General features: G+C 31.0%; 49 protein-coding genes (2 of these 49 running past the window's edge). 7 read left to right on the top strand and 42 right to left on the bottom strand.

All coding sequences use genetic code 11. From position 1 onward, the window contains the following. Together OCU47_RS03540 and OCU47_RS03535 are read right to left on the bottom strand one after the other, a co-directional pair. Positions 1-4774, bottom strand: the 5' portion of a protein-coding gene (locus OCU47_RS03540; RefSeq protein ID WP_261827213.1) for a pullulanase X25 domain-containing protein. 83 nt of this gene lie to the left of the window's left edge; the window shows 4774 of its 4857 coding nt (coding positions 1-4774); the start codon lies at positions 4772-4774; its stop codon lies off the left edge, out of view. A 196-nt stretch (positions 4775-4970) separates the two neighbouring features. Then, entirely contained in the window at positions 4971-5615 is a 645-nt protein-coding gene (locus OCU47_RS03535) for an HAD family hydrolase (protein WP_261827212.1), read from the bottom strand. A 252-nt stretch (positions 5616-5867) separates the two neighbouring features. Here OCU47_RS03535 and OCU47_RS03530 point away from each other — a divergent pair, with 252 nt between their 5' ends. After that, the gene (locus OCU47_RS03530) at positions 5868-6479 is read left to right on the top strand and encodes a DNA-3-methyladenine glycosylase (protein ID WP_261827211.1); all 612 of its coding nucleotides are present in this window, start codon (positions 5868-5870) and stop codon (positions 6477-6479) included. Between the two features lie 266 nt (positions 6480-6745). On the opposite strand, the gene clpP is transcribed toward OCU47_RS03530, so the two are convergent. The 15 genes from clpP to OCU47_RS03455 form a co-directional block, all read right to left on the bottom strand. Next, positions 6746-7336 carry an ATP-dependent Clp endopeptidase proteolytic subunit ClpP gene (clpP, locus tag OCU47_RS03525; RefSeq protein ID WP_261827210.1) on the bottom strand — a complete coding sequence of 197 codons (591 nt, stop codon included), beginning with the start codon at positions 7334-7336 and terminating at the stop codon, positions 6746-6748. A gap of 99 nt (positions 7337-7435) precedes the next feature. Beyond that, the gene (locus OCU47_RS03520) at positions 7436-7819 is read right to left on the bottom strand and encodes a helix-turn-helix transcriptional regulator (RefSeq protein WP_261827209.1); all 384 of its coding nucleotides are present in this window, start codon (positions 7817-7819) and stop codon (positions 7436-7438) included. 724 nt (positions 7820-8543) lie between these two features. Beyond that, positions 8544-10979 (bottom strand): glycoside hydrolase family 94 protein, encoded by a 2436-nt coding sequence (locus OCU47_RS03515; RefSeq protein WP_261827208.1) that lies wholly within the window; start codon positions 10977-10979, stop codon positions 8544-8546. Between the two features lie 229 nt (positions 10980-11208). Next, positions 11209-12012, bottom strand: a complete 804-nt coding sequence (locus tag OCU47_RS03510) for an acetyl-CoA carboxylase carboxyltransferase subunit alpha (RefSeq protein ID WP_261827207.1) — start codon at positions 12010-12012, stop codon at positions 11209-11211. After that, the gene (gene accD / locus OCU47_RS03505) at positions 12009-12881 is read right to left on the bottom strand and encodes an acetyl-CoA carboxylase, carboxyltransferase subunit beta (protein WP_261827206.1); all 873 of its coding nucleotides are present in this window, start codon (positions 12879-12881) and stop codon (positions 12009-12011) included. The genes OCU47_RS03510 and accD overlap by 4 nt, the downstream gene beginning before the upstream one ends. Next, the gene (locus OCU47_RS03500; protein WP_261827205.1) at positions 12881-14227 is read right to left on the bottom strand and encodes an acetyl-CoA carboxylase biotin carboxylase subunit; all 1347 of its coding nucleotides are present in this window, start codon (positions 14225-14227) and stop codon (positions 12881-12883) included. Before OCU47_RS03500 ends, accD begins: the two co-directional genes overlap by 1 nt. 9 nt (positions 14228-14236) lie before the next feature. After that, a complete protein-coding gene (fabZ, locus tag OCU47_RS03495) occupies positions 14237-14659 on the bottom strand; it encodes a 3-hydroxyacyl-ACP dehydratase FabZ (protein WP_261827204.1) in 423 nt (140 codons plus the stop codon). A gap of 2 nt (positions 14660-14661) precedes the next feature. Next, a complete protein-coding gene (gene accB, locus OCU47_RS03490; RefSeq protein WP_261830576.1) occupies positions 14662-15171 on the bottom strand; it encodes an acetyl-CoA carboxylase biotin carboxyl carrier protein in 510 nt (169 codons plus the stop codon). A 10-nt stretch (positions 15172-15181) separates the two neighbouring features. Further along, entirely contained in the window at positions 15182-16417 is a 1236-nt protein-coding gene (fabF, locus tag OCU47_RS03485; protein WP_261827203.1) for a beta-ketoacyl-ACP synthase II, read from the bottom strand. Between the two features lie 12 nt (positions 16418-16429). Continuing rightward, a complete protein-coding gene (gene fabG / locus OCU47_RS03480) occupies positions 16430-17170 on the bottom strand; it encodes a 3-oxoacyl-[acyl-carrier-protein] reductase (RefSeq protein ID WP_261827202.1) in 741 nt (246 codons plus the stop codon). 63 nt (positions 17171-17233) lie between these two features. Continuing rightward, on the bottom strand, positions 17234-18169 hold the full coding sequence (gene fabD / locus OCU47_RS03475; protein WP_261827201.1) for an ACP S-malonyltransferase: 936 nt from the start codon (positions 18167-18169) through the stop codon (positions 17234-17236). 116 nt (positions 18170-18285) lie between these two features. Beyond that, a complete protein-coding gene (gene fabK, locus OCU47_RS03470; RefSeq protein WP_261827200.1) occupies positions 18286-19212 on the bottom strand; it encodes an enoyl-[acyl-carrier-protein] reductase FabK in 927 nt (308 codons plus the stop codon). A gap of 101 nt (positions 19213-19313) precedes the next feature. Continuing rightward, the gene (locus OCU47_RS03465; RefSeq protein WP_261827199.1) at positions 19314-19538 is read right to left on the bottom strand and encodes an acyl carrier protein; all 225 of its coding nucleotides are present in this window, start codon (positions 19536-19538) and stop codon (positions 19314-19316) included. 43 nt (positions 19539-19581) lie between these two features. Continuing rightward, positions 19582-20553, bottom strand: a complete 972-nt coding sequence (locus tag OCU47_RS03460; RefSeq protein ID WP_261827198.1) for a beta-ketoacyl-ACP synthase III — start codon at positions 20551-20553, stop codon at positions 19582-19584. A 41-nt stretch (positions 20554-20594) separates the two neighbouring features. Beyond that, on the bottom strand, positions 20595-21065 hold the full coding sequence (locus OCU47_RS03455; protein WP_261827197.1) for a MarR family winged helix-turn-helix transcriptional regulator: 471 nt from the start codon (positions 21063-21065) through the stop codon (positions 20595-20597). A gap of 168 nt (positions 21066-21233) precedes the next feature. Here OCU47_RS03455 and OCU47_RS03450 point away from each other — a divergent pair, with 168 nt between their 5' ends. After that, a complete protein-coding gene (locus OCU47_RS03450; RefSeq protein WP_309297463.1) occupies positions 21234-22064 on the top strand; it encodes a biotin--[acetyl-CoA-carboxylase] ligase in 831 nt (276 codons plus the stop codon). Positions 22065-22078: 14 nt separating this feature from the next. Further along, positions 22079-22666, top strand: a complete 588-nt coding sequence (locus OCU47_RS03445) for a biotin transporter BioY (RefSeq protein WP_261827196.1) — start codon at positions 22079-22081, stop codon at positions 22664-22666. Between the two features lie 60 nt (positions 22667-22726). Here the strand turns inward: OCU47_RS03445 and OCU47_RS03440 are convergent, their stop codons facing one another. From OCU47_RS03440 to OCU47_RS03390, 11 genes are all read right to left on the bottom strand, one after another. Further along, positions 22727-23797: an NAD(P)H-dependent flavin oxidoreductase gene (locus OCU47_RS03440; RefSeq protein ID WP_261827195.1), complete on the bottom strand. Its 1071-nt coding sequence runs from the start codon at positions 23795-23797 to the stop codon at positions 22727-22729. 184 nt (positions 23798-23981) lie between these two features. Beyond that, positions 23982-25673: a ribosomal protection-like ABC-F family protein gene (gene abc-f / locus OCU47_RS03435; RefSeq protein ID WP_261827194.1), complete on the bottom strand. Its 1692-nt coding sequence runs from the start codon at positions 25671-25673 to the stop codon at positions 23982-23984. Positions 25674-25721: 48 nt separating this feature from the next. Further along, on the bottom strand, positions 25722-26780 hold the full coding sequence (gene rsgA / locus OCU47_RS03430) for a ribosome small subunit-dependent GTPase A (RefSeq protein WP_261827193.1): 1059 nt from the start codon (positions 26778-26780) through the stop codon (positions 25722-25724). Between the two features lie 535 nt (positions 26781-27315). Continuing rightward, positions 27316-27969, bottom strand: coding sequence for a DUF5105 domain-containing protein (locus OCU47_RS03425; RefSeq protein ID WP_261827192.1), 654 nt, complete (start codon positions 27967-27969; stop codon positions 27316-27318). A gap of 184 nt (positions 27970-28153) precedes the next feature. Beyond that, positions 28154-28891 (bottom strand): hypothetical protein, encoded by a 738-nt coding sequence (locus OCU47_RS03420; RefSeq protein ID WP_261827191.1) that lies wholly within the window; start codon positions 28889-28891, stop codon positions 28154-28156. A 182-nt stretch (positions 28892-29073) separates the two neighbouring features. Further along, positions 29074-30537: a serpin family protein gene (locus tag OCU47_RS03415; RefSeq protein WP_261827190.1), complete on the bottom strand. Its 1464-nt coding sequence runs from the start codon at positions 30535-30537 to the stop codon at positions 29074-29076. Positions 30538-30540: 3 nt separating this feature from the next. After that, a complete protein-coding gene (locus tag OCU47_RS03410) occupies positions 30541-31062 on the bottom strand; it encodes a sigma-70 family RNA polymerase sigma factor (protein ID WP_261827189.1) in 522 nt (173 codons plus the stop codon). 131 nt (positions 31063-31193) lie between these two features. Beyond that, positions 31194-34322, bottom strand: a complete 3129-nt coding sequence (locus OCU47_RS03405; protein ID WP_261827188.1) for a glycosyl hydrolase — start codon at positions 34320-34322, stop codon at positions 31194-31196. A 472-nt stretch (positions 34323-34794) separates the two neighbouring features. Further along, positions 34795-36153: an MATE family efflux transporter gene (locus OCU47_RS03400; RefSeq protein WP_261827187.1), complete on the bottom strand. Its 1359-nt coding sequence runs from the start codon at positions 36151-36153 to the stop codon at positions 34795-34797. Positions 36154-36520: 367 nt separating this feature from the next. Further along, the gene (locus OCU47_RS03395) at positions 36521-37987 is read right to left on the bottom strand and encodes a HAMP domain-containing sensor histidine kinase (protein WP_261827186.1); all 1467 of its coding nucleotides are present in this window, start codon (positions 37985-37987) and stop codon (positions 36521-36523) included. After that, positions 37974-38654 carry a response regulator transcription factor gene (locus tag OCU47_RS03390; RefSeq protein WP_261827185.1) on the bottom strand — a complete coding sequence of 227 codons (681 nt, stop codon included), beginning with the start codon at positions 38652-38654 and terminating at the stop codon, positions 37974-37976. Before OCU47_RS03390 ends, OCU47_RS03395 begins: the two co-directional genes overlap by 14 nt. A 154-nt stretch (positions 38655-38808) precedes the next feature. Here OCU47_RS03390 and rbr point away from each other — a divergent pair, with 154 nt between their 5' ends. Continuing rightward, complete coding sequence (rbr, locus tag OCU47_RS03385; RefSeq protein ID WP_261827184.1) at positions 38809-39399, top strand: rubrerythrin; 591 nt, start codon at positions 38809-38811, stop codon at positions 39397-39399. A 73-nt stretch (positions 39400-39472) separates the two neighbouring features. Here the strand turns inward: rbr and OCU47_RS03380 are convergent, their stop codons facing one another. Then, positions 39473-40132, bottom strand: coding sequence for a DedA family protein (locus OCU47_RS03380; protein WP_261827183.1), 660 nt, complete (start codon positions 40130-40132; stop codon positions 39473-39475). Positions 40133-40276: 144 nt separating this feature from the next. Beyond that, the gene (locus OCU47_RS03375; protein ID WP_261830574.1) at positions 40277-41425 is read right to left on the bottom strand and encodes a metallophosphoesterase; all 1149 of its coding nucleotides are present in this window, start codon (positions 41423-41425) and stop codon (positions 40277-40279) included. Between the two features lie 286 nt (positions 41426-41711). Between OCU47_RS03375 and OCU47_RS03370 the strand changes: the two genes are divergently transcribed. Both OCU47_RS03370 and crcB read left to right on the top strand, forming a co-directional pair. Beyond that, the gene (locus OCU47_RS03370) at positions 41712-42122 is read left to right on the top strand and encodes a fluoride efflux transporter FluC (RefSeq protein ID WP_261827182.1); all 411 of its coding nucleotides are present in this window, start codon (positions 41712-41714) and stop codon (positions 42120-42122) included. Between the two features lie 5 nt (positions 42123-42127). Further along, positions 42128-42487 (top strand): fluoride efflux transporter CrcB, encoded by a 360-nt coding sequence (crcB, locus tag OCU47_RS03365; protein WP_261827181.1) that lies wholly within the window; start codon positions 42128-42130, stop codon positions 42485-42487. A gap of 105 nt (positions 42488-42592) precedes the next feature. Here crcB and OCU47_RS03360 read toward each other — a convergent pair whose 3' ends face one another. The 5 genes from OCU47_RS03360 to OCU47_RS03340 all read right to left on the bottom strand — a co-directional run bounded on the left by OCU47_RS03360 (position 42593) and on the right by OCU47_RS03340 (position 51342). Further along, complete coding sequence (locus OCU47_RS03360) at positions 42593-44362, bottom strand: methyl-accepting chemotaxis protein (protein WP_261827180.1); 1770 nt, start codon at positions 44360-44362, stop codon at positions 42593-42595. A gap of 208 nt (positions 44363-44570) precedes the next feature. Continuing rightward, positions 44571-45017, bottom strand: a complete 447-nt coding sequence (gene mscL, locus OCU47_RS03355) for a large conductance mechanosensitive channel protein MscL (protein WP_261827179.1) — start codon at positions 45015-45017, stop codon at positions 44571-44573. 78 nt (positions 45018-45095) lie between these two features. After that, positions 45096-45746, bottom strand: coding sequence for an FMN-dependent NADH-azoreductase (locus OCU47_RS03350; RefSeq protein ID WP_261827178.1), 651 nt, complete (start codon positions 45744-45746; stop codon positions 45096-45098). A gap of 145 nt (positions 45747-45891) precedes the next feature. Next, positions 45892-49635: a 5'-nucleotidase C-terminal domain-containing protein gene (locus tag OCU47_RS03345; protein WP_261827177.1), complete on the bottom strand. Its 3744-nt coding sequence runs from the start codon at positions 49633-49635 to the stop codon at positions 45892-45894. Positions 49636-49908: 273 nt separating this feature from the next. Further along, positions 49909-51342, bottom strand: a complete 1434-nt coding sequence (locus OCU47_RS03340; protein WP_261827176.1) for an NCS2 family permease — start codon at positions 51340-51342, stop codon at positions 49909-49911. Positions 51343-51815: 473 nt separating this feature from the next. Here OCU47_RS03340 and OCU47_RS03335 point away from each other — a divergent pair, with 473 nt between their 5' ends. Then, the gene (locus OCU47_RS03335) at positions 51816-52274 is read left to right on the top strand and encodes a staygreen family protein (RefSeq protein ID WP_261827175.1); all 459 of its coding nucleotides are present in this window, start codon (positions 51816-51818) and stop codon (positions 52272-52274) included. 83 nt (positions 52275-52357) lie between these two features. On the opposite strand, the gene OCU47_RS03330 is transcribed toward OCU47_RS03335, so the two are convergent. The 7 genes from OCU47_RS03330 to OCU47_RS03300 all read right to left on the bottom strand — a co-directional run. Next, entirely contained in the window at positions 52358-52501 is a 144-nt protein-coding gene (locus OCU47_RS03330) for a FeoB-associated Cys-rich membrane protein (protein ID WP_261827174.1), read from the bottom strand. A gap of 37 nt (positions 52502-52538) precedes the next feature. Then, entirely contained in the window at positions 52539-54584 is a 2046-nt protein-coding gene (gene feoB / locus OCU47_RS03325) for a ferrous iron transport protein B (RefSeq protein ID WP_261827173.1), read from the bottom strand. Between the two features lie 115 nt (positions 54585-54699). Further along, positions 54700-54918 (bottom strand): FeoA family protein, encoded by a 219-nt coding sequence (locus OCU47_RS03320; RefSeq protein WP_261827172.1) that lies wholly within the window; start codon positions 54916-54918, stop codon positions 54700-54702. 157 nt (positions 54919-55075) lie between these two features. Next, a complete protein-coding gene (locus OCU47_RS03315; RefSeq protein ID WP_261827171.1) occupies positions 55076-55945 on the bottom strand; it encodes a GGDEF domain-containing protein in 870 nt (289 codons plus the stop codon). Continuing rightward, on the bottom strand, positions 55942-56292 hold the full coding sequence (locus OCU47_RS03310; RefSeq protein ID WP_261827170.1) for a hypothetical protein: 351 nt from the start codon (positions 56290-56292) through the stop codon (positions 55942-55944). Before OCU47_RS03310 ends, OCU47_RS03315 begins: the two co-directional genes overlap by 4 nt. A 162-nt stretch (positions 56293-56454) precedes the next feature. Further along, positions 56455-56913, bottom strand: a complete 459-nt coding sequence (locus OCU47_RS03305) for a GyrI-like domain-containing protein (RefSeq protein ID WP_261827169.1) — start codon at positions 56911-56913, stop codon at positions 56455-56457. Positions 56914-57029: 116 nt separating this feature from the next. Further along, positions 57030-57671, bottom strand: the 3' portion of a protein-coding gene (locus OCU47_RS03300) for a helix-turn-helix transcriptional regulator (RefSeq protein WP_261827168.1). 267 nt of this gene lie beyond the right edge of the window; the window shows 642 of its 909 coding nt (coding positions 268-909); its start codon lies off the right edge, out of view; it ends in the stop codon at positions 57030-57032.

Here is a 57671-nt window from a genome sequence, read left to right as displayed (position 1 = left end):
TTGAAGTTGTACTTATAGGACTTCCTGTTTTTACAAGAGTACCATTTGATGTATTACCACCAGAAGTACCTCCATTGTTATCTTTTGTTCCTGTATTTTGTTGATTTGGTGTTTTACCGTTATTATTTTGATTGTTGTTCTGGTTATTATTTGGATTGATTACTATTTCTTTATCAGAAACAACATAACCACTAAAGTGGTTAACAGTAAATGTCAACATAGAATCTTTAACATTTTCTTTTGAAACTAAAGTGAACTTGCCACTGTTATCAACATAATATACAAATAATGTTTTTCCATTGTATTTAGAGTCTACAGGAACTTGAACATCAACATCTGTTCCTAATTTTCCATCTTTTAAATTTGTACTAAAGCTTACTTGAGCAACTATATTTGCATTTAAATTTTTAATTGTATTTGGGTCAAGTACATTTCCATTGAATACAAGTTGTAAATCATACATACCTGTTGCTTCTAAAGCTGCCTTAAGTCCCGCTACATCCTTTACTGTTAATGTAACATTTCCTCTCTTTATTACAATATTTAATTTTTTCTTTGAATCTACTAATTTTTGTAGTACATCTTTACTGATTCCTTCATTCATTGTAGATATTACTACTGTATCTCCATCCTTAGCCTTATCTATGCTAGCAATAATATTCTTTGAACTAACTGGAGTTTCTCTTACAGCAACCTTGTTTCCGTCATATGCATCAGCTAAAGCTGAATAATTTACAGAAATTGATTTAACTGTATTAACTAAAATAACACCACCTACAGCTGGTATAGAAACTGTAACCTTTCCATCTTGTACAGTGTAAACTTCTTTAGTGTTTAATATATTAGTTAATTTTGTTCCATCAGCAATTCCTGGAGTTGATAATTGTACTTGTATCTGTTTATTTTGTCTATTTGATGCTACTAATACTTGACTGTCGCTGTCTTTTCTTACATAAGCCATTACATCATCTGCATAATCTGCTTGTATTTCTGAAGGTAGTACATCTCCATTTCTTAATGATGAATAAGCCTTTCTAATAGCTGCAAGTTTAGCATACCATTGTACTAAATCCTTATCTCCTACTCCCCAAGTAAATGCTCTTCTATTGTCTGGGTCATCGCAACCAACCATACCAATTTCATCACCATAGTAAATTGTTGGTGCACCAACATAAGTCATTTGTATAAATGGTATTAATCTCATTTTTTGTTTAGCTTCTTTACTTGCTTCTGTTGGGAATCCTTTTTCACTCTTCTTAACTCCATCCAAAGCAGAAATTACTCTTTGAGTATCATGAGAATCTACAAGGTTCATCATAGCTTCTAATGCTTCTCTTGGATATTGTTCTCTCATCTTTTCTAATTCATTCATTGAATCCTTTGCTGATGCAACAGTCTTATTATCATCCTGTGTTCCCTTTACGTAATTAATAAGTGCTCCTCTGAATCTGTAGTTCATTACTGAATCATACATATCTCCAAGGATATATTTTGATGCATCAGTCCAAATTTCACCGATGATTGCGTTATCTCCTTCGCTCTTTACTGCAGTTCTAAATGCTCTCCAAGTTTCATCTGAAACTTCATTTGCTACGTCAAGTCTCCAACCACTAGAACCTTTTCTTAACCATTGTCTAGAGATAGCATCTTTTCCATCAATAACTTCATTAGCCCAAGACTTAACTTGATATTCTGAACCATTTAATGCTTGGATTACTGGCATTGAATCATATCCCCACCAGCCTTCATAATCATATCTTTGTTGAGCTTTTGGAAGTTCCTTTCCTGAACTATCTTTGTCTAACCATTTATTACTTACTACAAACCAGTCTTTATAGTGTAAATCAGTTATACCCTTTGATTGTAAATCAGCTGTTACAATCTTTTCTGCTTCTTGTTGTTTTAATCCCTTTTGATTCATTAAATCATAAACTCTTGACCAATATTGATATGCTCCAATTGGCTTACCCTTTGCCATATACTTGCCATATCTATCAAAGTAAATAGAATCATCTGATACATGGTTATAAACACCATCTAAAATTATGTGCATTCCATTCTTCTTAGCTGAATTAGCAAGACTAACAAAGTCATCCATGTTTCCTAATAGTGGATCAACCTTTGAATAATCAGTAGTATCATATCTATGATTAGAAATTGATTGTCCTATTGGATTTAAATAAAGAATAGTTACACCTAATGATTTTAGGTATTGTACTTTTTGTTCTATTCCTTTTAAGTCTCCACCATACATATCATTAGACCAAACACCATCACCCTTAGATGCTTGTGGATAATTTTTATAGCTAGGATCATTTTCTAATTGTGGATCTTCAGGTAATCTGTACCAATCGCTTGGGAATTCATATTCATCAGTTCCTCTAGCATACTTTTGAAGATAATCATTATTTTTATCTCCATTAAAGAATCTATCTGGGAATATCTGATAAATAACACCATTCTTTAACCAATCTGGAGTTTTAAAATTCTTTGTTTGAACGTTAAATTCATAATTTTTAACTTCTCCAATATTAGCTGCTTTTCCTTCTCCAAAATATCCGTCGTCATCACCATAAGCTTTTACATCTGCACCATTTGAAAGAACAAAATAGTATGAATAAGTTCCTATTTCGTTTGGTGTATAGGTAATTGTCCATCTATCACTTCCATCTGGATAACTGCCATTTTTGCTTAAGTCTTTAACTAGAGTTCCAGTTTTAGTTCCAAGAATAATTTTTACCTGAGTAGCTTCATCCTTATTTGTCTTTATTGAGAAACTAATAGGTGTTCCTACAGGAGTAGCTCCATATGGTTTCTTATATTCTTCTGATCTTGAGTTATATTTTATTGCGTTAGTATCTAACTTAATATTTGAATTATCATTAAATGTTATTTCAGTAGTTGGATCATAAGAAAAAGTTATAGTCTTATCCTTATCTACTACTAATTTTTCTAATGATACTTTCTTTGAATTCTTATTTTCATCTTTAACTTCTAAACTAAGATTTGTGTAAGTACCTGCTGCTAAATCAGCTTTTCCTGAATAAACCCCAGTTAATTTTTCATCAGTTAACTTACATAATTGTTTTGTACCATCAAATAAAACAATGTCTAAAACTTTATAATTTAAACTGCTTGTTACTTGATGAGAATCATCATTATATAAGAAAGTTACGTCTGTTGTATTTGGAATAGTTATTGGAATATTAGCACCAGCTAGAACTCCATTTAATCCATAGTTTTCTGGATCCCATTTATAATTCATAGCTACCTTATATTCATATTGTCCTGCTTTTACATTCTTTAAATCTAATTTGTAATTTCCATTCCCTGTATAAGTAAATTGGACATTCTTGTCTGCTGGGCTCCAAGCTGTGCTGCCAATTGCAGTCTGAATTGACCCTGGAAGAGTTACTATTCTTCCTGTGTATTCAGGGAAATCTAAAGCTGAATTTCCATCTGCAGTTGCAGTATTACATGGATCTGTAACCCAGTTATCATCAACGATGAACTTATACTGTAATTTTTGAGCTTTATCTCCTACTCTTAAAGTAATTGACCAAACACCATCAGCATTTTTAGTCATCAACTTTTTACCATCAGCCCAATTTGTCATGTTTCCTGCTAAGTATACATTTTTTGCTTCTGGAGCCTTATAGTTAAATGTAATTGAACCACTTTCATTAATTATTGGGCTCTTTACAGTTACTACTGGTGCTTTTAAACCTAAAGCAACTTTTACATCATCAGGATTATTTACAGAATCAATTACCTTTTGAGTCTTTAAATCTGCAATAAATACTACATTCTTGTCAGCATCTAACTTTAAACTTGCATTGCCATTTGCTGGTACAGGATTGTTCCAGCTATGATTTAATACAGTTTTATATTCATAACTTCCTGCCTTAAGCATTTTTGTGTACATAAATTTTGTGGAATCTAAGCTGTACATATCAAAATCTGCACTCTTTTCATTCCATGTATCCTTGTCCCCTCTTACTGTTCCTATAAGGGAAGCTGTGTTTAAAATTTCAGGGTTAGTTATAGAATCGGTAACGATTCCATTTAAGTAATTACTTAAGATTGTAATTTCCTTTGTACCCTTTGGAACTTTAACTGAAACATTAGCTTGACCTTCTCCATTGTTCCAAGCACCATTGTATGAAACCTTATATTCAAGATTATAATCATTAGCTTGAGCACTTTCTTTTATTGGGAAAGTCTTCTTATAAAAACCGCCTCCAATATAGTCAAGCTTAAAATTATCATCTCCTGGATTCCATACTTGTCCTTTATCTAGTAAATTATCTATGCCACCAGCTAAAATAGCTTTAGTCTTAAATTGATCAGGTGTATTTATTGAATCATAAACTGCACCCTTCTTAAGATCTAATCTAAAATAAACCTTTGTAGCTTGTGTCAACTTTAATACTGTATTTCCATCCTTAGTATTCTTGCCTGCATAGTTTTCATCCCACTTGCCATTCATAGCAATCTTGTATTGATATTCACCAGCCTTTAATGAAAAAGCCTCTTCATAAATACCATTTTTAAATTCCTTTAATTGACCTTTGTAATTAGCTGGATCCCAATTAGCACCCATGCCATTACTTTCTAAAAAATCACCTGCAAGCACTGCCACAGCATCACTTTGAACTGCCTTAGTACTTGTTTCATCTGCTTTAGCTGTAGTTAGTAGTACATTGTTGAAAAATGTAAAACAAAACATAAGCAATGTAAGCCATGTTAATTTCTTATGACTTTTTGATCTCATATTATCCCCCCTGTAATATTTTCGGAAACGTTTCCAAAATGTTTTGACCTTAGATACCGTTTACAGATATTATTATATCACCATTTTTGGAAAATGCCATATGATTTTGAATATATTTTTATTTTTAGTGTTTATGTTAATTTTCTTAATGTAAAAATAAAAAGTCATAAAAATTATGACTTTTCTAATATAAAATTTATATTAAGTTTTTCAATTCTTCTACATTAGCAGCTATATAATCTGCTCCTTCTTTTTCTAACTCTTCCTTGCTTCTAAACCCCCATAAAACTCCTACTGATTTTAAGCCTGAATTCTTTGCTGTTTTTATATCAACATTAGAATCTCCAACATATAAACATTCTTCCTTAGCAAATCCAAACTCCCTTATTACCTCTAATACAGCTGCTGGATCTGGCTTTGCCTTATATCCCTCTCTATGTCCAAAAATAATATCAAATCTATCTCCAAAGAACTTTGTAACTATTTCTGTTGTAAACTCATGAGGTTTGTTTGAAACCACAGCTATGTTTATGCCTTTCGCTTTTAATTCATCTAGCAACTGGGCAATTCCTTCATAAGGTTTTGTCATATCAATCATGTGCTCTCCATAGTATTCATTAAATAAAGTTAAGACCTTATCTATAGTCTCAGGAGTTCTTTCTTCTTCTGGAAGCACTCTTTCAATTAATTTATATCGTCCATCTCCAACAAAAGTCTTATATTTATCAACATCATGAACTTTATAACCACATTTCTTTAAACCATAATTTGAAGCTGCTGCTAGATCTCCTAGAGAGTTTAATAATGTTCCATCTAAATCAAAAATAACTGCTTTGTACATACTTCTACACCTCTAACTATAACTTTATATATTACAATGCTTAATTCTAAAAAATATATCCTGTTTTCATTGCAAATTCTAAGTTGATTATACACCTTAACAGTTAATTTTGAAATTCAAGGTTCTAATATCATTTAATTTTTATAAGCATTCAAACTTATTATTCATTTGAGTATAATTAATTAAGACAATGAATAATTATTTTTCCTAAAGTCAAACTAGATAATATATATTAGATAGAAGGTGAATTTGATGAGATTAACTAAAGATTTTTATGATAAAGATGCTTTGCTTTTATCTAAAGATTTGCTTGGTAAAATTCTTGTACATAAGGTAGATGGACATATTCTTAAAGGTAAAATCGTAGAAACTGAAGCTTACATTGGAGCACTGGATAAAGCTTCTCATGCTTACAACAATAGACGAACAGAAAGAACAGCTCCTCTTTTCGGACCTGCTGGAATTTCGTATGTTTTTTTCATTTACGGTATGTATAACTGTTTTAATATAATTTCAGGAAAAGAAAATGAAGGAGAGGGAGTTCTAATTCGGGCTTTAGAACCAGTAAATGATTTAGAATACATGTCCCTCCTAAGATATAAAAAATCTTATTCTGAATTAAAGAAAGCGCAGATTAAAAATCTAACTAATGGTCCAGGAAAGCTTTGCATAGCCATGTCCATAAATAAAACTAATAATTGGGAAGACTTAACTACAAGTGAAGATTTCTACTTAGAAGGTGGAGAAGAAATTTCCCTAACTGATATTGTAGACTCCAAAAGAATTGGCATTGACTATGCAGAAGAGGCTAGAGATTTTCTGTGGAGATTTCATATAAAAGATAACCCTTACGTTTCTAAATAAATTTAAATTTCCAACTAGGTTTATATGTTTTATGGATTTATTATAATTCTATGAAACACCACATATAAATCTATAAACCTCTGAAAATATTTATATATAACCCAATATAAACATATATATAGTAAAAATCAGCATTCAATTACTTTTGATTACCAATAGAGTTAATAATCCACACTATATTTTTCATTATTTCTTATCTTTATATAATGAACTTTTTCTTAGACACCTAGAACTAAATAGGCTAGTATCTGAACTTACTTATTTTTTCAAGATGCCTTTAATAAAATTTTATCTATAATTCCATAGTCCTTAGCTTCCTCAGCAGACATGAAGAAATCTCTTTCCATATCATTTTCTATTTTCTCAATTGTCTGCCCTGTTCTTTCACTATATATTTTATTTAACTTTCTCTTGGTATTAAGGAGCCATTTTGTATGGATTTCAATATCTGTTGCTTGACCTTTAAATCCTCCATAAACTGATGGTTGATGAATCAAGATTTCGCTGTTAGGAAGAGCAAATCTTTTTCCTTTTGCTCCTGCTGTTAATAAGAATGAACCCATACTTGCTGCAAGACCAACACAGATTGTAGATACATCTGGTTTTATTAGCTGCATTGTATCATATATAGCCATTCCAGCTGTAATAGACCCTCCTGGACTATTTATATAAAAGCTGATGTCTTCATCTGGAGATACAGATTCAAGAAAAAGCATCTGTGCAACAATAATATTTGCTGAATCGTCAGTTACCTCTCCACTTAACATTATTATTCTATCATTTAATAACCTAGAATAGATGTCATAAGAACGTTCTCCTCTATTGGTTTGTTCAATAACTATTGGTACATAACCCATTTTTAACACCTCACATATTATTATTGAATAATCTTTGCATATTAAAACATGTGAAAATAAATAACAATTCCAAAGATATGATAGATATTTTTTAAATGCCTAAGCAACCATAGAAAGCTGGCTTGGAATTCTACTTTTTCCACTCATTGAAACAACATTACTTCTATTTCTTCTAAATTCTCTTGGGGGTACTCCATAAAGTTTTTTAAAAGCTTTTGTAAAAACTTCTTGAGAACTAAATTGATACTTTAGTGCTATATCAACAATCTTCTCCTCTGTATTTAATAATTCATTTGCTGCCTCCATGAGCCTTCTTTTTCTTATATACTCAGCAACTGGCTCTCCAACCACATTGTGAAAGACTCTATGAAAATGATATTTTGATAAGAATACTCTATCTGCAATATCCTTAAGTTCTATTTTGTTATTTAGGTTCTGTTCTATATACTCAATAGATCTCTTAATGCAAACTTCATAATTCATATGAATTTACCTCCTCTTATCCTTTTTCTATATTATAGTTCAACTATGAATATAAATCCTGTCTTTTCTTGCTAACTATACTTTTATTTTGTGATGTGTTTTTATATGAGCTGTAACTAATTTATAATATAGCTTTTACAATAAATAAACTACATATTATTACCTACTAAAGATAACTCAATAAATATATACCTATAAATGTTATATATACTTTTGGAAATACGTATTGAACTATTCCACTTAAATGTTGGTAAAAAAATGTCGAATTTTTGTAGCTTGTCCACCAACATTATTATGGAATAGTTCTATACAGATGCTAGATAACAATATATCGCCTACAATTCATAATATAGAAACTTTATTATAAACTATACACTTCAATTTTTATTCAAAAATAAAGAGAAGTTATGCTCCCTAAAACTAAGTATGCAATTATCTGTGCAACATCTGTAATAGCAATAAACACATAGTTTTTATATTCTTTTTTTTCTTATATCTTTATATGCTGTAAATATCATGAATACAAGCATTAAGAAAAAAATTATAACAATAACGATAAATATTGTTCCAGTTATATCATGCATTTCAATTTACTATCTATAATTTCCAAGGCAGAACTTAATTATTCTTCAGTCTATACAAAAAAACTGCATACAATTAGTTCTCACACTAACTGTACACAGTTCTCTAATAAATTTCTTATTTTAAATTATATTTCTCTATATTATCCCAATGTTACTTCAACAACATGTTTTGCATTATCAGTGAAGTTTGGAATTACATTTCCTTCTACTGCTTTGCCGTCAACTATCATTTGTTTTACACCTTTGCAAACTGCATTAGGGTTTTTGATAGTTATTTCGTAGTCACAGCCCTTGAAAGTTCTGTTTATCTTGTATTCTTTCCAATCCTTTGGTATACATGGATCTACTTTTAATCCTCTGTAATCAGGTTTGATACCTAATATCCATTGAGAAATTGTTATGAAGTTCCATGCTGCTGTTCCTGTTAACCATGAGTTCTTAGCTTCTCCATGTCTAACAGCGTCCTTACCTGCAACCATTTGTGAATAAACATATGGTTCAGTCTTGTGGATGTCACTTATTTCTTCTAAGTAAGCTGGAGCTATCTTCTTGTAAACTTCGAAAGCTCTATCTCCACGTCCGATTACAGTTTCAGCGCAAGCTATCCATGGATTGTTGTGGCAGAATATACCTGCATTTTCTTTGTATCCTGCTGGATAAGTTGAGATTTCACCCATCTCAATATAATACTTTGTGAAGGCTGGACTGTTAAGCACAATACCATATTTAGTGTCTAATCTTTCAATTACAGAATTTAAAGCCTTCTCAGCTAATCCTTCTTCAACACCAATACCGCCCATTACACAGAATCCTTGAGATTCGATGAATATCTTTCCTTCTTCATTTTCATTACTTCCGATCTTATTACCAAAATAGTCATAAGCTCTTAAGAACCATTCTCCATCATATCCATCTCTTAATACAGCCTTTCTCATGTTTTCAACATGTTCTGCTGCTCTTTTAGCTTCATCAGCTTTTCCAAGTTCATTACATAAATCTATATATTCCTTGCCTATAAATACAAACATACCTGCTATTAAAACAGATTCAGCAGTACCATCTTCCTTGTTTTCAGTAGTTTGGAATGGTTCTCCTGGTGTTGATGAGAAACAGTTTAAGTTTAAGCAATCATTCCAGTCAGCACGTCCAATTAGTGGTAGTCCGTGTGATCCTAGATTGTTTACTACATGGTCAAAAGATACTTTTAAGTGATGGAACAATGTAGCTGTATTGTTTGGATCACAATCAAATGGCACTTGTTCATCTAATATTGCTGTATCTCCTGTTTCCTTAATGTAAGCTGTTACTCCAAGGATTAACCATAGTGGGTCATCATTAAATCCACTACCGATATCATTGTTGCCCTTCTTTGTTAAAGGTTGATATTGGTGATAGCATCCACCATCTTCAAATTGAGTTGATGCTATATCGATGATTCTTTCTCTAGCTCTTTCAGGAATTTGATGTACAAATCCTAATAAATCTTGATTAGAATCTCTAAAGCCCATTCCTCTACCAATTCCTGATTCAAAGTAAGATGCACTTCTTGACATATTAAAAGTAATCATACATTGATATGGGTTCCATATGTTAACCATTCTATTTAATTTTTCATCATTGCTATCTAAAGTATAGTGTGATAAAAGCTTATCCCAGTATGCTTTTAATTCTTCAAAAGCTTTGTCCACTTTTTCTTCATTATCTAAAGAAGTTACCATAGCTCTTGCCTTAGTCTTATTTATAACTCCTTTGCTTTCCCATTTATCCTCTTCAGCATTTTCTACATAACCAAGAATAAATACGAAAGTCTTTTCTTCGCCTGGTTTTAAATCAACATTAAGTTGATGTGAAGCTATTGGAGACCAACCACTAGCTACAGAGTTAGTTGCTTGTCCATCTACTACAGCTTGAGGATCTTCAAAGCCATTATATAAGCCTATAAAAGAATCTCTATCTGTATCAAAACCATCTATCTTGCTATTTACAGAATAGAATGAATAATGATTTCTTCTTTCTTTATATTCTGTTTTATGATAAATTACTGAATCTTCAACTTCTACTTCACCAGTACTGAAGTTTCTTTGGAAATTTGTGCTATCATCGTTTGCATCCCATAAACAGAATTCTACAAATGAGAAAAGTTTAATTGACTTGTTCTCAGATGATGTATTTTTAACAGTAATTTTTTCAACTTCTCCACTAAAGTGTAATGGAACAAATGATAATTGATCTATTCTAATTCCATTTCTTTCTCCAGCGAATTTAGAATATCCTAAACCATGTCTACATTCATAGAAAGATAATTCCTTCTTTACTGGTTTCCAAGTATGAGACCAAACATCTCCATTATCATATACATAGAAGTATCTTCCACCATTATCTATAGGAACATTGTTGTATCTATATCTTGTTATTCTTCTAAGTCTAGCATCCTTATAGAAACAATATCCCCCACTTGTATTAGAAATTAATCCAAAAAAGTCCTCATTTCCTAAGTAGTTTATCCATGGATAAGGTGTTTTAGGTGTATTAATTACATATTCACGATTCACATCATCAAAATAACCAAATTTCATAATGTTATCTCCTCCAAATTTTTTATTTTAATTCTTAGAATCAAAATCCCCTCAATTTGAATCAAGACATTAACAATTAAATTATGCAACATAAACCTTTATTTATCAAGTGTAAACGTATATTTTTTTGTAAATTAGCAGATTTGCTAATTTATCTTTAATAATTTAAAACTTTCAATAAAACAACTGCAAAAAAATAACAATGTACCATGAGTACATTGTTATTTTTCTACATATTTCTAAACTTCTTGTATCGTTCTTCTAGAAGTTCTTCAACACTTTTTGTTAGTAAATTATTAATTTCACTTACTAAATTTCTTTTTAGGTTTCTTGCTACAATTTCAGGATTCTTATGAGCTCCTCCAAAAGGTTCTCTGATTATATCATCAATTATATTAAAATCAAGTAAATCTTGAGCTGTTATCTTCATGACTCCAGCTGCTTCCTTAGCTCTTGAAGAATCCTTCCACAAGATAGTTGCAAATCCTTCTGGTGAAAGTATAGAGTAAATTGCATGTTCTAACATCCAAACCTTATCAGCTACACCTAAGGCTAAAGCACCTCCACTTCCACCTTCTCCAATTACAATTGAAATGATTGGAACCTTAAGCCCCATCATTTCGACTAAATTTGTGGCAATTGCATGACCTTGACCTCTTTCTTCAGCTCCTACACCACAAAAAGCACCAGGAGTATCTATAAAACAAATTATAGGTCTTTTAAACTTTTCTGCCTGCTTCATTAATCTTAATGCTTTTCTATATCCTTCTGGATGAGGCATACCAAAGTTTCTTTCTATGTTTTCCTTAGTACTTTGTCCTTTTGCAATACCAACTACAGTAACAGCCATACCACTGATTGAAGCGATACCTCCAATTACAGCCTTATCATCTCCGTAACCCCTATCTCCATGAAGTTCTATAAAATTATCAAAAATGTTTTTAATATAAAATTGAACATTTGGTCTTTCACTTAGTCTAGCTGTAGTTAGCTTTTCCCAAGCACTCATTGTTCTTATTAATCTTCTACTCATTTTCTCACCTCATGTAAATCCAAGATTCTTGATAAGGTCTTTCTCATTTCTCTTCTGTCTGTAATTTTGTCAACAAATCCTTTTTGTAGTAAAAACTCAGCCTTTTGAAAATCATCAGGTAACTTTTCATTAATAGTGTTTTCAATTACTCTTCTACCTGCAAAACCAATAAGTGCTTTAGGCTCACTTATGATAATATCACCTTCCATGGCAAAGCTAGCTGTAACCCCACCAGTAGTTGGATCAGTAAGCACAGTTATATATAAAAGTCCTTGTTCATTATGACGATGTATAGCTCCACTTATTTTAGCCATTTGCATTAAAGAAAAAATTCCTTCTTGCATTCTAGCTCCACCTGAAGTAGTAAAAATTATTATAGGTAATTTTTTTTCTGTTGCGTACTCCACAGCTCTTGTTATCTTTTCACCAACTACAGTTCCCATGCTGCCCATCATAAAATGACTATCCATTATGGCAATCACTGTTTTATGTGATCCTATAGTACCTTCTCCAGTAATCACAGCCTCATCAATTCCAGTACTGGTTTTCATGCTCTGTATTTTTTCATCATAGCCCTTAAAATCTAGAGGATTTCTGCCAACGATTTTATTAGGAAATTCTCTAAAACTTCCTTCATCCAAAGTGAATTCAATTCTTTCTTTTGCTTCTAATCTAAAATGATAAGAGCACTTTGAGCATACCTTAAGATTACTTTTTAAATCTTCTGTATATAAAATTGTTCCACATTCAGGGCATTTACTCCACATTCCATTTGGTATACTTGGTTTATCTGCCTCATTAATTTTGCTATTCAAATCAATGGTCTGAATGGTTATATACTTTCTTTTTCCTAACAAATCTTTTAGCATTATCTATTCACCAACTTTTCTGTTAAAAATGACGTATCATAACTACCATTAACAAACTCTTCACTGTTAAGTATTTCATACTGAAAATCTATATTGGTTGTAACTCCCTCTATAGCAAATTCAGCAAGAGCCCTCTTCATTTTATTAATGGCTTCATTTCTAGTTTTTCCATGTACAATCAATTTAGCAATCATTGAATCATAACAATGTGGTATTTTATATCCGCCATAAATAGCTGAATCAACTCTAACACCAAAACCACCTGGAAAATTAACTGCTTCTATAAGACCTGGACAAGGTCTAAAGTTTGCCTTTGGATCTTCTGCATTTATTCTACATTCAATGGAATGTCCACTTAGTACTATGTCATCTTGACTAAATGATAATTCATTTCCATCAGCTACACTTATTTGCTCTTTAATTAAGTCTATTCCTGTAACCATCTCTGTGATTGGATGTTCTACTTGTATTCTAGTATTCATTTCCATAAAGTAAAACCTTCCTGTACTTTCATAAAGGAATTCTATGGTACCTACGCTATTATAGTTTACTGCCTTTGCAGCCCTTTTGGCTATTTCCCCCATCATATTTCTGGTTTCCTCAGTTAAAACTGTAGATGGAGCTTCTTCTAGCACCTTTTGATTTTTTCTTTGGGCTGAGCAATCTCTTTCTCCTAAGTGAACTACATTTCCATGTTCATCACCAATTATCTGAATTTCAATATGCTTTGGATGTTGTATATATTTTTCAATATATATTGTATCATCACCAAAATTCACCTTAGCTTCAGACTTAGCGGTATTGTATCCTGATAAAAATTCTTCTTCGTTGAATGCAATTCTTATTCCTTTACCACCACCACCAGCTGCTGCCTTTATCATTACAGGAAATTCAATTTCCTTTGCGATAGAAAGTGCTTGATTTTCGTCTTCTATTTTCCCTTCATAACCTGGGACCACTGGAACATCAGCTGCTTTCATTATTTCTCTAGCCTTAGCCTTATTTCCCATAAGTTCAATAGCATCATAATTAGGACCAATAAACTTTATGTTGCACTCAGCACACATTTTTGCAAACTTACTGTTCTCTGATAAAAATCCAAATCCAGGATGTACTGCATCAGCTCCTGTTAACACACAAGCACTTAATATATTTTGTATATTTAAATAGCTGTCTCTTGAAGATGCCGGTCCTATACATACTGCTTCATCTGCTAACTGTACATGAAGAGCATCACTATCAATTTCTGAATAAACAGCTACTGTTGCTATGCCTATTTCTCTACAAGCTCTAATAACTCTTACTGCAATTTCTCCTCTGTTAGCAATTAGAATCTTCTTTATCATAACTATCACCTAACCTATAGCAAATAAGATTTCTCCCTCGCAAGCCTTAACTCCATCTACTGTAGCTAGTGCTTTGCCTATGCCAATTTTACCCTTCATTTTTATTATTTCAACTTCTAGCTTTAACACATCACCAGGAACTACTTTTCTCTTAAATCTTGCCTTTTCAATACCTGCAAAATATGCAGTTTTGCCTTTAAATTCTTCCTTGCTAAGGATAGCCACAGCTCCTAATTGAGCTAGGGCTTCCACAATTAAAACTCCTGGCATTACAGGTTCATTTGGAAAATGTCCTTGAAAGAAAGGTTCATTCACAGTAACATTCTTTGTTCCAACTGCTCTAACGCCTACTTCTAGTTCTTCTACTCTATCAAGTAACAAAAATGGATATCTATGAGGAATTATTTCCTTTATTTCATTAACATTAAGCATAATTATGCCCTCCTAATTTTGAATAGAGGTTGCCCATATTCAACCATTGCTTCATTTTTTACTAAAATTTCTACAACCTCACCATCAACATCACTCTCTATCTCATTCATAAGCTTCATAGCTTCAATTATGCAAAGCACGTCACCTTTTTTAACCTTGTTTCCTTTTTCAACAAAGTTATCTTTGTCTGCTGAAGGAGCACCATAGAAGGTTCCTACTATAGGAGATTTAACAATAAATAAATCTTCTTCACTTATAACTTCTGTTTCAACTTTCTTTTCTGCTTTAACTTCTGTATTTTCAGCTTTTTGTACTTGAGTCACAGCTTCAACTACTGTATCTTCAGTTGCTTTTAATGCAGAACTAACATGCCCTTCACTAACCTTTGCTGAATATTCTCTTGTTAGGGATTTATCCATTTTTAAATGGCAATCCCCAAAGTCATACTCAAAAAATGCTAAATCAGAATTATTTATAATTTCAATAAGTTCTTTTATTTCACCTATTTGCATATTCTTCACCTTATTCCCATCTCTTAAATAGTAATGTAGCATTATGTCCACCAAAACCTAAGGAATTTGATAAAACATATTTTAATTCTGCTTTTCTTCCTTCGTTAACAACATAATCTAAATCACATTCTTCATCTGGTACCTTATATCCAATAGTTGGAGGTATAAATCCTTCTTCTAAAGCCTTTGTACATAGTACTGCTTCAATACCACCAGCTGCACCTAATAAATGTCCTGTCATACTCTTTGTTGATGAAACTGGTACTTTATAAGCATAGTCTTCAAATACTCTTTTTATAGCTATAGTTTCAAATTTATCATTGTATGGTGTACTTGTTCCATGTGCATTAATATAAGAAACTTCTTCTTTTGAAATTCCAGCTTCCTTTATTGATAACTCCATAGCTTTTGCAGCACCTTCACCATCTGGACTTGGAGAAGTAATGTGATAAGCATCACAAGTTGAACCATATCCAACTACTTCTGCATATATTTTAGCTCCTCTTTTTTGTGCATGCTCAAGGCTCTCTAGAATTACTATTCCAGCACCTTCTCCTATAACAAATCCACTTCTTTCCTTATCAAAAGGTATAGAGGCTCTTTCAATATCGTTATTTGAATTTAATGCTTTTAGGTTAGTAAAACCAGCTACCCCTAATCTTGTTATTGGAGCTTCAGCACCACCAGCTATCATAACATCTGCAAAACCAAATTTAATGTTTCTGAAAGCATCTCCAATTGAGTTAGTTGCAGAAGCACAAGCTGTAACTGATGCATTACTAATTCCCTTAGCACCATATTTTATTGCAATGTTTCCTGTAGCCATGTTTATAATTGCCATAGGTACAAAAAGTGGAGAAACTCTATTTGGTCCTTTAGTAAATAAGTTTTCACACTCTTTTTCTATAGTGCCAAGACCACCAATACCTGATCCTACTAATACACCAAATCTATCTTTATCTATCTCATCTAAGTTTAACTTTGAATCTAAGATAGCTTCTTCAGCTGCTACTAAAGCAAACTGTGAAAATCTATCCATTCTCTTAACTTCTTTTTTATCAATTACTGATTCTGGGTTGAAGTCCTTAACTTCAGCTCCTATCTTAACTTTAAAATCTGTAGTATCAAAGGCCTTTATATAATCAACCCCTGAAACTCCATTCTTAGTATTATTCCAAAAATCGCTAATATTATTCCCAATTGGAGTTACTGCTCCTAATCCTGTAATTACTACTCTATTTTCCATAATTTCACCTCACTACATTACCATTCCACCATCAATATTTATAACCTGACCTGTTACATAATCAGAAGCTGATGAAGCTAAAAATGCTACAACTTCCGCTACATCTTTCGGCTGACCTAATCTCTTTAATGGTATGTTATCTTGAATTTTTTCCTTAACATTGTCTGTTAAAACTGATGTCATATCTGTACTGATATAGCCTGGAGCTACTGCATTTACATTTATTCCTCTTCCACCAAGTTCTTTGGCTAGAGATTTAGTCATACCAATTATTCCTGCCTTTGAAGCTGAATAATTAACTTGACCTGCATTTCCTGTTATTCCAACTACTGAAGATACGTTAATTATTTTTCCGCCTCTTTGTTTTACCATCACTGGAGTTACATGCTTTAAACAATTGAAAGTACCCTTCAAATTTACGTCTATTACTTGATCAAAATCTTCTTCCTTCATTCTTAAGATAAGACCATCTTTTGTTATCCCTGCATTATTAACTAATACATCTATAGTTCCAAAAGTACTCTTTGCAGTTTCAATTAAATTTTTTGCATCAGCATCCTTACTAACATCACCACAAACCAAAGCAACTTGTACTCCCATGCTTTCAAGCTCTGCTTTTAACTTTTCTGCTTCCTCATGATTGCTTCTATAGCTTGCTACTACGTTAAGTCCCATTGTTCCAAACTTTAAGGCTATAGCTCTACCTATTCCTCTTGTTGCTCCTGTAACCACTGCACATTTATTCATAAACACAAATTTCCTCCTACATGTTATCAATTTGACTTAGCATCTTGAAAAAATAAATAAGTCCATATACTAGTCTATCTTCAGATGCCCTATTGTTTCTTCTAATGTTGTTAAATTTTCAACATTAAATACTCTTACGTTACTGTCTATTTTTTTAACTAGTCTTCCTAATGTATTTCCTGGTCCAACTTCAATAAAAGTATCAACTTCATTATTTATAATATGTGTTATAGTTTTATGGAATAGAACTGAGCTCTTTATCTGCTTCTTAAGTAGATCCTTTATATCATCTTCCTTAGTATAAGGTGTTCCTTTTACATTTGAATATACAATGCTATTCAGTTCTCCTATATTAATAGGAAGTAACTCTTTTTCAAAATTTGTAGCTGCATCATCTAATAAAGAACAATGGAAAGGCGCACTTACTGGCAACTTTATAGCTTTACCACCCTTGCTCTTAGTTATTTCTATAGCTTTGGTCAGAGCATCATTTACACCTGCTATAACTACCTGCCCTGGGCAATTGAAGTTTGCAGCTTCAACAACTCCTGCCTCAGAAGCCATTTTACAAATTTCTATAACTTCCTCATCCTTTAATCCTTGTATCGCAGCCATTCCACCAACTCCTACAGGAACAGCCTCCTGCATTAATCTTCCTCTTCTCTTAACTAAAGCTACTGTTTCATTAAATTTAAGAGCTCCGCCATGTATAAGAGCTGAATATTCTCCAAGACTTAATCCTGTAGACATGTGAGCCTTAACTCCATGCAATTCCAGAGCCTTTAAAACTGCCATATTTACTGTAACTATGGCTGGTTGTGTATTTTCTGTAGTATTCAGTTGTGCTTTTTCTCCGCTAAAGCACATTTCTGATATCTTAAATCCTAAAGCTTCATCAGCTTCCTGAAATATTTCTTTACACTGAGGTATATTTTCATATAACTCTTTTCCCATTCCAACGTATTGTGATCCTTGCCCTGCAAATAAATAAGCTATTTTACCCATGACTTCTCCTTTGTCTTATAATGTATTTTTATCTATATATTACTAGTTACTTCCTTGTCTAACTAAAAAAATCTGTGGCACATTTACATTTATTATTTATTGCTAGATATCTCAAACTATTTTTGATACCTTTTAATAACTTCATCTGCTTGTTGCATTATTTCATTTATTATCTCTGCTGCAGTTTGTTCTTTATTTATTAAACCTGATATTTGACCTGCCATTATAGATCCCATACTTACGTCTCCATCCTTCGCTGCTCTTGCTAATGCTCCTGTACCTAACTTTTCAAGTTCTTCAACTGGAGCGCCTTCTTTCTCTAGTTTCATAAACTCTCTAGCTAACTTGTTTCTTATAATTCTAACTGGATGTCCTGTAGCTCTTCCAGTAACATCAGTATCTATATCATTAGCTTTTAAAACTGCATCCTTATAATTTTGATGTACAGTACATTCCTTTGCTACTAAAAATCTAGTTCCTATTTGAACACCTTCAGCACCTAACATCATGCTAGCAGCGAAACCTCTTCCGTCTCCTATACCACCAGCAGCTATAACTGGTATCTGTACAGCATCTACAACTTGTGGTACTAAAGCCATAGTAGTCAATTGTCCTACGTGTCCTCCAGATTCTGTTCCTTCTGCAACTATAGCATCTGCCCCTGCTCTTTCCATTCTTTTCGCTAAAGCTACAGATGCAACCACTGGAATAACTTTAATTCCATTAGCCTTCCACATCTCCATATACTTTCCTGGGCTGCCTGCTCCTGTTGTTACAACTTTAACTCCTTCTTCACAAACTAACTTTGCCACCTCTTCTGCTTGTGGTGACATAAGCATTATATTTACACCGAAAGGTTTATTGGTCATAGATTTAGCTTTTCTTATCTCTTGTCTTATCCAATCAATAGGCGCATTTCCTGTTATAATACCTAATCCACCAGCCTCACTAACCGCAATTGCCAATGAAGCATCTGCAATCCATGCCATTCCTCCCTGTATAATAGGATATTCGATTTCTAAAAGTTCAGTTATTCTTGACATATTATCCTCCCTAGTGAATAGGTTAGATATTAAAATAATATCTAACCTATAAAAGTATTTATTAAAGTTTTACCAGTCCTTAGTCTATACCAAATCTAAAATTATGCGTTTATCTTTGATTCTACATAATCCACAGCATCTTTTACACTCTTCATGCTTTCTGCATCTTCTAATTGAATGTTAAATGCTTCTTCTATTTCTATTATTACTTGGAATAAATCTAATGAATCTACACCTAAATCTTCAAATGTAGTCTCTAACTGTACCTTTTCTTCTTCTACTTCTAATTGCTCACATATTATCTTTCTTATTTTTTCAAAAACCATTTATAGTTCCTCCTAAAATTTTATATATTATTTAATTAATCTCTTACCATTCAATAAGTGCAGCACCATAAGTAAGTCCTCCACCAAATCCAACTAAGATTATCTTATCTCCAGGTTCCAACTTTTCTGATACCTCTGCCAAAGCTATTGGTATGCTGGCCCCGGAAGTATTCCCATATTTATTTAAATTAATATAGAATTTATCTATATTAATATTTAACTTTTTAGCTGCATAACTTATTATTCTAAGATTAGCTTGATGAGGAACAACATACTTAATATTCTCTAATTGTTCTCCTGCATCTTTTAGTACTTTATTTAATGCATCTATCATAGCTCTAGTGGCGAATTTAAATACTTCGCCTCCTTGCATTGTAATGTATGGATATTTTTTTTCTAATTGTTCCTTCACAAAAGGATTTACTACATCTACAGCTCCAACCTCAAGAGAATTTCCTTTATCTCCTTCGGACATAGTGTAGATAGACTTTATTCCACAATTACCTTCTTCTGCTTTAATTATTACTGCTCCAGCTCCATCTCCAAATAAAACAGCAGTACTTCTATCCTTCCAGTTCATAACTTTGGATAATACCTCTGCCCCTATTACTAGAGCAATTTTATGCTGGCCAGTTTTAACCATTGCATTTGCTACACTTAATGCATATAAAAAACCAGTACAAGCTGCACTAACATCAAACGCTGTAGCTTTATGCGCTTTTATATTTTTCTGTACAATACAAGCAGTAGATGGAGTGTACATATCAGGAGTTATAGTGGCTACAATAATTAAATCTACATCTTCACTCTTTATCTTAGCCTTATCTAATGCTTTAAAAGCTGCTTTAGTAGCTAATTCAGATGTATCTTCTCCTTCAGATATACGTCTTCCCTGAATGCCAGTTCTGCTCACTATCCATTCATCGCTTGTATCCATAAACTTGGTCAAGTCATCATTGCTTACTATATTGTCTGGCAAATATCTACCTGCACCAACTATCCTTGCATTTATCATGAAACTTTACTCCTTGTTGTTATTAGGCATATTTTGACTTGTTATTTATTTTCAGTTGCCGTATTACTTAAGTGATATCTATAAGTAAAATAAGCACTTAACTTTTCTAAAGATGATATTAGTATCTCCTCTTCTTTATCATCAATTCCTTTAATAGTTTCTTTTATCATATCAGAATGAAATTTTTCATGAACTCTATAAGCTAACTTTCCTTTTTTGGTTAATCTTATCATCACAACTCTTCTGTCTTCTTCAATTCTTTCTCTTGTAACATATTCTTTCTTTATAAGCTTGTTTACTGCTGTAGTAAGTGTTCCTACAGTTATCTTTAAATCTGAAGCTACTTCTGACATTGTTCTTGGAGTGTACATTCCTATAGCCTCAATAGTATGTATTTCAGTAATTGACAAATCGGAAAATGGCCCATTCTTTAATGCATCGTGTTCTATTTCAAGGAGTTCATTGAAAAGTTGAACCAGAAGCTTATTCAGTACGTGCTCACTCTTATTCATTTTTCCATCCCCTTTTAGCCATCTGAAAAGAAATAAGTTTATATTCTATCAATTTTCAGATGCTTTATTTCGATTATCAAAGTACTTGTTTTGATAATCAAAATATACTATAATCAAAATATGTTGTCAAGGAGAATTTATTTTTTTACCAAACTCTCCTAAAAGGAGCTGATTATTACGTCAATTAGTAATTATTATGAAAACTTAGATTTAAATTTATTATCTGCTAGTCTAAAAACTAAATATCTAGGAAGAATTTCACTATACTTTAAGACTATAGATTCTACTAACTCTAGAGCAAAAAATATAATCAAATCAAAGCTTACTCCATTAAAAAGTGGAACCATACTAATTGCAGAAGAACAATCTGCAGGTAGAGGTCGTTTGGAAAGAAAATGGCAGAGTCCAGCATCTTCAGGTCTTTTATTTACTATTGTTATTAACACTAATCTAGATATTATTCAATTACCAAAGACCACTTTAATTGTAGCCGCAGCTATCTGCACTTCACTAAAAAACTTAAATGTAGATGCTAAAATCAAATGGCCAAATGATATATTTATAAACAACAGAAAAATTGGAGGAATTCTAACTGAATTAATTAATAACGAAGATAAAACTTACTCATTAATAATTGGTATAGGATTAAATATAAATACTAGAGAAGAAGATTTTTCGCAGGAAATAAATAATATTGCTACATCTTTAGCAATAGAGTATAGATGTTATTTTAGTAGAGAGCTTATACTTGCAGAAATTCTAAATAACTTCGAAAAACTTTGGGGAGACTTCTCACAAAATTTATCTCTAGAAAATATAATAAAAATTTGCAAAGATAATTCAGCAATATTAAATAAGCAAATTTTTCTTATTAAGAATGGAAACTATGAAGAAGTTTTGGCAAAAGATTTAACTTCTAATGGAGAATTAGTTATTGAAATGAATAATGGAAGTGATGCTATCATTTCCTCAGGTGAAATATCTATAAAATTAAAATAATGGAGGAACTATTTATGAAATTATCTACAAAGGAACTAATACTCGTATCACTTTTTGCTGCTCTAACAGCAATATCAGCCATGTTTTCAATTCCAATAGGTCCTGTACCTGTTACCTTACAAACATTTATGGTGATTTTATCTGGTATTGTTTTAGGCTCAAGACTGGGCTTAATGTCTCAATTAATATATTTATTATTAGGACTTATTGGTTTACCTGTTTTTTCTGGGGGTGCTGGAGGCTTAGGCACTGTATTAACTCCATCCTTTGGATTCCTAATAGGTTTTCCTATAGCAGCTTATGTTATCGGAAAGATAATAGAAAAATATAATTCTAAAGTTACCATAATACTTGCTGTAATAATAGGAAGCATAATTCCTTATATCACTGGAATACCTTATTTTTATTTAATATTTACTAATTATTTAGGAAAATCTATAACATTATATAAAACTTTAAGTTTAACAATGATACCATTTATCCCTGGAGACTGCATAAAAGCTTTTGTTGCCATTACTTGTGGATCAGCAATTATAAAATATAATTTTGGATTAGCAGTTTCAAAAAAAACAGTAAGTCCCTTTAATAAAAGCAACAGTTAAAACACAGTATAATGATAAAAGGCACTGGACATACTGTCCAGTGCCTATACATTTATCTTTCTAAGCTTGTTCTACTTCACTAACAAGTTCATTCATCAATTCTTTAACTGTAACTATCTTATCGTTTCTATATCCATTGCTTCCTGTAAAAAGCAATGCATTATCCACATCACCTTCTGCTGCATTAATTAATGCTCTTGAAATACAATAAACAGTCGTAGCTGGATTACATTTTCTTATACATCTAAAGCACTTAGTTACTTTTATATTTCCTTCACTTGCCTGCTCTATAAACTTATTCCTTATAGCTCTTCCAGGCATTCCTACAGGACTCTTAACTAGCTGTATATCTTCCTTGTTACAGTTGATAAACGCATTTTTATACTCTACATCAGCATCACATTCTTCAGTACAAATAAATCTAGTTCCCATCTGTACTCCTGAAGCTCCTAGTTTTAAAAATCTAGCAATATCTGCTCCTGTATATATACCACCTGCAGCAATTACAGGTATCTTAACATCAAACTTGTGTTCAAATTCTTTTACTACATTAAGTACATCTTGAACAATATGTTCTAATGTATCATCAGTTCTAACTTCAAGTTCATTTAACTTAAACCCAAGGTGACCACCAGCTTCTGGTCCCTCTACTACTACAAAGTCTGGCAATCTCGAAAATCTTTCATGCCATAATTTACACATTATTTTTGCTGCTTTTCCTGAAGATACAATTGGTGCTATCTTTGTGTTACTTCCCTCTACCAATTTAGGTAAATCTGTTGGAAGTCCTGCTCCAGATATTATAACATCAGCACCTGCTTCAGCTGCAATCTTTACAAAATCATCATAATCGTTCATTGCTACCATTATATTAACGCCTATAACTCCTTTTGGAGCCAGCTCTTTTGCTCTCGCTATTTCCTTCTTCAAAGCTCTAATATTAGCTTCTTTGGTGTTTTCTAAAAAATCATGCTCTTTAAATCCAACTTGGGCTGCTGAGATTACTCCAATTCCACCTTCATTAGCTACTGCTGAAGCTAAACCCGAAAGTGAAATACCAACTCCCATTCCTCCTTGTATTATAGGAACCTTAACTTCTAGATCTTTTATCTTTAAAGAATTTAATTGCACCTAATCACCCTCTTATTTGTTTTTATAATAAAATATTTTGATAATCAAATTATATATATAGATTTTGGTGTTGTCAAACGAATATTTCAAACTATATTAGAAAACACATCCACTAAATAGCAATTAAAGCATAATTTAAAGAGAAGTCCTTCACATTCAAGACTTCCCTTTCTAAAATAAAATCTTATCTACTTAATTGAGCAATTTGCTTGTATACTTCTATAAACTTATTGTTGAAATCATCTTTTTCCTCTTCTGATATACCCATCTCACCTAATTTACCAGAAATAAACGCCAGTTCTAAATTAAGCCTCATCAACTCATTTTCTTTATTTTGATCCTTATTTACAGAATTAATCTTTTGCAAATATTCTTCATAACCACAATTATAACTTAATATTTTTCCTTCTTTTAGGTGAAAAATTCTAGTTGCTACATTATTAATAAAATATCTATCATGAGATACAAAAATTACTGCTCCTTTAAATTCCTTTAGAACTTGCTCCATTTTTTCTCTAGATGGCATATCTAAATAATTAGTAGGTTCATCCATTATAAGCATATTTCCACCACTTAAGATAAGATTACAAAAGGCAACTCTAACCTTTTCACCCATACTTAAGTCTTTAATTTTCTTAAATACATCATCCCCTTTAAACAATAGGGTTGAAAGAAACAATCTAGCTTCTCTTTCAGTGATGTCATTGCACAAAACATTCTCAAGTATTGTTTCTTCAAACTTTAGAGTATCTAAATTTTGAGAGAGATATGCAATCTTTATTGAAGGATTAATTGTTATCTTACCAGAATAATTTTTATCTTCACCTATAATCATCTTAAGTAGTGTAGTCTTACCACTACCATTTACACCTATAAGCCCAACCTTATCCCCTTTCAATATTTCAAATGATATATTTCCAAAAATCTTTCTCTCTGAAAACTCTTTTGTGAGACCCTTAGCTTGAAGTATATATCTCGGCAACTTCAAATTCATAACACTCTTATTTATAATATTAAAGCATGGAGATAGCTGCTTTTCAGGTTTCTCCACCTTATTTTCACGCAATCTTTCCAGTTGTTTTTCTTTATTCCTCATTACACTTACATGCTTTTTAGCCTTTGCTCTCTGAAAATCATTTTGCCCAGCATCCTTATGAGCCTTTGCATACCATTCCTTACGATCCTCAATCATTTCTTCAAGTTCTTCTATTTTTCTTTGCTGTTTTGAGTACTCTTTTTGATTTTCTCTATCTTCAATTTCTTTAAGTTCTACAAATTTGCTATAGTTCCCGCAGTATTCATTTATTACACCTTTATTCATATACCATATCTTATTACAAACCTTATCTAAAAAATATCTATCATGTGAGATTACCACAAAGGTTCTATCTTGTAGGACCTTCTGCAAAAAATCTGTAGTTTCAATATCCAAATGGTTTGTTGGCTCATCTAAAATCATAATATCGCAGGAACTTAAATATGCCTTCAGTAACATTACCTTAGTTTTTTCTCCACCACTCAACTTACTCATGTCATAATTAAGCATATCTCCATTGCAGTTAAGTTTAGATAGAACCTCTTCCAAATCCAATTTGCTTATATCCGTTTTTAAAAAGCTGTCTAGATGAGATTTTACAGAACCTTCTTCATCTACCTCCGGATACAGATACATAACTCTTAAATTTAGAGGAGAATAACTGAGTTCACCTTTTTCAAAATGTTCCTCACCAACTAATATTTTAGCTAAAGTGCTCTTGCCTATACCATTAGCACCTATTATTCCAAGCCTATCGCCACTATTTATCTTACCTTTAATTCCACTAAATACTGCTTTTCCTTCATAATCTTTGTATATATTATTGAAAAATATATTCATAACATCACCCCCATTTACTCACAAAAATCACTTACCTTATGTTAAATACTACTTTTTCTGAAACTTTATAGACTTCTTTCTTATAGCCGCATTCTCCAAAATTGCCTTTCTATTTTCCTTATTTTTTGCATAAGCAGCCTCTTTTTGTAGCTTTATATAATTTTTATATCTATCCTCTGATAGACTCCCATTTTCTATAGCTTCTTTTACCGCACAATTAGGTTCCTTATGATGTTTGCAATCACTAAATTTGCATTGTCTAGCTAAGGTTTCAATATCACTAAAAGTTTCATCTATCCCTTCTTCTACACACCATAATTCCATTTCACGCATACCAGGGGTATCAATTATCATAAAATGATCTTTTATAGTAATTAGTTGCCTATGTGTAGTAGTATGTCTTCCTTTACTATCATCTTCTCTTATTTCATTAACCTTCATTATTTCTTCTCCAGCAATTGCATTAGTTAATGAAGATTTACCAACTCCTGAAGATCCAAGAAATACTACAGTCTTTCCAGGTTTAATGAACCTTTCCAATTCATTTATACCTTCTCCTGTATAAGAACTAACCGCAACTATATCAACTCCCAAAGCAATTTCTTCTAACTTTGATACAATGTCATCTAAATTCTCACACAGATCTCTTTTCGTTAATATTATCACTGGAGTTCCTCCACTTTGCCAAGCAGAAGCAAGGTAACGTTCAATTCTTTTTATATTAAAATCATAATTTAAAGATACTGTAATAAATACATAATCAAAATTAGCTGCTACTAACTGCTCTTTTCTGTTCCATGAATCCATTCTTGAAAACTTGCTTTTCCTTTCAAGAACATCAAAAACAACATCCTCACCAATTGGATTATTTTTTACCATAATAAAATCTCCAACCGTAGGAAACTCTTTGGTAAATCTATCATTATAGAAAATTGATCCTTTTAATCTTGCATCTTTCTCCCCAAATTCACTAATTATTTTATACTGCTCTTTGTGAACTGCTAAAACTCTTGCTGGAATTAATTCTTTATCTATTTCTTCAAATTTCTTTACCTGCTTTTCATAAAATTCTGTATATCCATAATTTTTTATATCTATTCTATTCATCTAATTCCTCCGTAATATATAAATCTTTAATATTTGAATCCACTCTATCTAATACACTTAATAATCTCATCATAATTACATCACTCCTTATTATTTTTTCATCGAAACACTATAACCTCTTCACATACACCTAAAAATGGGTATAAAAATACCGCAAACAACAACCCTATGAATAAAGGCTGCTATTTACGGACATAAAAAATACACGACCTAAATCGTGTTACCCATCCTTGCGGCACATATTTACGAAAGGTTATCAATACTGCAAAAATACAACAACCATCTAAACTGTGTATCCTTGCCCATATTTAGTTTTAAACTGCAATCACCATCATATTGTTGCTCATTTAAAAACATCTCCTTTCAATACTGCAAATAGTGCAATATCTTTATATTAATTATATTATTATAATACCATGTTAATTATTACTTGTAAATACACTTTTAAGTCTATAATCAAAATAATGCAAAAAAATCAGAGTGAATTTTTAAAACTCACTCTGATTTATTAAATAGAATCCTACTCAGTATTCTACTATTCTCCCATTACTAGTTTGCCTAATCCTTCTTCAAAGGTATCATCATTCTCTGGGAACCATACTTTTTCTTTATCTTTGAATATAAATGTAAAAGTTTCTTCCTTTGTATCTGTTGAAACTGAAGCCTTACCCATAGCATCGATTAATTGTGTAACAAATAACTTAGATGCCTTGTCTAATCTTTCAGTAGTAGTTCCTTCCATAGTTTGTACCTTAGCTACAACATCATTTGCAACCTTATTGCTAAGTGTTGAATAGTCAATGTATTGTGTCTTTATTTTTATTTTAGCAGATTTCTTGTCTCCTGAAACTTTTTCTGCTGAAACTATCTTAACCTTTTTTCTTAAATTCATTTCTGCATCGCATATCTTTTGTATGTCCTCATCTGTAAATTTTAAACTTGAAGCAGAAAGACTTGCTTTCATTGCTTTATTTTCTGCTTTCTTTTCATTATCAAGTATTTTGGCTCCGTCTGCCTTTGAAAATCCTACTTTATCTATGTTACTTGTATCCTGATTTATATATAGTGCAGATATAATTTTTGCACTTTCTTCAACAGTTGCTTTTTCCTTACTACAACCTGCTAAAAGCATAGTTGCTGTTAATAATGTAACCACTAGACTTGCTATAATTTTTTTGTTCTTTTTCATTTCTTTTCTCCCTTATTTTACTAATTTTTAGTGTCGACTTTTTTATTATCGTAAACTTCTAATTAAACTTTAGATTTTTTGTAATTTAGAAGTAATCTTCCTAATAGTTTCTAAATTCACAATATTTATATTTATGAAAAAAAGATCTGAAATATTCTCTCAGATCTTTCAAAAAATCTTCATTCTAAAAAGAAACTTTTAAAATCTCTAGTATAATTATCAAAACTCCAATTATTATCTCAAACTTCCTAAATCTAATTCCTGACGATTTTGATATCGGCTTAAAAAATAATGCTACTAATGCAATAGATACCATAAATATAAAGCTCAATATAGAATATGCTATACTACTTCCCTCAGCTATTGCTAATACAATAAATGCTGCTATTAACATCCATACTATCAGTATTATAGGGTTATTCCAATTTATTTTATATTTTTTCTCTTCCACAACTGTAGATTCAGGCAAGTTTTGTTTTATAGTATTAAGAATATCCTCTAGACTGTCAAATCCATTGATACTAATTACACCGTGCCTATGTTTTATCTTTATAAAACATATATCTCCATCAGTATAATATTTTGTATTGACTTTGATAATATCACTAAATAGAACCTTTTCTTCTTTTCCTTTAGCAGTTCTTATAAAACCCTCTTCTGTGATAATTAATTTTAATTTTCTTAACCTACTAAATATTACCTTAATTAATATTAGCATTTCTGCTTCTACAAAAACACCTACAAATATTGATACAAATGCTAAATCAGTAAAATCAGTAAAATCAATATTTCCATCTTGATTCATATTAACAACTACCATTGTAAGTAACATAATTATAGGCAGCATAACCATTATAACATACTTATTTTTCTTTCTTCTCTTGATTTCCTTTTCAGAAAATCCAAATTCCTTGTTCTCCACTTAAGTTCTTCCCCCTTATTTTTTCTTATTCTCCTAACTTTTTTAATGTCGTAAACCTTGCGTCAGACTTTAGGGTTTATGTAATTTAAAAGTAATATACCTAATAGTTTCTAAAATCATCATATTTATATCTATAATAAAAAGTCTAAGATATTCTCTCAGACTTTTTATTATAGAGTAATCTACTTGTTTGGATTCAATACTGTACCCATAAATATAGGCAAATTTGTTTTATTATCCACAATTGCATACACAAAAGGGCGATTTAGAATTATACATTTAGGCAAATTTATTTTTAATGCTGCGCTCTTCATTTCTACGACTGTTGATGCTGCTGCCTTTGTACCAAGCTCATCTACTTGTATAGAAGCTTTGTGTATAACCTTTGATATAAATAGTCCTTCTGACTCCTTTGCCATCTTACTAAAATCAGCCTTACTAGAATCTAAACCATCTGTAAAACCCATTTTCTTAAGAGCTTCATTAATATTGAGATCATAATCATATTTAAACTTCGGTATTGAAACATTTATTTTTTTATCAGAGGCATTTCTTAATATATTTACAAACTTCCTTCCACTAATTGATTGAATATACTTATTAATATCTACTCCCTCGTTTGGTAAAAGTGCTACAAAGCTAAACTTATCTCCCTTATACTTCTTAATAAAGCCCTCTGCCATATCGTCTTTTAAATATTTATTTTCTTCTGAATTCATAAAATCCAAATAAACAGATGAATTATCATTATTTAATGTATTAGAACTTTGAGATTCTTGAATCATATTATTATCTACATATGGTTTAGGTACAATACCATTAGTATAAAACGCTCCATTATGAATGTCCTTACTTGAATACTGCTTTTCCCACTGTCCGTTAAAATATATAGTGTTTATAAGATACATCATAGCATCCCTATCTATAGAATCTAATATTTTATCAATGCGATTATTTGTATTAGCCTTTACCCAATTGTTTATATCATTTAGTGTGTTATTAGAATTAAAGTCAACATTATAGGCATCAGCGCCATAATAATCTGCATTCTTCTGTAAAAAATCCTTATAAACATCTAATTCATCTTTTGATCCATACCAAATAGAGTTACTTACCTTAAACTCCTTTGCTTTTATGTTACTAAAACTGTTAATAAAGCTATAATAATAATTATTAAGTTCATCCAAAGATAGCTTATTGTTTCCAAGTAAAAATTCAAATTGCTTTAATGTATTCCTATCTGCACCATTACCAGTCATCCCTAATGCAAGATATACAGACATAGGTGAGATTACTGAGTTTTTATCTTTGTTTATAGATTTTTTGAATAACTCTATAGAGAAATTAGCTGTAGCATCTATAAACTTATTATCTAAGCTTACTACTTGAACCTTTGTTGGACTAATACCTTGCATCAAGTTATTTGCTTTTACTACTACTGGTTTATTATCGAAAATGTTGAAACCAACAAAGCAAATCAATGAAATAATCGCTACTGCAGCAGTATATCTAAACCTGGCACCAAGTAATCTTTTACTTCCTGCTCCATGAGCTCTTTGTCTTAACTGTTCCTTTGCATCATTAGAAATATCTATTTTTCCTAAGTTATAATCGATTATCTTCTTTAAATCTTCTAGCTTTGCCATATACTAATCCTCCCTTAATATATCCTTCATTATTTCCTTTGCCCTTCTCAGCCTAACAGAAATTGTATTTGGCTTCTCCCTAAGACTATCTGCAATTTCTTTAATACTAAGTTCTTCATAATAGTGTAAAAGTATTACTTCTCTATATTTGATTGGCAACGTATAAACTGCATTAAGCAGTTCCAAAGAATCTTCATTTGCGTATACTGACAATTCCTCATCTTCTAAAGCATATATTGAACTAAAACTTGAATTATCAGTAATTTCTTTATAAGAAGACTTCCTCATATAGTCCTTACAAATATTTATTGCTATTCTAGTTATCCATGTTTTTTCACTGCTTTCTCTTCTGAAACTGTAATACTTTTTATAGGCCTTATATAAAGTATCTTGCACAGCCTCTTCCGCTAATTGATAATCTTTCAGATAAAGATAACATAATCTCATTAGTTGTTTACTGTATTTTTCTATAAGTTCATCTATATCAACCTCTTCATAAGCAATGGTATGTAAAGAAAAAAACACCTTAATCGCCCCCTTCACTAAAATAGACGTAATATTTACTTAAAAAGTGACACCTATGTAATATTATAATATTTTTTACAAATGAAAAAGTAGCAGAACACTTTAAGTATTCTGCTACTCCATTTTTGATCTTATTTTTTCTTTCTTATCATTCCAACTCCAGCTAAACTAATTAAAGCACCAAAACTCAATATACATACAGGGTCCACTCCACCTGTTTTAGGTAATATTACAGTTTTACCTGTTTGTGTTTGATTATTAGTAACTGATGATTGTGGCTTACTTGGCTCTGCTGGCTGTGCCTTTACGCTAACATTACAATCTGCTGTCACACCATTATTTGTAGTTGCAATTATTACTGCGTTTCCAGCTGCAACAGCAGTTATTTTACCGTTACTATCTACTGTTGCAACTTTAGCATCACTACTTGTCCATGTTACTTCTTGTGATGCTTCAGTAGGATCTACTGTAGCAAAAATTACTTTTGAATCTCCAACAGATAAATTAAGAGTTGAATTACTTAATGTTACCTTTGTTGGCTCAACAACTGCTTTAGTGTTAATTGCCTTAATATCATCAAAGTACATTTTTGAATCTACTGTCCATGCACCTGTATGACCTGTTGGAACAATAGTATTACACCATATTCCTACTCTTTGTATCTTTGAAGCATCAAATTTTCCATTATTCTTACCCTTAAATTGACTAAATGGTAATGTAATTAATTGAGGTTTTGTTGTTCCTGCAAATTCAGGTAAAAATACTTCAAAATCTTCCCCATTAGATGTTATTTGAATAACTAGCTTTTGAGCATTTCCATCTGGTGTGCACCAAAATTGAAGTGCATCAAATTTGGACCAGTCTGCTTCTGTTGTCTTTGTAATTCCAGCCCATCCTTCAGAACTATTTTCTGTAGAAATCTTATAATTAAATTCTAAGCCCGCTTGTCCTTTATAAAATTTAGAATTATCTGATGTTAATTTTGGTATAACACTACATCCAGCCCCTGCATTAGTTGTCCAAACATTTTGAAGTAATGCATCTTCTCCATAGTAATTATCAAAATTATCAACTACAGCTAGATCTGGTTTTACTTCTGGTATATTAAACTTTGCATTTATACTATTTTGAAAATTTGAATCTATATATAAATCTATAGATCCCATTGTTGCTCCAATTTTATCAAGTGCAACTTTAGTAATATCAGCTGTATATTGTCCATTTACTAAATTTGCTGGAAGAGTCATCACTTTTTCACCTTTATTATTCTTAAGAACAAAGTTCACTTTATCTGCAATTGTAGCATTCTTTACGCTTGCGATAATCTTTGTAGTTGAAAGTATACGACTACCTGAAGCTGGAGAAGTTATATATCCGTAAGCACCTTGTTGAACATTTGTTACATTAATCTTTGAATAATCTCCTACACCATTAGCAAACACTGCTTTATCGTCATTATAGAAATTAATAAAGTTATTTATCATCTCATGTCCACGAGAATTGCTCACCATAAATGGTGCAAAGAAATTTGGATAGCTATCAAAGTTTGCCCAAGTCATAAAATAGGCCATATTCGAATCTGTTACCGCATTTACAATTTCTTCAAACCAATCTTTGCGAACATTTCCTTTTGTAGCAAGACCAGAATGATTTAATCCATCATTAAGTGATTGCATAACACGCATACCAGTTTCTGATACTGTTGAAAGTTTATTATGCTTCTTAGCAATCCCATCAACCAAAGAAATTGTTTCCTTAAATGAATTTATCCAATTATCATTAGTTGTAGGATTATCATGATACATATCAAAGGCCACTACATCAACGTAATTATCTCCTGGATAACGTGATAGATAATCTGCTTCATCTGCAAATGGACCATTTGGTGAGTAAATATATAAGAAATTATGAACACCCTTTACATCTCTTAAATATTCCACAGTGTATCTATAAAGATTTTTATAAGCATTTTCATCACAGAATGCTTTTCCCCACCAGAACCAACTTCCATTATTCTCATGGAAAGGTCTAAACAGTACAGGTACATTTTTAGTTTCTAATTGTTTGCCATAATTAGCTATAATATCAAGATATCCTTTGAACGCATCATTTAGATCTCCACCTGGCATTATTCTTGAAACTACATCGCCAGTAGTTACATTTGGTGAATATCCTGAATAATCATATTTTCCATTGACTTTACCCTTCTTTACAACTTCTGCAAAATTAGGCATATGGGCTGATAATGTTACAATTCCACCTTCGCTTGCTGCCTCAGAGCTAATATCCGCAGCTGCTGTCACTAAATCTCTCTTATCTCCATCTTTTAAAGCTAATTCAGCTCCTGTAAGAGAAAGTGCATCTATCCCACAAACCGCTGCTATTGAACCGGTAATATCTTTTGTATCAGAATTAGTACCACTATCCTTTAAAAATGCTTTATGATGAGTATCATTTTGATGTCCATAAAGAACATATTTTGATTTTCCGATTCCTTGTAAATAAGCATATAAATCTGAAGTTTTTGCTGTAGCCTTTGAGTCAACTAATGTAACTTGATTTGGTACTTGTAGCATAGATGGTTGTACCTTAGTTTTATTAGCATTAGGTACTGCCGTCTTATCAACATAAATATCTGCTGCCTTTTCTTTAGAAATAGTAATATTATCCAGGTAGATATCACCCTTATAATCTGTCTTAGAACCAATAATACTCAAAGTTATCCCATCAATTGATACATCCTTAGGTGTGAATTTCACGGTTGCTTTCGCCTTTTTTAATCCATTGCCGATATCAACAGCACTACTTAAATCGATTACATTATAAGCGTCAACAGCATTGTTAATCCATAACTTTGTTTGGAAAGCTCCTTTAGTCATTGATTTAGGATTATAAATAAAATCAAAATTTAAAACACTATATCCATTGAAATTTACTGGTGTTTTAAAATTGTTACTTATTTTAGCCTCACTCCATGAAACTTCAGAATCATTAGTGTAGTCTAGTGTAAGTTTTAAAGAACCATTTCCCACTGTTTTTGAATCATAAGATAAAATTGTTTTACCTTTATAATCCCAAGCACCTCCATCTGCCCATCCATCAAGAGTTTTTGTTGAATCTTCAAACGTCCATTCAATTGGATTTACTGAAGCGGTTACTTCTGCTCTAGCTATTGTTGCTACATGTATTGATGATGATAGAATTGTAATTGACGTAATTAATGCAAGTAACTTCATATTTTTTCTTGATCTTATTCCCATAATTCTCCCCCTCAAAGTAGTAGTCCTTATTAGTTAAGTGATGTTAAGTGATGTTAAGTTTTTAAATCTTTATTATACTTGGAAGTTTGTTAATATTCTTATTGGGCAAAACAATATTAATTAAATGACTATTTCATACTTATACATACCAATAACATCACTCATATTTTAAATTATATTTACATTTATATGCATTTTCAACGAATTTCAAAATCTCCATAATAAATGTAATAATACCTAAGAAAAGGTTAACTTTACAACGTTACTTTTATTCATTTTTAACAAATTTTAAAAGAAAAAGTAACTAGATGTCACTTCTAGTTACTTTACTTTTTCAGTTACTTTATAATATATAAGTTATAATTAATGCAATACATAACCATTTAAATTGTTTCAATTAGCATTTAACTATCATCCATTACTTATCTCTAAATTTGACTTTGATCAACAACACTCCTTAGATTTTATTAGACTATATCACCTTATGTCTATACCATTTATCACCATGAAGCCTGAAACAATACAATATTCCTCTAACAATCCAGTCTATGTACATACCAAGCCAAATCCCGTTTACTCCCAAACCTAACTTTACACCTAATAAGTAGCCAGTTATTATTCTAAATATCCACATACCAATAACTGAAGTTATCATAGTATACTTAGTATCCCCAGCACCTTTTAGTCCTGCTGAAAAAATAAATGATAACGGCCAGATTAACATTGCGAATGCATTTATTCTAATCAATGATGCAGATAAATGAATTACAGCAGCATTGTTTGTATATAAACTTGATATCACAGAAGCTAGTGGTACAAATATAATTCCCATTATTAAAGAACTTACTGTTGCAAACTCTGCTAAATAAATCAATACACTCTTTGCTTCTTTAACATCCCCTCTACCTATGTGTTGTCCAACTAAGGCGGTTGCAGCTAGAGTTAATGCATTGCCAGGTACATTTCCCATAGTAAATACTGAACCTGCTACTGAATTTGAAGCTATTGATATAGTTCCCATTGTAACTATAAAAACTTGAACTATAAGTTTCCCACCATTAAAAAGCAATTGCTCTACTCCTGCTGGAATTCCTATATTGAAAATACCTTTTTGTATTTCCACATCAAATTTAAACGGAAATATCTTTCTTATCTTAATAATCTTTGTTCCTCTTGCAAGAACAAAGATTATTAAAGCAGTACCAATCAATCTTGCAACAGCTATTGCTATGGCTGCACCCATTATTCCTAAAGAAGGAAACCCAATATTAGTTCCTAAAAAATTAATATTCATTCCATATATAAGCATATATCCCAATATAATATTTATACAATTCATAAATATTGTAATATGCATTGGAGTTTTTGTATCACCGCATCCACGTAAAATCCCATTAGCAATTTGCTCTACAGCTATGAACGGATATGTTAATAGCGTAAATTCTATGTACAATTTCGCATCTAACTTTACTAAGGCCTCAGCAGATCCATAAAGTACATTTATTATAGGAACTCTAAAAATCCAGATTAGTAATGTAATTAATGTGGATATTATTATCCCTGACATTATAGCTTGTCTAGCCGTTTCATTAGCTCTCTTAATATTTTTTCTTCCAATATTTTGCGCTACAACTACAGTAGCACCTACTGACAAGGCAGAAAAAAACGAAATGAATAGTACATTTATCGAATCCACCATTCCTATAGCCGAAACAGCTTCTTTTCCAATATGCCCAGCCATCATAGTATTACATACACCCAGAAGCATAACAAAGGTTTGTTCTATCATTATTGGTATAGCTAAACTTAATACATTTTTTCTTATTATCATTGCATTACTGTTGCATAAAATCTATCAAAACCTAATATTTAAGTATCTATTGTTATTCATTGAAACTGGTTTTACAATCCCATTATTCCAGCTTATATTAGATTTCACAATATTATTATAGATTTAATACAACTGTTCACCTTCTTTACATCTGTAGTTATATTTTTATAAATAAAAAATATATAAAAAAAATTAGTGTATTAAGTTTATTAAACCTAATACACTAACATAATAACAGTATATCATATTATTCTATATTTCTCATATATTTTACAAATTATTTTGTTTCTATATACACTTTCTGACATAAGGAATCTGAAAACAAATAAAATTCACAACATTCATTTCATTAATATAATAGAAAAATCTATAGTGTTTTTAATTCAAACCAAAATGTACTTCCTTTTCCTTCTGTACTTTCTACACCATATCTCCCATCATGCATATCTAAAATAGATTTAACTATTGAAAGACCTAAACCAGTTCCAACTGCTGCACGCTTATGTGCCTTATCTACTTTATAATATCTGTCCCATATTAAAGGTATTTTTTCTTGAGAAATTCCTTCTCCAGTATCAATCACTTCAATTCTCACATATCCATCTTTATAATATTGTTTTACTGTCACAGACTTGTCTTTTCCTGTATAAGTTAATGCATTATTGATTAAATTATAAACTACTTGAGATATCTTCATTTCATCAGCCTTTATATATGTATCTTCATCATAAATAAAGCTAATATTATACCCTTTTTGTTCAGTGAATTTTCCATATCTATTTATCATGTTTCTAATACTTTCTGTTAAATTGAACTCTGATAATTCTATCTCTTGAGTACCAGATTCAAACTTAGAAATATCTAATATATCATTTACAAGGCTGGTTAATCTTTTTGCTTCATCAATTATTATCTGAATATTCTCTGGGCTATTCTCTCCTGGAAGATCACGCATAACTTCACTATATCCTGTGATTAAAGTCAATGGAGTTCTTAAATCATGAGATATATTCGCTATCAATTCTTTTCTCAAACCATCAACCTTAGATAATTCATTTGCTGCATAGTTTAAGGTGCTGTTAAGTTCAGTAATTTCTTTGTATCCAGTTCCCTCAAACTTAGTATCGTATTTACCCTTCGCCAATTCTTTAGCTGAATCATTTATTTTAACTATAGGATTTGAAATCTTTTTAGATATAAATACAGCTAAAGCAATTGAAAGCATCATAAAAATTACAGTAATAAATATTAATTGGGTTCTTAAAGTTTCTACAGTTGCATCTAGTGGAGTTATAGTAGAATGCACTAAAATCATAACTTTAGCTCCATCCTTTTTAGAAACAATGTCTACATATAGCATACTCTCCATTTTCTTTCTATTATCTGGTGGTCTATTATTATCTTGAAAATTCATATCATCCATAGGCTTCTTAAAATTTATTTTAAAACTTTCTTCCGAAAATGTTTGCAAACTTGTTCCACCATTTTTTTCTGCTTTGCTATAGTATGCTCCAATCTCCTCGTTTGATAACCTATCAATAATTGAATTAGGACCAACTCCTATTGAATCTAAACTCACACCATTTTTATCAGTTATCTTTATGCTTATGTCATTTTGTCTTGATAAACTTAGCATAATATTTGAAAGATCACTACTATCTATATTTTCAGCAACAGTCTCTGCACAACTTTTTATTTTAGAACTCTTTATAGTCTTATAGAAATCATCTAAAAATACAGTTTGAAAAAACCATAAAAAGACTATCATTACTCCAGTAAATATAGATAAATAGGCAAATATATTCCACTTTATACTTATTTTATCTCGCTTCAAATCTATACCCCACCCCTCGAAGTGTTACTATGTATCCACTATAATCTCCAAGGCTTTTTCTAAGAAGTTTTATATGAGTATCAAGTGTACGGTCATCACCATAAAAATCATACCCCCACACAGAATTTATAATTTTTTCTCTTGTTAAGGCTATTCCTTTATTCTTTACAAGATAGAAAAACAAATCATATTCTTTTGGAGACATATCTACAACTTCTCCATCCACATATACAATCCTTCCTGTAAAATCAACTTTTACTCCTTCAAATTCTACTATATCTTTTCCATCTTCATTATTGCCAGTATTACTGCTACGTTTAATTATTGCATTTATTCTCATCATCAATTCTTTGGGAGAAAAAGGTTTCACAACATAGTCATCTATTCCTAGTTCAAATCCATGTAATTTATCATACTCTTCTCCTCTAGCTGAAAGCATAATCACAGGAGTATTGCTACTTTTTCTTATCTCCTTACATGCAGAGAATCCATCCATTTCTGGCATCATTATGTCTAATACTATGATATCAAAATCTTTTTCTCTACATATCTCTATAGCCTCCATTCCATCTGAAGCCTCAATAACTTCATATCCCTCAAAAACTGCATACTTCTTAATTAATTTTCTTATGTTCTCTTCATCATCTACTACAAGAATATTATACATTTTCTTCACCACCAAAAATAAACTCTGTCTATACAAAGATAATATAACACTAATGTGATGAATTCGTGAAGTTTATTTGATTTTTTTGTTTGAATAAAAAGTTACAGATATCAAATACTAAAGTTATTATTTACATAAGGAGGACACTTTTCTAATGAATTTAAAAGATAGTAAAACAAAAGTAAACTTAATGAAAGCTTTCGCTGGAGAAAGTCAAGCTAGAAATAGATATACTTTTGCTGCTGAGGCAGCAAAAAAAGAGAATCTTCAACTTATCGAGCAAATTTTCACCTATACAGCTAATCAAGAATTAGCTCATGCCAACGTATTTTACAAACACTTAAAGGAATTCTCTGGGCAACAAATAACTATAAATTCTTCTGATTATCCTGTAAATATTTATGATTCAACTTTAGAAAATTTGAAAGCTGCTCAACATAATGAATTTGAAGAATACGATGTAGTTTATAAGGACTTTGCTAAAATAGCTGAAGAAGAAGGATTCCCTGCAATAGCTTCACACTTCAGTAAAATTGCAAGCATTGAAAAGGTTCATTCAGATAGATTTGATAAGTATTTAAAATATCTTGAATCTGGCTCTCTATTTAAGAAAAGTCAGGATACCACTTGGTTCTGCCTAAACTGCGGATTTATTTATCAAGGAACAGAAGCACCAAAGGCTTGTCCTGTATGTGAACATCCACAAGGCTATTTCATTTTAGTAGATGAATCCCCTTTTAAGTAATAATTTATTTCCAAACACACGGTATAAAAATAGAAGTGTTGAAAACACTTAATTTTCAACACTTCTATTTAAATTAACTTTCAGTTGTTTGACTATTGCCTCTACGTTTTTCATTAATTATTGCTAACACTCCTGGAACAAGTGAGAAAAGAATAATTACTATTACAACATAAGAGAAATTATTTTTAACTAAAGGTAAATTTCCAAACAAGAATCCGCCACCTAAAAATAAGGTTACCCATAAAAATCCACCTAATAAGTTATATGTAATGAATTTTGAATAATGCATTTTCCCTATTCCTGCAACAAATGGTACAAAAGTTCTTATTATAGGAATAAATCTTCCTACCACTATTGTCATTGAACCATGTCTGTCATAAAAGCCTTGAGCCTTTGCTACATGTTCCTTATTAAGAAGTTTGGTGTTTTCTTTTTGCAACATTTTGGTTCCTAATGTTTTACCTATATGATAATTTGAAGTGTCCCCTAATACTGCAGCTAAATAAGTAACAACTAATAAAATTGCAATATTAAATGAACCTCCTACTGCTAATGCTCCTGCTGCAAATAGCATTGAATCTCCTGGTAAAAAAGGTGTAAAAACCAACCCTGTCTCACAAAATATAATTAAAAACAAAATACCATAAGTTAGTATTCCATAATCTTGAACTATTATATTCAGGTATTTATCAATGTGCATTAATACATTAAAAAAGTGTTCTATAAACGCCATTATCTTATCTCCTTTTCTTTATTTAAAATATTATTATAAACATTTTAATATAATATCAAAATACTTATATAAATTATATTGATTTCTTATTTAGTCATAGTATAATCTAAAAAATGCTAAAAGACAACGAACATTTTGTAAATATTATTTATTTCCATACATCTTAATGTTCACTATCTCACCTTGAGTACCAATTCTAATAGGTGGTCCCCAAGTGCCATATCCAGATGTCACCACAAGATTAAAGTCATTCTTTTTTAGATACCCATATGGGTCTTCAAATACTTTCTTTATTATAATATTTCCCGGGAAAATCTGACCATTATGAGTATGCCCTGATAGTTGCAAATCCACCTTTTCATTTTCAGCAGATTTTAAATCTTCAGGCTTATGATTTAAAACTATAATAGGTAAATTTCTATCAATATTCCTTAATAATATATCTAATGACTTTATCTTTTCATTTGTTCTTGATTCACTTGCAGTATCTTTTCTGCCAACAACATAAAACTGATTATTCACCTTTACTACTTCATCTTGTAGAACAGTAATATTAGCTTTTTTATAATACTCTATAGACTCATCAAAGTTTTGAAAATACTCATGGTTTCCTGTAATAGCATAAACTCCATATTTTGAATTTATTTTCTTACAAGCTTGAGAATAATATTCTTTTAGTGCAGTAGTACTACTTTCATCAAATACATCTCCTGCAAAGAAAACTACTTCTGGCTGAAGCTTATTTATAGAGTCAACCATTTTGTCGATTCCTCGCTCTCTTACACCTATGCCGATATGCACATCTGAAACAAGAACTATATTTAAAGATTGCTTATTACCTATAGCTTTGTTTATATTAATCTTATACTCTGTAGTTTTTGGATTAAGAGCTACAACAAAACCACTGCAAACTATAATCGCAGTAATTATTAACACTATTAACCCATTACCATATATACTCCTAATCTTTTGCTTATACTTTTCATTGAGTTTTATAATCTTAAATACTACTCTGAATAAATCACTTATTAAAAAACCTAATAGAAGATATATAAACAATGACAAGGTTATAGCTCCAACAAAAGAAAAAATTACTGAAACTATATTATTTACTGTTAATATACTCGATACCAACCTACTTATGATGTACGCAAAGGCCATTATCCAAAAAACAGCCCAATAGATTTTTAAATTTATCTTTCTATGTTGAAAAATTTTCTTTATGTTCCGTCCAACATAATACCACATAGCAATATATATAAAAATTATTATCAAACTCATAATTACAACCATAAAATTCACATTTTAACCTCCATTCTAATTTTCCTTAAAACAAAATTATTGATAACTTTTTGGGCAATGCTCTATAATATGATATAATCTCATATGTAAGAATTACTTATAGATTATTAATTTATTTTGTATTTAAATTATAATATATGCTTTATTGTAAACTAAATTTGGCCAATACTTGTTATCCTATAAATTATAACAAACATTCGGCTATTGTTAAAATATATTTAACTTAATAATTCTTAAATATATATAAAATTAATAATAAACAGAAAGGATTTTAACATTGAAAAAATATATATTCATTTCTATAGGTGGGGCTTTAGGTGCCATTTCTAGATATCTAATTAAAAACATTGAAATAACAAATAATAATTTTCCTATAAACACATTGATTATAAATATTACTGGTAGCTTTTTATTAGCCTTTATTTTGACTATTGCCTTTAAATATTGGAACTTTAATTCAAACATTCGATTAGGTATCGCTACCGGATTCCTAGGCGCATACACAACTTTTTCTACAATGTGCAAGGAAACGTCTAATCTTTTTATTAAAAACATGTATTCAATAGCATTATGCTACATAAGTCTTTCAATTATTTTAGGACTTTTATTTGCATATTTAGGATCAATTTTGGCACATAAAATTGGTGCTAAACTAGTTCATCTTAATAGCATTGCTAAGGAGGAATAATATAAATGAACTACATTTTATTAGCTATAGGCGGAGCCTTAGGAAGTGTTACTAGATTTAAAATTGGTGAAATAATCGGAAATAAAAATAATAATGGATTTCCTCTAGGAACATTTATCATAAATATTACAGGAGCTTTTCTTTTAGGAATAGTAAGTTCATATGTATCAAATAAACAAATACTATTACTGTTGGCTGATGGATTTCTTGGAGCTTACACAACATTCTCAACCTTTATGTATGAAGGCTTTACTTTATTTGAAAATAAGAAGACTCTAAATGCTATTACATATATCATATTTTCACTCATATTAGGTGTTACCGGATATTTCCTTGGTCTAGAACTTATTTCAATTATATCCTAATATACAAAAAACAAACTCATAATAGCTTAGTTATGAGTTTGTTTTTATAAATATACAATCTAAATTCAAATTTTTTATAGTAAAAACTAGATTTTTAGTTCTATCCTAAATTTTAAAATCACTTATTAATTCATTTAATTTTTGCGCTAATCTTACTTGATTTTCAGCAGTAGCTACCACTTCTGACATACCGGCATTAGTTTCTGATATACTCTGCAATATATTTGTTGAATATTGTGTTGATTCTATTGAATTAGATGCCATAAGTTGAACCATAGAATCCACTTCTTGTATAGTGGCTGTTAGTTGCTCTGACATGGCTGCTATCTCTTCTGATATTTTACTGATTTCTTCAGCATTCCCATAATAATATTCCCCTGAACTCATAAAGTTATTAAATTGATCAATTACATCATTGTTTATAAAATTAAGTACTTCATTACTATTTGAAGATAATTTTTTGAATGATTCTTGAACCTTCTTTACACTTTCCTGAATTGTAGCAGCTGAACTTGAAGATTGTTCTGCAAGTTTTCTAACTTCTTCTGAAACAACTGCAAAACCTCGTCCCTGTTCTCCTGCTCTAGCTGCTTCTATTGCCGCATTTAGTGCTAATAGATTGGTTTGTTCAGCTATTGCTGAAATTGTATCTACCATAGAAGAAATTTCTTCAACCACTGTTCCCTCATTAATGGCTGATAATATCTTCTCTTCTTTCTGAGAGTATATTTGTTTTGTGGTATTTAATGCATTTGTACTTTCATCCTTTAACTCTGAAGACTTCTCTTTAAACTTCATTGATATACCACTGCCATCTGTAGATTTCGTTGATAATTGTGTTATACTTAGATTTATTTCATGCATTGAATCATTTACTTGTTTTGCTGATTCACTTGATTCATTCATTTTATTAACAATCTTTTTAGTTTCATTATTAATATCAGTAACTCTATTAGTAATTTCTTGGGTAGCTGCTGATAACTCTTCTGTTGAAGCAGTTAATTCCATAGTTTGATTGCTTATATTTTCAATCAACTGCTTAACATTTTTCTGAGCATTATTTAATGCTTTTGCGGTTACTCCAAATTCATTTTTACTTTTGATTTCTATATCTGTTGAAAAATCATATTCAGCCAACCTTTTTGCTAAATCTTTAATTTTCACTAATGGCTTCGTGATTGATGCTGAAACTATAATTGCTATTACTATCGCTGCCAATATCAATGCTACAATACATACTGAAAATATAATAATTTTTTCATTTAATTTTTTGTTCAATTCATTAGTTTTAGCTGCTACAGCCTTATCAATATCATCCACATAATTGCCAGTACTTATAATCCAATTATAAGGTTTAAACAACAATGAATATGCTCTTTTAGGAGATACTTCTTTAGCATTCGGCTTTGCATAATAAAAGTCAGTAAACCCGCCCCCTTCTTTTGTTGCCACGGCAATTATATTTTGAATCAACTTATTTCCCTTTTTATCAGTTTCATTTATTCTATTGACTCCTTCTTTATCAGGAGTTATAGGATGGGCTATTAAATTTGCATTAACATCATCTATCCAAAAATACCCTTGAGCATTATATCTCAATGTTTTTACTAGATATTTTGCTTCTTCCTTAGCTACTGACTCTGTTATTTTCCCATCTACTTGCCTCTGATAAATTCCATTTAACATCATGTCTACGTTTTCAACTTGATACTTAATATTATTATCATAATTAGTGCGAAGCATCTTTTCATAATCTTTAATCCATATAGAATTTGTATTGTAGCTATTTACTACTGAAATCAAACCAATTAACAATGCTACAATTCCTGCGATTAGAACATTCATTAAAATAATTGTGCTTTTTAATTTTTTCATATTACATACCCTCTTTCTATATGTAAATATTATCGAAATTTTCAGACAATTATTTATACCTTCGCACTTTTTTACAAAATTCGTATTTTTAATCCTTTAAAGCTTATTATTTTAAAATATTTTTATTATTTAAATCATTTTTTTTACAATTTCTTATCTTTTATACTAAGTTGACTGTTTTGTGTAAGCTCTAAATATATAAAATTTTTCAGTTGCTTTCTCCTTTATCTAATTCAGATGTGCAATGTGGACATCTGGTTGCTTTAATAGGTATCTCAGTATAGCAATACTTACAATTCTTTTTATCTATTACTTTCTCTTCTTTTTTTCTACTAAAGCGATTTATTTGCTTAATAACGATAAAAATAGAAAATGCAACTATTATGAAATCTATTATGTTATTTATGAACAGACCATAATTTAAAGTGCCAACTCCTGCCTTCTTTGCCTCATCTATTGTTCTATAATTGCCTCTACCTAAAGCAACAAATAAATTAGAAAAATCAACTTTTCCTAACAATAATCCAACTATAGGCATAATAATATCATTAACTAAAGATGATACTATTTTACCAAAAGCTCCTCCTATAATTACACCAACAGCTAAGTCTACTATATTGCCTTTCATAGCAAATTCTTTGAATTCTTTAATCATTTGGTACCCTCCACAACTCTACTATACTAAAAATGCATAACACTCATTTCTAGAATGCTATGCATTTCAACCAACATTTTATTCTTTCCATATATCTTGAACTAATTCATATATTTTTCCTAAAGCCTCATCTATAGCTTTTTTCTTTTCCTCTTCAGTAAATCCAGTTCCATCAACTAGTAACTCTTCAAATTTCTTTATTCCTATGGTTTTCATAATATCATGAACATAGTTTATACCTCTGTTCAATACCATTCTTAACATCCATGGTATTGAACCTCCTGAAGATTGAATATATACCATACCTCTATACTTATCCTTTAACAAGCCCTCCAATTTATCTTCAGTAATTGCAACTGTCTTTCCATCCATTACAACACAATCTATGTATTCCTTTAATGGAGCCGGAAAAGAAAGACTCCACATTGGTGCTGCAATCACATAAATATCAGCCTCTTTAAATTGATCTACAAGCTTAATCATTTTATGAACTTCTTTTTGACTTTCAATATCAAGTTTATTTATGTCTTCCTCCTTAATCATACAGTTCCTTTTCTCAAAATACTGATACTCTAATCTAGGAATATGACATTTATAAAGATCTAATTCTTCTAAAGTAAAGTCTTGATGTTTCTGTAAAAACTTATTAACAAATGCTCTTCCTACAGTCTTACTGGCTGAAAGTTCTTCTGGCTTTGAATTTACTGTTATATATAATAACTTTTTCACAATCTTCACCTTCTATATTTTTTTCTTTAGTTATTTTATCCTTGTAATTAAATTTTATTAAATTATATTTTAGATAAAAATAATAAGCTCGTAAAACCTAATTTACGAACTTATTATTATAATCTATATTCTATTTTTTTATTTATTAAGCTGCTTCTTCTTCTTTTCTATTTTTTCTATATGAAACAGTAAGAGCACAACCTAACATTAATACAATTATACCAAATCCAACTACTGTAGTTGTCTCAACTTCTGAACCTGTCTTTGGAAGAGAACCTGAATTCTTATTATTTTGAGCTGCATTTGAATTTGTAGTTGTAGCATTATTAGTCTTATTTCCATTTGTGTTTGTATTATTACTTGGTTTATTATTGTTATTATTGTTATTGTTATTATTGTTATTGTTGTTATCTGCTGGAGCTGCTCCATTAATTAATGGATCTGAGTAATTTACAACTAAGTGTTTACCATTTAAAGCTTCAAGTGAATTTGCAAGAGTATCTCTTATTGGAACTCCTGTATCAACTACATTTTGTGCTGCTGAGAAATCGTAGTTATCTCCACCAGTAGCCATAAAATCATTAGTTACTACTGAGTAAATTCCATTCATATCTATTTTAGTTCCATTATCTAAATACATTGCTGTGATTCTATCACCTTGTGGTCTTGTAGCATCATAATATACTTTTAATCCTGAAACTTGTACCCAGCCTATTTTTGAGTTTGCTATTCCATTTTCTATAACTTTCTTTAAATCTGATCCCTTAAGATTCATCTTAACTAATGTATTATCAAAAGGCATTACTTGATATAAAGTTCCCATAGTAATTTTTCCAGCTGGAATTGGACATCTAATTCCTCCACCATTTGTTATAGCAATTTGTGTTCCTGCTGCATTTCTCATAACATCACATACCCATTTACCAAGCACTGATGTGCCTTTATATCCAAATGCATCATAAGTTAAATCTGTATCTGTTGTACCTTCAACTTTATCCAATATTGGTCCAACTTGAGTCTTATAAGCGTTGAAAGTATCCTCAGCAACTTTATCATTTGATAAAGTTGTTGCTCTAGCATATAGTTTATCTATATTTGGAGTAATCTTAATTATTTTTCCTGTAGCATTATCTAATTCTATTGATAAATCTGCTAAATCTCTGCCATTATAATATCCTTGAACAACTGGCTTATTATTAACTGTACCACATACTGGTTTATGAGTATGTGCAGAAATTACTGCATCTATGCTGTCTACATTACATAAACCTGAATCTACAACTTCTCCTGTAATGTTTCCAGTAGTCTCATCTTGAGCTGATCCCATATGAGTTAATGCTATAACCACATCTGCTTTTCCTTCAGGTAATGTTCCTGATTTTAATTTGTCTGCCCATTCTTTTGCTGCTTTTGCTGGATCTCTGAATTCTAAATCTGCAACATTTTCTGGTTTTGTTGTAAATGCAGTATCTGGAGTTGAAAGTCCAACAAAACCTACTTTAACACCATCAACTGTAACAATCTTATATGGTTTTGCAAAATCAGCTGGTTTTCCAGTAGTTTTGCTATATATATTTGAGGCTAAGAAATCAAAATTTCCATCTTGTGCCCATTTGCTTATCCATTGTGTTCCCCAGTCAAATTCATGATTACCAACTGCAGAAGCTACTACTCCAACTTCTTTCATCATTGCTGAAACTGGTGCTCCATGAGTAAGGTTTGACATAGCACTTCCTTGATAGCTATCTCCTCCTGAAACTACTACTGTATCAGGATTAGCTTCCTTATATTCTTTTATTGCTTGAGTTAATTTTACCATTCCTATATTCTTTCCTTGAGCTTCAACTGAACCATGGAAATCATTGAATGAAACTACATCAATAACTTTGTTACCATTTGGATTCATTGCCTTCTTAACATCATCCCAAGTTACTGACTTTGAGTTATTAGAAGTTTGTTCTCCTGCAACTCCTGCTAAACTTATTGATCCATTATTTATATATTTAACTGCTAAATCTCTTTCATGAGAGTTCCAGTTGTTTCCTGTAACACTCCAGTTATTATCGCATTCAGGAGTTATAACTCCACCCTTAACTTCTTGAATATATCTTCCAATTAAGTCTCTGATTCTTCCATCGCCTAATCCTTGAGTTTGTTCTGATTTGCCAACAAGTGTTGGAAGTGATTCACCATCTCCAAAAATTGGACCAGCTGATAAAAGTTGAGTTCCTGCTCTATAATTATTTATTGACATATATAGAACATCTGCATCTTTAATAGGTGTACCATCCATCTTTGTTAAATCAACTATTCTACTTCCTGTATCTTTTGATATATCTACTTTATATTTTACTCCTGAGAACATATCATAGTTATATCCTGGTATAGATTTATTGAATGAAACAGTTAAATCTCCTGGATTATATTTATTATAATATGAAGCTGACCATTCCATATACTTCTTAAGCTGACTACCAGTAACCTTTAATACATATAATGTATTATCAAATTTATATATGTCAGCTGTTCCACACTTCTTGATGTCTCCTGCTTTTATATTTGCACCATCTTTAAATGCTGCTGCTGCTGAAACATCAATTTTATGATTAGCTATCTTTTCTCCATAGTACATTTGTACTTTGTTAATTAAATCTATCATAGCTGTTGGTTGAAGTTTAGCTTGTTCAATACCTGTTATTTCATTAGCAGGAACTAAATCTCCACCCTTTAAAGTTCCTATTACTGTATTAGCATCATTTATAGCTTTTTCACTATAACTTGCTAATTTTGCAGCAAGAGTTGGATCCACTTCTACTGTAGCGCCACCTTTAGGAGACATTTTATAAAGTGTAGCGCTTACATCTGTAGCTTTATTTGATATTTCATATTTTCCTTGAGAATTCTTTGTAAGCGTAAAGTTTAATTGACCAAGATCTTGTCCACCTTTACCTGCTTCTACTATAACTGTACCATTAGTTTTAGCTGCATTAAACTCTTCAATTGTTCCTGTTGAAGTCGTTCCATCCATTGCAGTAACAGTTACTGTATTCTTAGCTTTATTGTAAGAATATACTTTATGATTATAGAAATAATCTCCTGCTATTTCATTATGAAAATGTGCTGCTACAAAAGCATTGATTTCAGGACATTGATCTAATATATCCATTGCACCTGAACCTGAAGCATTGTATTCTTCATTTTCTCCCATATGATCAACTGCTACTATTAAATCTACATTTTGTTTCTTAAGTTCTGCTACTGCAGACTTAGTTTCATCTATTGGATTTGTAACCTTATATCCTTGTAAATTAGGACCATCCCATCTAGTAATGTTAGGTGTTGTCATTCCTATTAGTCCAACTTTAACTCCACCTTTGTTTATAACTGTATATGGTTTCGCAAGTCTTGAACCATCTGGATTATAAATATTACCACCTAGTACTGTTCCTTTAAATTGACCAATAACCTTCTTTAAAGTTGGTATTCCATAATTAAATTCGTGATTTCCTAAAGTTAATGTATCATAACCCATTTCATTCATTGCTAACATCATTGGGTTAGTTGAACCATCTAAAAATAGAGATTCTGAATTATCTTGTATAATATCCCCCGCATCTACAAGAATTGTGTTAGGATTCTTAGCTCTCAACTGTTTAACTACTGTTGCTACTTGCGCTAAACTGCCCTTTGTATCAGGAGCATTTATAGCATAGTCATAAGGTAAAAATCTACCGTGTGTATCAGTAGTAGTTAAGACTTGTAAATCTACCTTATTACTATCACTTCCTGTTATTTCAGCTTTTGCTGATACTGGCGTAAGTAGACTGACTGTCATTGCTGAAGCTACCAACAATGATAAAAATTGTTTCTTTTTAAAAGATTTTAACATAATGCGCCTCCCCTTGTGATTATGATAATTTTTATAAAATCATCCTTACTTTAGGTATTATATTATAATAATTCTGGTAAAACAATGAATTAAGTGAAATTTTATCTATAAAAAAACAATTCTTAACAGAATTTTAACATTTGTAACATTATTTAATGTTTTAATACATAAAAAGCAGAATATTCCTATAAATTATCCTGCTTTTTAAATCATATTATTAATTTAATTAATATAATAGCCAAAAAATAAATATCAGTACATTTTATTCCTATTTTACAATATTGCTAGAATTACAAAATTAATAATAAACAATCCTGTACAAACCCATAAAATAGGATGTATTTCTTTAGCCTTTCCTTTACATATCTTTGTAACACAATAGAATATAAAACCTGCTGCTATTCCATAAGATATACTATAGCAGAATCCCATGAATACTGATGCAAAGAATGCTGGAATTGCTTCTTCTAAATCACTCCAGTTAATTTCTTTGAATGAAGATAACATCATTACACCAACTACAATTAATGCTGGTGCAGTTGCTTGTGCTGGAACAACACCTATTACTGGTGCTAAGAAAACACTTGCAATAAATAGAACTGCTGTAACAACTGCTGTTAATCCAGTACGTCCACCTGCTCCGATACCAGCGGCACTTTCTACATATGTTGTAGTATTTGAAGTACCAAAAAGAGCACCTATTGATGTTGCAATTGAATCTGCAAATAAAGCCTTGTCCATTTTGGATTTAAATCCTGATCCACTTTCAAGAGCTTTTTGATCTTCTTCACTGAAAATACCAGTACGACGACCTGTTCCTATGAAAGTTCCAATTGTATCAAATGTATCTGATAAACTAAATGCGAAAATAGTAATTAAAACTAAAGGAATATTAGCACCACTACTAAATAAAGATAAAAGTCCTTTATCACCGAAAGCAACTCCAAACGTTTGTCCTAATTGACTAAATGATTCCCCTATACCTGTGCTTGTACCAATTGCTGATAAATCAACAACTCCCATTGGTATCCCTATAATTGTAGTAAGAGCTATGCCTATAATTATTGCTCCTCTAATATTAAGAATTAAAAGAACTACTACAATTAGAAGTCCTATTAAAGCTAAAAGCACTCCTGGCTTATTAAAGGCTACAAGCGCTGGAACTGCACTACTGTTAGCAATAACAGTACCACTCTTCTCCAATAAATATGTGTTTGGATCTGAAGTAAAGTTAATTAATCCAGCATTCTTAATACCAATATAGGCTATAAATACACCAATACCACCACCAATAGCATGTTGTATACTTTCTGGTATCGCTTTTATAATTAATTTACGAACTTTTGTTACTGTTATAGTTATATTAATTAAACCACAAAGAAATACCATAGCTAAAGCTTGTTGCCATTTAAAACCCAATGAACCACATACAGTAAATGTAAAGAAAGCATTTAATCCCATACCTGGTGCTTGAGCATAAGGAACATTTGCAAAAAGTCCCATAACCAATGTACCTATAGCTGAAGCGATAATTGTAGCTAAAAATACTGCCCCCTTAGGCATTGGATTATCAGGTGTACCTGCTAATGACAACATTGATGGATTAACAAAAATAATGTAGGCCATTGCAAAGAAGGTAGTAACACCAGCCATAACTTCCGTAGAAAAGGTAGTATTATTCTCCTTTAACTTAAAAAACTTTTCCATTTATAAAACTCCCCTTTATAAATATATTAATTTTAATATAAAACATCACTATGGTTTCAAAAACACGAACATTATTTTAAAAAACCGCTTTACCAAATGATTATATCACGTGAATTTATTTCAAGGAACACATATTAAAAACTTTGTTATTTTATCAAAATTCGCACCAATTATTTAATCATTATTCGTATATATACATATATTATTATACTTTTTATAATAAATCGTTCACCTTGGGTTCTTTTATTCTTCAAACATGAATTATTTTTTTGCTTTCATTCTCTGTAATTAGTTTTGTATTATTCGTGTTATTAGATGTAATCATTATATAACTAGATTTTACTCAAATAAATAATTTCATTATTAAAACCTCTTTAATTGAGTTCTCAAATTGCTTACAGACTATTTTGTAACATAACAAACTCCATAAACATATAATATTTATGGTATATATTATTTTAGGAAGCGATAGTTTGAGTAAATTGAATCCTCAAAAACTTACGACTACATTCGGAACTGGTGTAACTTACTCTGAACCAATTATCCCACGACGTTATACTCTTACACACTCAGATGTCACTGCAGAACTTTTTCTAAACATTGCTCTCAAGTTTGCTTATGATAAAATAACTACAATGAGAGATGAAGTCCTTGGTGAATGGCTTAATACTGATAATAAATATACCTATCACGTATATTTATATGTGGATGGACAATTTGGTCCAGCTACTGCCGCTATAAGAAACGAAATATTTAGACGTGAATTACCACTAGCTTTAGAAGCAATTAGATATGGGGATAAACTTTTTTTTAGTGCCCATCCAGAATTAGATAATGCATTTATAATTGTGCATTTTAACTCACTCAGCCCACGTTACAACAAAAAGGAAAATTGGGGAACCTTTTCTCAATACAATGTACCTAACAAATAAATATTGCGATTTAGCTTATAAAAAATGAGACAGCTTCCGCTGCCTCATTTTAATTTCACTTTATTATACTATAATCTATAATCTTATTCTTTGTGACATTTAATCTTAGATGGACAACTATCACAGCCACAACTACAGAACTTTCCTTTCTTCATATCCTTATATTTTTTATATACAACATAACCTGCATATGCAATTATAGCAGCTCCAATAATAATCTCTATCATATACTCGTCCTCCTCCAAATAATAAAAATTAGGTTACTTAAATAATTAATGATCCAATTTGATATATAATTGTAGCTATTGCCCACGCAACGGCTAATTGGAACAAAATTATGAAGCCTGTTAATTTCCATGATTTTGTTTCTTTCTTAATTGTGGCAACTGCAGCCATACAAGGTGTATACAACAAGCAGAATACCATAAGTGCATAAGCGTTAAGTGGTCCAAAGCCATATTGCCCAAGAGCAGTTGCTAAGCCTGTCATACCAACTGCTGAATTTATGTTACTTATTGAGAACAATACACTAAAACTTGAAACAACTACTTCTTTTGCTGCCAAGCCTGATATAAGTGCCACAACAATCTGCCACATTCCAAGTCCAGCTGGTTTTAAAACCGGTACTAAAACTTTTCCAATGTTTGCGCCAAAACTTTTTGATATATCATTTGTCATTCCATTAGTACTGAAATTTAATAAGAACCATAATACAATTGAGGCTACAAATATAGTTGTTCCGGCTTTTGATAAATAATCTTTTACCTTTTCCCAAACATAAATTGCTATAGTTCTTGCATTAGGTGACTTATATTCTGGTAACTCAATTAATAATGTGTTAGTTTCCTTTTTTGCGCCTAGCTTACTCATAATAACAGCTATAGAAATTGCAACAACTAAGCCAATAACATACATTGAAAATGCAACTATCATTGCATAATTAGGAAAAAATATTTCTGAAAACAGTACGTATATAGGCAACCTTGCACTACACGACATAAATGGAGTTATAAGAATTGTTTTAAATCTATCTCTTTGGTTTTCTAGTGTACGAGAGGCCATAATAGCCGGCACAGTACAACCAAAGCCTAATATCATTGGTATGAATGCTCTACCTGATAACCCCATCTTGCCCATTAGTCCATCCATAACATAGGCTACTCTCGCCATATATCCACTATCTTCCAAGAATCCTAAAGCAAGAAACAGTATAAATATATTAGGCAAAAATGTAAGTATTCCACCAACTCCTGCTATAATACCATCTACAATTAATGAAGTAAGCATAGGGCTTATATGTGCACTTTGCAGAAAAGTAAGTGTCCAACTTGAAAATGCATCAAGTCCTATTTGAAAACCACCCTTTAGAAAATCTCCTACAGTAAATGTTAAAAAGAATACTAATGCCATTATTGCTAAAAATATCGGCATACCTAGATATCTATTAGTCAAAAAATTATCTACTTTATCTGTTGTTTCTGCCTTCTCACTTTTATTAACTAAAACTTCAGCTATTACTTCTTCTATAAAGTCATACTTTTGATTTATAATATCAGTTTCATAATTTTTATCTATAATATCAGATAAATCTATCGGATGCTTTTCTTGTATTTCTGTATCATGTTCAAGCAATTTAATTGCATGCCATCTCACATTTTGAATTTGTGGATATTCTTTTTCTAATCTTTCTGAAATCAAATCAATTTTATCTTCAATTTCATCACTATAAACAACTACACAATCTTCATGATGATTATGTTTATGTTTGCTTTGGGTTATATTATTATGATAATGTTCTAGATTATCAAGCTTCTTGCCTTTATGATGAGATGCTGCATGCATAAGAACTTCTAAGCCAGTTTTCTTTCTAGCTGATACAGGTATAACTGGTATTCCAAGCATTTCTGGAAGCCTGTGCAAATCTATCTCCATGCCTCTTTCTTCAACTATATCCATCATATTTAATGCAAGTATAACAGGTTTACCAAGTTCTATAAGTTGCAGTGTTAGATATAAGTTACGTTCTAATGACGATGCATCAGCAACATCAATAACTATATCTACCTCATCTCCCAATATGTATTGCCTTGATACTTTTTCCTCCATTGAGTAACAAGTCAAACTGTATATACCTGGCAAATCCACAAGTTTGAAAACTTGATCCTTATATTTCATAGAACCTTCTTTTTTCTCAACACTAACTCCTGGCCAATTTGCAACTTTTAGATTTGCCCCTGTATATGCATTAAACAAAGTTGTTTTTCCACAGTTAGGATTTCCTATAAATCCTATGTTCAATCCTTCTTTCATTTACTTCCCCCCTACTACAATATTAAAACTTTAATTATATAAATATCAAAAACTTTAATTTCTTGTATACACTAAATACTATTTAAGCATTACTTTATAATATTTAGTTCTTGTCCTAATTCAGCACAAAAATACCTTCTGCGATTTTCTTACCTACTGCAAGTCTTGTCCCTCTTACTTTAAAAATAACTGAACCATTCTTTTTATTATTTAAGACCTTTATTTTAGTTCCACTAATTAATCCTAATGCTTGCAATCTCCTCTGAACATTTTCTTCAACTTCAATATTTTTCACTATATACTCCTTGTTAATAACTCCTTGAAGTAAATTCATAATTTCACCTTCTTACAACTTTATATTCTTATTATAAACTAAATAATACTTCTTTTCAAGAGTAATTGAAAGTCATTATCATTTATTTGATCTATACCCAGTTTTAATTTCATTTACAAAAAGAAAAACTCTGCAAACTGCAGAGTCTTTAATAAATTTATTCTATAACCAAACCATCCATATCTAATTTTTCTACTACAATTGATGTATCTAAACTTCGTTTTGCTTTTGTTGAGGCTAAGCTAGCTGTATTAACTAATTGTTTCACTACCTCAACTATATTATCAAATATTTTGTCTTTCAATTTGCAGGCTGTGATACCAATAGACGCTGTTACTGGAATGTCATTAGGAAATGTATATTCATTTATGTCTTTGTTTAATTTCTCAGCAAATTCCTTACATTGATTTATACCGTATGGAGTTAAAATTGCAAATTCATCTCCTGCGTATCTACACACAAAAACATCAGAATTATAATTATTTTTTACAACTTGTCCTACACCTTTCAAAACTAAATCCCCAAATATATGTCCATATTTTTTATCTATACTACCAAAATTGTTCAAATCTATAAACATTAATGTAACAGACTGCCCACTTTGAATAAAATCATAAGCCTTATGAAATATGTAATCATTTTTATATAATCCAGTCAATAAATCAATATGTTTCCCTATTTCCATCTCTATTCCTGTTCTTGTTACTTGACCTACAATATCATTTTTTTCTTTTACGAAAATCACATCTATTTCACTATTGGAATCATAAATCTCTTTAACCTTCCATATATGTGTATTGGTATCTGTACATATGTATCTATCTGTCATTACATCTGCAATTATTCTATTGGGATGAGCTATGGATAAATCTTTTTGTGTCAAAACACCCACCAATTTGTCATTTTCATAAACTGCTGAACATTCAATATTTTTTTCATAAAAAATGTTCTTTATACGTCGTACACCATCTAATACATCTACTCTATATATTTCTCTATCCACTATTTCTAAAACATTTTTTATCATAAATCTATAGATTTGCTAACATTAATTGCTATATTTACTTGCGCCCTTATAATCATAGTTTCGTTAGCAATTCTTCCTACCTCCCCCATTACTATTGGAATAAGTTTTTCTTTAGGGAGCATATTCAACAAAGATTTTCTTACTACAACTGCTTCAACATATTCATTCTCAATTCTAACTATGTCGTATTGATCTGGAGAAAGTATATCAACCATTCTTCTAGCAGCTTCTGGTCCTATAGGTGCATGCTTTCCTACTATCAATATATCTTGCATTGGAGGCATTTCAAACTCAGAAAACCTCATATTGATTTCTGCTTTTTTAGTTCCTTCTACCCTATTTTCCATAAATACTACACACTTCCTTTATTTATTAATATAATACTATCATAAATCTATCTGCTTTTCTATTACCTACAAAAAATTATACATACATTTAAATATAAACACAATTTTAACAAATAAAAATCTCATATTAGCTTCTGCCAACATGAGATTTCCACTTTAATATTAATTTAAAGATATGTAAACATGTATTTCACAATTATCTATATTCCCCCCACTTTGATACTCTTCAAAATCACAAGAATATTTTCTATCTAATTTCATAGACCATAACTTTGTCCAAAAATCTGCTATTGCTCTTTGCATGTGTCCTTTCACAATAAATTTAGCATACTTTCCTGATGGAATTTTCTTTACTACAATGCCATCCAATATTTGTTCACATTCATTAACTTCACAACAAACTGTTACATCGTATAATCCATTTACATCACTTTCATAATCAGAATACAACCCTATACTACACTGATTTTTCTTATGTTCTATAGCCTTATACATTCCATCTGCAAAAAAGTGTTGCCATAGTCCACCTATTACCTTTGGCATATTTTCATCTTGGTTACTGATCCTAACACATACCCCCATCACTACTTTTTCTTCTAATTCTACTATTTCATACTCCATAATCCATACTCCTCTTCTCATTTTATATAATTAGTATATTTTATATAAAATGACAACAGTATGTCATATTAAGATTTAAATTACTTGATTATAAATATAATTACTATCTAGCTATATCATTTCAAATATTTTTCTAACATCTTTTTATATTTATTCACTAGATTATCCCTAACATACAAAGGTTCAACAACTTTTACATGCTCTTCATACGACATTATACAACCATAAATCCAGTCTCCTTCTGGAACTGTAGCTCTAACAGTAAAACTTCCATCAATATTTTTTTGTATATCCTCTGATCTAAAATCATCGAATACTTTATATCCCATACATTCATCAAATTCTAGTACTAAAGTGACCATTTTGTATTCTATTTGGCTACTTGCATCACTAAAAATATTTTGAGGCACAACCCTATCAAAGTTATCCTCTGTAATAATAAGATTGCTAATGCGAGTAACTTTAAACATTCTATAATCATTTTTTGTCCTACAACAGGCATAAACATACCAGCTCTGCCCTTTAAAAACAAGCTTCAATGGATCTACAATTCTAGCTGACTTTTCACCATAAGATCCATAATAATCAAATTTAACAACTTTCCTCTGAAAAATAGCCTCCTTAAGAAGTTTAAATTTTTCTTTATCACCATCATCACTGCTCCAACTTGAAAAATCAACATCAATCCAACTAGTGTTATTCTTATTAAATAATGTTGCTAACTTATTTAAAGTAGTATTAACATTAGGGACTTCTAG

This window comes from Clostridium sp. TW13 (assembly GCF_024345225.1).
Lineage (GTDB): Bacteria > Bacillota > Clostridia > Clostridiales > Clostridiaceae > Inconstantimicrobium > Inconstantimicrobium mannanitabidum.
This window is presented reverse-complemented; position numbering and strand designations above follow the sequence as displayed.

Coding starts and splice junctions, on each gene's coding strand:
- OCU47_RS03460 (WP_261827198.1), bottom strand. CDS start 20,553: ATGATAAATGCAAGGATAGTTGGTGCAGGTAGATATTTGCCAGACAAT.
- OCU47_RS03455 (WP_261827197.1), bottom strand. CDS start 21,065: ATGAATAAGAGTGAGCACGTACTGAATAAGCTTCTGGTTCAACTTTTC.
- rsgA (WP_261827193.1), bottom strand. CDS start 26,780: ATGAATAGAATAGATATAAAAAATTATGGATATACAGAATTTTATGAA.
- OCU47_RS03320 (WP_261827172.1), bottom strand. CDS start 54,918: ATGAATTTACTTCAAGGAGTTATTAACAAGGAGTATATAGTGAAAAAT.
- OCU47_RS03510 (WP_261827207.1), bottom strand. CDS start 12,012: ATGAGTAGAAGATTAATAAGAACAATGAGTGCTTGGGAAAAGCTAACT.
- OCU47_RS03345 (WP_261827177.1), bottom strand. CDS start 49,635: ATGTTAAAATCTTTTAAAAAGAAACAATTTTTATCATTGTTGGTAGCT.
- OCU47_RS03340 (WP_261827176.1), bottom strand. CDS start 51,342: ATGGAAAAGTTTTTTAAGTTAAAGGAGAATAATACTACCTTTTCTACG.
- fabZ (WP_261827204.1), bottom strand. CDS start 14,659: ATGCTTAATGTTAATGAAATAAAGGAAATAATTCCTCATAGATATCCA.
- OCU47_RS03520 (WP_261827209.1), bottom strand. CDS start 7,819: ATGAATTATGAAGTTTGCATTAAGAGATCTATTGAGTATATAGAACAG.
- OCU47_RS03390 (WP_261827185.1), bottom strand. CDS start 38,654: ATGTATAATATTCTTGTAGTAGATGATGAAGAGAACATAAGAAAATTA.
- OCU47_RS03535 (WP_261827212.1), bottom strand. CDS start 5,615: ATGTACAAAGCAGTTATTTTTGATTTAGATGGAACATTATTAAACTCT.
- OCU47_RS03425 (WP_261827192.1), bottom strand. CDS start 27,969: ATGAAAAAGAACAAAAAAATTATAGCAAGTCTAGTGGTTACATTATTA.
- mscL (WP_261827179.1), bottom strand. CDS start 45,017: ATGATTAAAGAATTCAAAGAATTTGCTATGAAAGGCAATATAGTAGAC.
- crcB (WP_261827181.1), top strand. CDS start 42,128: ATGAACTACATTTTATTAGCTATAGGCGGAGCCTTAGGAAGTGTTACT.
- OCU47_RS03310 (WP_261827170.1), bottom strand. CDS start 56,292: ATGGAAAATAGGGTAGAAGGAACTAAAAAAGCAGAAATCAATATGAGG.
- OCU47_RS03315 (WP_261827171.1), bottom strand. CDS start 55,945: ATGATAAAAAATGTTTTAGAAATAGTGGATAGAGAAATATATAGAGTA.
- accB (WP_261830576.1), bottom strand. CDS start 15,171: ATGCAAATAGGTGAAATAAAAGAACTTATTGAAATTATAAATAATTCT.
- OCU47_RS03415 (WP_261827190.1), bottom strand. CDS start 30,537: ATGGCAAAGCTAGAAGATTTAAAGAAGATAATCGATTATAACTTAGGA.
- OCU47_RS03465 (WP_261827199.1), bottom strand. CDS start 19,538: ATGGTTTTTGAAAAAATAAGAAAGATAATATGTGAGCAATTAGAAGTA.
- OCU47_RS03530 (WP_261827211.1), top strand. CDS start 5,868: ATGAGATTAACTAAAGATTTTTATGATAAAGATGCTTTGCTTTTATCT.
- OCU47_RS03515 (WP_261827208.1), bottom strand. CDS start 10,979: ATGAAATTTGGTTATTTTGATGATGTGAATCGTGAATATGTAATTAAT.
- accD (WP_261827206.1), bottom strand. CDS start 12,881: ATGCTAAAAGATTTGTTAGGAAAAAGAAAGTATATAACCATTCAGACC.
- feoB (WP_261827173.1), bottom strand. CDS start 54,584: ATGAAAGAAGGATTGAACATAGGATTTATAGGAAATCCTAACTGTGGA.
- OCU47_RS03405 (WP_261827188.1), bottom strand. CDS start 34,322: ATGGGAATAAGATCAAGAAAAAATATGAAGTTACTTGCATTAATTACG.
- OCU47_RS03360 (WP_261827180.1), bottom strand. CDS start 44,362: ATGAAAAAATTAAAAAGCACAATTATTTTAATGAATGTTCTAATCGCA.
- OCU47_RS03305 (WP_261827169.1), bottom strand. CDS start 56,913: ATGGAGTATGAAATAGTAGAATTAGAAGAAAAAGTAGTGATGGGGGTA.
- OCU47_RS03330 (WP_261827174.1), bottom strand. CDS start 52,501: ATGATAGAGATTATTATTGGAGCTGCTATAATTGCATATGCAGGTTAT.
- OCU47_RS03400 (WP_261827187.1), bottom strand. CDS start 36,153: ATGATAATAAGAAAAAATGTATTAAGTTTAGCTATACCAATAATGATA.
- fabK (WP_261827200.1), bottom strand. CDS start 19,212: ATGTCAAGAATAACTGAACTTTTAGAAATCGAATATCCTATTATACAG.
- OCU47_RS03375 (WP_261830574.1), bottom strand. CDS start 41,425: ATGGTTGTAATTATGAGTTTGATAATAATTTTTATATATATTGCTATG.
- fabF (WP_261827203.1), bottom strand. CDS start 16,417: ATGGAAAATAGAGTAGTAATTACAGGATTAGGAGCAGTAACTCCAATT.
- abc-f (WP_261827194.1), bottom strand. CDS start 25,673: ATGAATATATTTTTCAATAATATATACAAAGATTATGAAGGAAAAGCA.
- OCU47_RS03445 (WP_261827196.1), top strand. CDS start 22,079: ATGAAATTATCTACAAAGGAACTAATACTCGTATCACTTTTTGCTGCT.
- OCU47_RS03380 (WP_261827183.1), bottom strand. CDS start 40,132: ATGGCGTTTATAGAACACTTTTTTAATGTATTAATGCACATTGATAAA.
- fabD (WP_261827201.1), bottom strand. CDS start 18,169: ATGGGTAAAATAGCTTATTTATTTGCAGGGCAAGGATCACAATACGTT.
- OCU47_RS03500 (WP_261827205.1), bottom strand. CDS start 14,227: ATGATAAAGAAGATTCTAATTGCTAACAGAGGAGAAATTGCAGTAAGA.
- clpP (WP_261827210.1), bottom strand. CDS start 7,336: ATGGGTTATGTACCAATAGTTATTGAACAAACCAATAGAGGAGAACGT.
- rbr (WP_261827184.1), top strand. CDS start 38,809: ATGAATTTAAAAGATAGTAAAACAAAAGTAAACTTAATGAAAGCTTTC.